The 55018-nt window shown below is 43.3% G+C and carries 70 protein-coding genes and 2 other annotated features (1 of these 72 cut by a window edge); of the genes, 2 read left to right on the top strand and 68 right to left on the bottom strand.

The window, feature by feature from the left end; translation table 11 throughout:
- Window positions 1–604 carry the 5' portion of an N-acetylmuramoyl-L-alanine amidase CwlD gene (cwlD, locus tag NFS43_RS16860; RefSeq protein WP_251553914.1) on the bottom strand. It extends 116 nt beyond the left edge of the window, so only the first 604 of its 720 coding nucleotides appear in the window; it begins with the start codon at window positions 602–604; its stop codon lies off the left edge, out of view.
- A gap of 89 nt (window positions 605–693) precedes the next feature.
- The gene (locus tag NFS43_RS16855; RefSeq protein ID WP_251553908.1) at window positions 694–1137 is read right to left on the bottom strand and encodes a YbaK family protein; all 444 of its coding nucleotides are present in this window, start codon (window positions 1135–1137) and stop codon (window positions 694–696) included.
- A 239-nt stretch (window positions 1138–1376) separates the two neighbouring features.
- Here NFS43_RS16855 and NFS43_RS16850 point away from each other — a divergent pair, with 239 nt between their 5' ends.
- Both NFS43_RS16850 and NFS43_RS16840 read left to right on the top strand, forming a co-directional pair.
- Window positions 1377–1535, top strand: a complete 159-nt coding sequence (locus NFS43_RS16850; RefSeq protein WP_251553907.1) for an SDR family NAD(P)-dependent oxidoreductase — start codon at window positions 1377–1379, stop codon at window positions 1533–1535.
- A gap of 9 nt (window positions 1536–1544) precedes the next feature.
- Window positions 1545–2036 carry a response regulator transcription factor gene (locus NFS43_RS16840; protein WP_420910339.1) on the top strand — a complete coding sequence of 164 codons (492 nt, stop codon included), beginning with the start codon at window positions 1545–1547 and terminating at the stop codon, window positions 2034–2036.
- A gap of 79 nt (window positions 2037–2115) precedes the next feature.
- On the opposite strand, the gene rpsI is transcribed toward NFS43_RS16840, so the two are convergent.
- From rpsI to NFS43_RS16510, 66 genes are all read right to left on the bottom strand, one after another.
- Window positions 2116–2508, bottom strand: coding sequence for a 30S ribosomal protein S9 (gene rpsI, locus NFS43_RS16835; protein WP_251553906.1), 393 nt, complete (start codon window positions 2506–2508; stop codon window positions 2116–2118).
- Between the two features lie 19 nt (window positions 2509–2527).
- Complete coding sequence (gene rplM, locus NFS43_RS16830; protein ID WP_042454011.1) at window positions 2528–2965, bottom strand: 50S ribosomal protein L13; 438 nt, start codon at window positions 2963–2965, stop codon at window positions 2528–2530.
- A 485-nt stretch (window positions 2966–3450) separates the two neighbouring features.
- Window positions 3451–4188 (bottom strand): tRNA pseudouridine(38-40) synthase TruA, encoded by a 738-nt coding sequence (gene truA / locus NFS43_RS16825; RefSeq protein WP_251553905.1) that lies wholly within the window; start codon window positions 4186–4188, stop codon window positions 3451–3453.
- 11 nt (window positions 4189–4199) lie between these two features.
- A complete protein-coding gene (locus tag NFS43_RS16820; protein ID WP_251553904.1) occupies window positions 4200–4997 on the bottom strand; it encodes an energy-coupling factor transporter transmembrane component T family protein in 798 nt (265 codons plus the stop codon).
- Window positions 4994–5863: an energy-coupling factor ABC transporter ATP-binding protein gene (locus tag NFS43_RS16815; protein WP_251553903.1), complete on the bottom strand. Its 870-nt coding sequence runs from the start codon at window positions 5861–5863 to the stop codon at window positions 4994–4996. The genes NFS43_RS16820 and NFS43_RS16815 overlap by 4 nt, the downstream gene beginning before the upstream one ends.
- Window positions 5839–6678: an energy-coupling factor ABC transporter ATP-binding protein gene (locus NFS43_RS16810; RefSeq protein WP_251553902.1), complete on the bottom strand. Its 840-nt coding sequence runs from the start codon at window positions 6676–6678 to the stop codon at window positions 5839–5841. The genes NFS43_RS16815 and NFS43_RS16810 overlap by 25 nt, the downstream gene beginning before the upstream one ends.
- Before the next feature lie 379 nt (window positions 6679–7057).
- On the bottom strand, window positions 7058–7420 hold the full coding sequence (gene rplQ, locus NFS43_RS16805) for a 50S ribosomal protein L17 (protein WP_251553901.1): 363 nt from the start codon (window positions 7418–7420) through the stop codon (window positions 7058–7060).
- 69 nt (window positions 7421–7489) lie between these two features.
- A complete protein-coding gene (locus NFS43_RS16800; protein WP_251553900.1) occupies window positions 7490–8434 on the bottom strand; it encodes a DNA-directed RNA polymerase subunit alpha in 945 nt (314 codons plus the stop codon).
- 167 nt (window positions 8435–8601) lie between these two features.
- Window positions 8602–8991, bottom strand: coding sequence for a 30S ribosomal protein S11 (rpsK, locus tag NFS43_RS16795; RefSeq protein WP_251553899.1), 390 nt, complete (start codon window positions 8989–8991; stop codon window positions 8602–8604).
- Window positions 8992–9012: 21 nt separating this feature from the next.
- Window positions 9013–9378 carry a 30S ribosomal protein S13 gene (gene rpsM / locus NFS43_RS16790; protein ID WP_042453996.1) on the bottom strand — a complete coding sequence of 122 codons (366 nt, stop codon included), beginning with the start codon at window positions 9376–9378 and terminating at the stop codon, window positions 9013–9015.
- 20 nt (window positions 9379–9398) lie between these two features.
- On the bottom strand, window positions 9399–9512 hold the full coding sequence (gene rpmJ / locus NFS43_RS16785; RefSeq protein ID WP_000868344.1) for a 50S ribosomal protein L36: 114 nt from the start codon (window positions 9510–9512) through the stop codon (window positions 9399–9401).
- 37 nt (window positions 9513–9549) lie between these two features.
- The gene (infA, locus tag NFS43_RS16780) at window positions 9550–9768 is read right to left on the bottom strand and encodes a translation initiation factor IF-1 (protein WP_007085268.1); all 219 of its coding nucleotides are present in this window, start codon (window positions 9766–9768) and stop codon (window positions 9550–9552) included.
- A 275-nt stretch (window positions 9769–10043) separates the two neighbouring features.
- Window positions 10044–10694, bottom strand: coding sequence for an adenylate kinase (locus tag NFS43_RS16775; RefSeq protein WP_251553898.1), 651 nt, complete (start codon window positions 10692–10694; stop codon window positions 10044–10046).
- Window positions 10695–10751: 57 nt separating this feature from the next.
- Complete coding sequence (secY, locus tag NFS43_RS16770; RefSeq protein ID WP_251553897.1) at window positions 10752–12047, bottom strand: preprotein translocase subunit SecY; 1296 nt, start codon at window positions 12045–12047, stop codon at window positions 10752–10754.
- Window positions 12047–12487, bottom strand: coding sequence for a 50S ribosomal protein L15 (gene rplO, locus NFS43_RS16765; protein WP_251553896.1), 441 nt, complete (start codon window positions 12485–12487; stop codon window positions 12047–12049). Before rplO ends, secY begins: the two co-directional genes overlap by 1 nt.
- Window positions 12488–12521: 34 nt before the next feature.
- Window positions 12522–12704, bottom strand: coding sequence for a 50S ribosomal protein L30 (gene rpmD, locus NFS43_RS16760; RefSeq protein WP_251553895.1), 183 nt, complete (start codon window positions 12702–12704; stop codon window positions 12522–12524).
- Window positions 12705–12717: 13 nt separating this feature from the next.
- A complete protein-coding gene (gene rpsE / locus NFS43_RS16755) occupies window positions 12718–13218 on the bottom strand; it encodes a 30S ribosomal protein S5 (protein ID WP_251553894.1) in 501 nt (166 codons plus the stop codon).
- Window positions 13219–13243: 25 nt separating this feature from the next.
- Entirely contained in the window at window positions 13244–13606 is a 363-nt protein-coding gene (gene rplR, locus NFS43_RS16750) for a 50S ribosomal protein L18 (protein WP_251553893.1), read from the bottom strand.
- A 32-nt stretch (window positions 13607–13638) separates the two neighbouring features.
- Window positions 13639–14175, bottom strand: a complete 537-nt coding sequence (gene rplF, locus NFS43_RS16745) for a 50S ribosomal protein L6 (protein ID WP_251553892.1) — start codon at window positions 14173–14175, stop codon at window positions 13639–13641.
- Between the two features lie 33 nt (window positions 14176–14208).
- Entirely contained in the window at window positions 14209–14607 is a 399-nt protein-coding gene (gene rpsH / locus NFS43_RS16740; RefSeq protein WP_251553891.1) for a 30S ribosomal protein S8, read from the bottom strand.
- Between the two features lie 31 nt (window positions 14608–14638).
- Window positions 14639–14824 carry a 30S ribosomal protein S14 gene (gene rpsN, locus NFS43_RS16735; protein WP_009499044.1) on the bottom strand — a complete coding sequence of 62 codons (186 nt, stop codon included), beginning with the start codon at window positions 14822–14824 and terminating at the stop codon, window positions 14639–14641.
- Between the two features lie 24 nt (window positions 14825–14848).
- Entirely contained in the window at window positions 14849–15388 is a 540-nt protein-coding gene (gene rplE / locus NFS43_RS16730; RefSeq protein WP_251553890.1) for a 50S ribosomal protein L5, read from the bottom strand.
- A 26-nt stretch (window positions 15389–15414) separates the two neighbouring features.
- Window positions 15415–15723 (bottom strand): 50S ribosomal protein L24, encoded by a 309-nt coding sequence (rplX, locus tag NFS43_RS16725; RefSeq protein ID WP_251553889.1) that lies wholly within the window; start codon window positions 15721–15723, stop codon window positions 15415–15417.
- 41 nt (window positions 15724–15764) lie between these two features.
- A complete protein-coding gene (gene rplN, locus NFS43_RS16720) occupies window positions 15765–16133 on the bottom strand; it encodes a 50S ribosomal protein L14 (RefSeq protein WP_251553888.1) in 369 nt (122 codons plus the stop codon).
- A gap of 39 nt (window positions 16134–16172) precedes the next feature.
- Window positions 16173–16436, bottom strand: coding sequence for a 30S ribosomal protein S17 (rpsQ, locus tag NFS43_RS16715; protein WP_251553887.1), 264 nt, complete (start codon window positions 16434–16436; stop codon window positions 16173–16175).
- A gap of 23 nt (window positions 16437–16459) precedes the next feature.
- Entirely contained in the window at window positions 16460–16660 is a 201-nt protein-coding gene (gene rpmC, locus NFS43_RS16710) for a 50S ribosomal protein L29 (protein WP_042453970.1), read from the bottom strand.
- On the bottom strand, window positions 16650–17084 hold the full coding sequence (gene rplP, locus NFS43_RS16705; RefSeq protein ID WP_251553886.1) for a 50S ribosomal protein L16: 435 nt from the start codon (window positions 17082–17084) through the stop codon (window positions 16650–16652). The genes rpmC and rplP overlap by 11 nt, the downstream gene beginning before the upstream one ends.
- Window positions 17085–17086: 2 nt before the next feature.
- Window positions 17087–17743 (bottom strand): 30S ribosomal protein S3, encoded by a 657-nt coding sequence (gene rpsC, locus NFS43_RS16700; protein ID WP_251553885.1) that lies wholly within the window; start codon window positions 17741–17743, stop codon window positions 17087–17089.
- Window positions 17744–17746: 3 nt separating this feature from the next.
- Window positions 17747–18088: a 50S ribosomal protein L22 gene (gene rplV / locus NFS43_RS16695; RefSeq protein WP_251553884.1), complete on the bottom strand. Its 342-nt coding sequence runs from the start codon at window positions 18086–18088 to the stop codon at window positions 17747–17749.
- A 17-nt stretch (window positions 18089–18105) separates the two neighbouring features.
- Window positions 18106–18384, bottom strand: coding sequence for a 30S ribosomal protein S19 (gene rpsS / locus NFS43_RS16690; RefSeq protein WP_251553883.1), 279 nt, complete (start codon window positions 18382–18384; stop codon window positions 18106–18108).
- A gap of 60 nt (window positions 18385–18444) precedes the next feature.
- Complete coding sequence (gene rplB, locus NFS43_RS16685) at window positions 18445–19275, bottom strand: 50S ribosomal protein L2 (RefSeq protein ID WP_251553882.1); 831 nt, start codon at window positions 19273–19275, stop codon at window positions 18445–18447.
- A gap of 29 nt (window positions 19276–19304) precedes the next feature.
- Window positions 19305–19589, bottom strand: coding sequence for a 50S ribosomal protein L23 (gene rplW / locus NFS43_RS16680; RefSeq protein WP_042453957.1), 285 nt, complete (start codon window positions 19587–19589; stop codon window positions 19305–19307).
- Window positions 19589–20212 (bottom strand): 50S ribosomal protein L4, encoded by a 624-nt coding sequence (gene rplD, locus NFS43_RS16675; protein WP_251553881.1) that lies wholly within the window; start codon window positions 20210–20212, stop codon window positions 19589–19591. Before rplD ends, rplW begins: the two co-directional genes overlap by 1 nt.
- Window positions 20213–20241: 29 nt before the next feature.
- Entirely contained in the window at window positions 20242–20868 is a 627-nt protein-coding gene (gene rplC / locus NFS43_RS16670) for a 50S ribosomal protein L3 (RefSeq protein WP_251553880.1), read from the bottom strand.
- A 39-nt stretch (window positions 20869–20907) separates the two neighbouring features.
- On the bottom strand, window positions 20908–21216 hold the full coding sequence (rpsJ, locus tag NFS43_RS16665; RefSeq protein WP_007085291.1) for a 30S ribosomal protein S10: 309 nt from the start codon (window positions 21214–21216) through the stop codon (window positions 20908–20910).
- Window positions 21217–21613: 397 nt separating this feature from the next.
- The gene (gene tuf / locus NFS43_RS16660; RefSeq protein ID WP_251553879.1) at window positions 21614–22801 is read right to left on the bottom strand and encodes an elongation factor Tu; all 1188 of its coding nucleotides are present in this window, start codon (window positions 22799–22801) and stop codon (window positions 21614–21616) included.
- Window positions 22802–22923: 122 nt separating this feature from the next.
- On the bottom strand, window positions 22924–25005 hold the full coding sequence (gene fusA, locus NFS43_RS16655) for an elongation factor G (protein WP_251553878.1): 2082 nt from the start codon (window positions 25003–25005) through the stop codon (window positions 22924–22926).
- Window positions 25006–25053: 48 nt separating this feature from the next.
- Window positions 25054–25524 carry a 30S ribosomal protein S7 gene (gene rpsG, locus NFS43_RS16650; RefSeq protein WP_251553877.1) on the bottom strand — a complete coding sequence of 157 codons (471 nt, stop codon included), beginning with the start codon at window positions 25522–25524 and terminating at the stop codon, window positions 25054–25056.
- Between the two features lie 43 nt (window positions 25525–25567).
- Window positions 25568–25990, bottom strand: a complete 423-nt coding sequence (gene rpsL, locus NFS43_RS16645; RefSeq protein WP_213121087.1) for a 30S ribosomal protein S12 — start codon at window positions 25988–25990, stop codon at window positions 25568–25570.
- Between the two features lie 101 nt (window positions 25991–26091).
- Entirely contained in the window at window positions 26092–26340 is a 249-nt protein-coding gene (locus NFS43_RS16640; RefSeq protein ID WP_251553876.1) for a 50S ribosomal protein L7ae-like protein, read from the bottom strand.
- 153 nt (window positions 26341–26493) lie between these two features.
- The gene (gene rpoC / locus NFS43_RS16635) at window positions 26494–30093 is read right to left on the bottom strand and encodes a DNA-directed RNA polymerase subunit beta' (RefSeq protein WP_251553875.1); all 3600 of its coding nucleotides are present in this window, start codon (window positions 30091–30093) and stop codon (window positions 26494–26496) included.
- Between the two features lie 104 nt (window positions 30094–30197).
- Entirely contained in the window at window positions 30198–33758 is a 3561-nt protein-coding gene (gene rpoB / locus NFS43_RS16630; protein ID WP_251553874.1) for a DNA-directed RNA polymerase subunit beta, read from the bottom strand.
- Window positions 33759–34012: 254 nt separating this feature from the next.
- Window positions 34013–34612, bottom strand: coding sequence for a class I SAM-dependent methyltransferase (locus NFS43_RS16625; protein WP_251553873.1), 600 nt, complete (start codon window positions 34610–34612; stop codon window positions 34013–34015).
- Window positions 34613–34722: 110 nt separating this feature from the next.
- Window positions 34723–35085 (bottom strand): 50S ribosomal protein L7/L12, encoded by a 363-nt coding sequence (gene rplL, locus NFS43_RS16620; RefSeq protein ID WP_251553872.1) that lies wholly within the window; start codon window positions 35083–35085, stop codon window positions 34723–34725.
- 57 nt (window positions 35086–35142) lie between these two features.
- Window positions 35143–35643, bottom strand: a complete 501-nt coding sequence (rplJ, locus tag NFS43_RS16615) for a 50S ribosomal protein L10 (protein ID WP_251553871.1) — start codon at window positions 35641–35643, stop codon at window positions 35143–35145.
- A 33-nt stretch (window positions 35644–35676) separates the two neighbouring features.
- Window positions 35677–35816, bottom strand: a sequence feature (ribosomal protein L10 leader region).
- Between the two features lie 59 nt (window positions 35817–35875).
- Window positions 35876–36574, bottom strand: coding sequence for a 50S ribosomal protein L1 (gene rplA, locus NFS43_RS16610; RefSeq protein ID WP_251553869.1), 699 nt, complete (start codon window positions 36572–36574; stop codon window positions 35876–35878).
- A 104-nt stretch (window positions 36575–36678) separates the two neighbouring features.
- Window positions 36679–37104: a 50S ribosomal protein L11 gene (gene rplK, locus NFS43_RS16605; protein WP_042453928.1), complete on the bottom strand. Its 426-nt coding sequence runs from the start codon at window positions 37102–37104 to the stop codon at window positions 36679–36681.
- Window positions 37105–37364: 260 nt separating this feature from the next.
- On the bottom strand, window positions 37365–37901 hold the full coding sequence (gene nusG / locus NFS43_RS16600; protein WP_251553868.1) for a transcription termination/antitermination protein NusG: 537 nt from the start codon (window positions 37899–37901) through the stop codon (window positions 37365–37367).
- Window positions 37902–38043: 142 nt separating this feature from the next.
- Window positions 38044–38226: a preprotein translocase subunit SecE gene (secE, locus tag NFS43_RS16595; RefSeq protein WP_251553867.1), complete on the bottom strand. Its 183-nt coding sequence runs from the start codon at window positions 38224–38226 to the stop codon at window positions 38044–38046.
- Between the two features lie 45 nt (window positions 38227–38271).
- Window positions 38272–38418, bottom strand: a complete 147-nt coding sequence (rpmG, locus tag NFS43_RS16590) for a 50S ribosomal protein L33 (RefSeq protein WP_251553866.1) — start codon at window positions 38416–38418, stop codon at window positions 38272–38274.
- A gap of 110 nt (window positions 38419–38528) precedes the next feature.
- On the bottom strand, window positions 38529–39179 hold the full coding sequence (gene sigH / locus NFS43_RS16585; RefSeq protein ID WP_251553865.1) for an RNA polymerase sporulation sigma factor SigH: 651 nt from the start codon (window positions 39177–39179) through the stop codon (window positions 38529–38531).
- Window positions 39180–39248: 69 nt separating this feature from the next.
- Window positions 39249–39758 (bottom strand): NYN domain-containing protein, encoded by a 510-nt coding sequence (locus NFS43_RS16580; protein WP_251553864.1) that lies wholly within the window; start codon window positions 39756–39758, stop codon window positions 39249–39251.
- A 2-nt stretch (window positions 39759–39760) separates the two neighbouring features.
- Window positions 39761–40504: a 23S rRNA (guanosine(2251)-2'-O)-methyltransferase RlmB gene (rlmB, locus tag NFS43_RS16575; RefSeq protein WP_251553863.1), complete on the bottom strand. Its 744-nt coding sequence runs from the start codon at window positions 40502–40504 to the stop codon at window positions 39761–39763.
- Window positions 40501–40926, bottom strand: coding sequence for a Mini-ribonuclease 3 (locus NFS43_RS16570; RefSeq protein WP_251553861.1), 426 nt, complete (start codon window positions 40924–40926; stop codon window positions 40501–40503). The genes rlmB and NFS43_RS16570 overlap by 4 nt, the downstream gene beginning before the upstream one ends.
- A 3-nt stretch (window positions 40927–40929) precedes the next feature.
- Window positions 40930–42327 (bottom strand): cysteine--tRNA ligase, encoded by a 1398-nt coding sequence (cysS, locus tag NFS43_RS16565; protein WP_251553860.1) that lies wholly within the window; start codon window positions 42325–42327, stop codon window positions 40930–40932.
- Window positions 42308–42976, bottom strand: coding sequence for a serine O-acetyltransferase (gene cysE / locus NFS43_RS16560; protein ID WP_251553859.1), 669 nt, complete (start codon window positions 42974–42976; stop codon window positions 42308–42310). Before cysE ends, cysS begins: the two co-directional genes overlap by 20 nt.
- A 52-nt stretch (window positions 42977–43028) precedes the next feature.
- Window positions 43029–43290 (bottom strand) — a binding site (T-box leader).
- 44 nt (window positions 43291–43334) lie between these two features.
- Entirely contained in the window at window positions 43335–44792 is a 1458-nt protein-coding gene (gene gltX, locus NFS43_RS16555; RefSeq protein ID WP_251553858.1) for a glutamate--tRNA ligase, read from the bottom strand.
- 80 nt (window positions 44793–44872) lie between these two features.
- On the bottom strand, window positions 44873–45349 hold the full coding sequence (gene ispF / locus NFS43_RS16550; RefSeq protein ID WP_251553857.1) for a 2-C-methyl-D-erythritol 2,4-cyclodiphosphate synthase: 477 nt from the start codon (window positions 45347–45349) through the stop codon (window positions 44873–44875).
- A complete protein-coding gene (gene ispD / locus NFS43_RS16545; protein WP_251553856.1) occupies window positions 45349–46041 on the bottom strand; it encodes a 2-C-methyl-D-erythritol 4-phosphate cytidylyltransferase in 693 nt (230 codons plus the stop codon). The genes ispF and ispD overlap by 1 nt, the downstream gene beginning before the upstream one ends.
- A 23-nt stretch (window positions 46042–46064) precedes the next feature.
- Window positions 46065–47153, bottom strand: coding sequence for a PIN/TRAM domain-containing protein (locus tag NFS43_RS16540; RefSeq protein WP_251553855.1), 1089 nt, complete (start codon window positions 47151–47153; stop codon window positions 46065–46067).
- 188 nt (window positions 47154–47341) lie between these two features.
- Window positions 47342–48415, bottom strand: a complete 1074-nt coding sequence (gene disA / locus NFS43_RS16535) for a DNA integrity scanning diadenylate cyclase DisA (protein ID WP_251553854.1) — start codon at window positions 48413–48415, stop codon at window positions 47342–47344.
- Between the two features lie 3 nt (window positions 48416–48418).
- Window positions 48419–49801, bottom strand: coding sequence for a DNA repair protein RadA (gene radA, locus NFS43_RS16530; protein WP_251553853.1), 1383 nt, complete (start codon window positions 49799–49801; stop codon window positions 48419–48421).
- A gap of 128 nt (window positions 49802–49929) precedes the next feature.
- Window positions 49930–52371 carry an ATP-dependent protease ATP-binding subunit ClpC gene (clpC, locus tag NFS43_RS16525; RefSeq protein ID WP_251553852.1) on the bottom strand — a complete coding sequence of 814 codons (2442 nt, stop codon included), beginning with the start codon at window positions 52369–52371 and terminating at the stop codon, window positions 49930–49932.
- A gap of 1 nt (window position 52372) precedes the next feature.
- A complete protein-coding gene (locus NFS43_RS16520; protein WP_251553851.1) occupies window positions 52373–53458 on the bottom strand; it encodes a protein-arginine kinase McsB in 1086 nt (361 codons plus the stop codon).
- 1 nt (window position 53459) lies between these two features.
- Entirely contained in the window at window positions 53460–54011 is a 552-nt protein-coding gene (locus NFS43_RS16515; protein ID WP_251553850.1) for a protein-arginine kinase activator protein McsA, read from the bottom strand.
- 24 nt (window positions 54012–54035) lie between these two features.
- Window positions 54036–54497, bottom strand: a complete 462-nt coding sequence (locus NFS43_RS16510; RefSeq protein WP_251553849.1) for a CtsR family transcriptional regulator — start codon at window positions 54495–54497, stop codon at window positions 54036–54038.
- Between the last annotated feature and the right edge of the window lie 521 nt (window positions 54498–55018).

The following is a 55018-nucleotide window of genomic DNA, read 5'->3' as shown; positions in this document are numbered from 1 at the left end:
GATTGGAAAGGAAGCCGACCTCGACTAATACCCCTGGTTTTTTCGCATGCTTGAGGATATAAACCGAATTAATAGGCTTTGCTTTTCTATTGGTATTCCCTAAGTTTTCACGAAGCTCCTCTTGAATAAATTTAGCAGCCCGCGCATTTTCCTTAAAATGCGGTGCATAGAAGGTTTGGGCCCCGCTCCATCGTGACGAAGGAATGGCATTTAAATGAATGCTGACAAAGAAGTCATTGTCTGATTGATTGATCATACTCAGCCTTTTTTTTAAATCTTCCACTTTACGGCGGCTGTATCCTCTTGTTCCTGAGTCTGCCAAATCCGTATCCGTCTCACGCGTCATGACCACCAAGGCACCTTGCTCTTGCAGATAATCTCGTACCTTTAATGTAATATCCAGGGCTATATCCTTTTCTAACGCATCCTTTGGTCCGGCGCCGCCATCCGGCCCCCCATGTCCAGCATCCAGCAGGATGATTTTCCCTGATAAGGGCAGGTTCCAATTTTTCCATGAGTCGTCTTCGGAAAAGTCATATTGTAATATGAAAAATAACACGATTAATCCAGCCGCAAAAGCAATAATTTTTATCCTTTTTGACAGCACCCCAATCATTCCCTCCCGCTCGTCCCTTGTTCAATAAACTATATGGGACAAGGAAAGGAAATAGAACCAGGAATGTCAGGGCTCGATCAATGGAGTCGAAGCTTATGCCGCCTTCTGCCTTTTTCAAAGCCTTCACGCCACCAGTCATACACATATTGCTCACACAAATAATAAAGCGATTCGCTCATGGCCCCTTCTTCACCGTTTCCCCAAAAAAGCAAGAAATTAAATAAGGTGTCTGTTAAGTGTTTCTCCTCTTTATCGCAGCGCATACGGACTTTTTCCATTTCTTCACCATGATAACCAAACTTGCTGAATTTCGCTCCCAATAAATATGACTCAAGAGCTACGTCATAACAAGCTTCTTCTACACCTGCATTCATCATGACGCTTTGCGCCAATCTGGTTGAACCAAAGTAATGCTGAACTCGTTCCTTCAATCTATTGAGTGACAGGTCGCGAAGTACCGACCGTTCATATTTAATCTGCTTTTCACGTCTTTTTTCTCTAAAAGTTGTTATAACAGTCACTTCGATTCACCTCTTAGGACTATTCTTTATCCGTCGCTCCTAAGAAATGCAATGTGCCGCCCGTTTTCAGATTGCCAATTTTTATCCTGCATGAAAGCGATTGTTCCTCCTCATCACGCTTATCTCATCCTAAAGCAGTAGAAAAATTTAAGCTTTTTTTAAGGTATAATTTTCCAAAATTAACTATTCTAATAGCAACAAGATAAAGGGAGATGACATGATGAGGAACAAAAACAGTGATGATTATTGGAGCTTCTAAAGGATTAGGCCGTGCATTAGCATTGGCGTTTGCAAAAGAAGGCGCAAGGCTGGCGATCTGTTGCAGAACAGCAGAAAACCTGTTGAGGGTCTTACACAAACCTGGGAGGAGGAATTGTGTGAAACCAATATCCGCGTGAACATGGTCGATCCCGGCGAAATGGATACTCTATGCACTTGGCGAGCCAGTCCGGTATGAATATATTCATCACTCTTGGGCCATGGACTACTATCAAACCGTCTTTTCCAGCCGTCCCGGTTCAGTGGAAATACCTTCCGCTGGCAGGGCCTTTAGCTGGGAGCTGCTGTTTAAATTCCAGTTAAAAGACATCCAGCCTGATGAATTGGTGGTATCAATCAGAAAAATGATGGACGGCGAGAATCAGCTTCATCCGAAGGCAACCTCTCACCTATTAACGAACCTGTCCAATAGGAACATCCAGCAAGAGGAATTGACCAAACGCGAATTGGATGTGTTAAAAGAGATTGCAAAGGGAAAAAGCAACAAAGAAATAGCGGCATCCCTATTTATTACGGAGAAGACGGTAAAAACATACGTATCCAATCTATTGGCCAAACTCAGACTGGCTGACCGGACACAAGCCGCCCTTTACGCCGTTAAACACCATATCGCAGATTGAGGCTCAGTCAAAGGCTGTGCTAATTTTTGTCATAAAAAAACTCCCAGCCAAAATGACTGAGAGTCTTTGAAACGTAAAATTAACGTTTTGAGAACTGTGGTGCACGACGAGCGCCTTTAAGACCGTATTTCTTACGCTCTTTCATACGTGGGTCACGAGTTAATAGACCAGCGCGCTTCAATGTTGGACGGTATTCTGGATCTGCTTGCAATAATGCACGGGCAACACCATGACGGATTGCGCCAGCTTGACCAGTGTAGCCGCCGCCTTTTACGTTTACAAGAACATCGTAGCTGCCTACAGTTTCAGTAGCAACTAGTGGTTGTCTTACAACAACACGTAAAGCTTCGAATGGGATATATTCTTCAATGTCACGACCATTAATCACAATTTTACCTGTACCTGGAACTAAGCGCACACGTGCGACAGAGCTCTTACGACGGCCAGTACCAATGTATTGAACTTGTGCCAAGTTGATTCCCTCCTCTTAATTAACCGCGAAGCTCGTAAACTTCTGGTTTTTGTGCTTGATGTGGATGCTCTGCGCCAGCATACACATGTAATTTTTTGAACTGTTGACGGCCAAGAGAATTTTTAGGAAGCATGCCTTTAACAGCAAGCTCAATCATTTTCTCAGCATAGTTCGTACGCATTTCAAGAGCCGTTCTTTGCTTTAAACCACCTGGGTGTAAGCTGTGACGGTAGTAAATTTTGTCAGTTAGTTTCTTACCAGTTAATTCTACTTTAGAAGCGTTTAAGATGATGACATGATCACCAGTGTCAACATGTGGTGTAAAAGTTGGTTTGTTCTTACCGCGTAGAATGGATGCTACTTCAGAAGCAAGACGGCCAAGAGTTTTGCCCTCAGCATCAATTACATACCATTTACGCTCGATATTATTGGCATTAGCCATAAATGTTGAACGCATGAGTTTCCCTCCTAGATTTAAATCCGTAAAGATTATTAGTTTCGCACCTTCAAAGCGTTTAGCGTCCAAACCTGTTCCGGGGAGTGAATGCCAATGCCCTTGTGCGCTTCGATTTCATTTCAAATATGTTTAATCACGATGAAGACTTTCCGGGGCTTTATCGTGGGATTTAAAACACACACATATAATATAATAAAACCTTTAAGCCCTATTGTCAAGATAATGTTACACCAGGGACAGTTGTTTTTAAAATTGATGGGCATTTCCACTCGATGTAAGCCGCCTGATCCATCCGGATTCTACAATTCACGAATGGAATTCTACAAAATTCACCAATTATTCCGCAAAAATTGGATGTAATCCCCAAAACCAACCGAAATATAAGCGGATTCTACAATTAACGAGCTGAATTCTACAAAATGCACCCGGTATTCTACAAAATTAACCGGCTATTCTACAAAAATTGGATAATCATACCAATTTAACTAATAAAACACCTGCCAAAGATACAAACCATGTGCAGGAGCCGTTTTCCCGGCAAACCGGCGGTCCTTCTTCTCCAAAATCACGGGAATATCAAGAGGAGCCAGCTCGCCAGCTCCTACCTCCAGCAGCGTCCCCACCAGGATCCTCACCATGTTATACAAAAAACCATTGCCGACAAAACTTAATGTCAATAGATCCCCTTCCAAAGAAAAATCAATCTTTTCAATGGTACGGACCTTATCCTCCACCTCTGTCTTTGCAGAACAAAAACTAGTAAAATCATGGGTCCCAAGAAAATAGACACTAGCTCGCTTCATGGCGTCTATATCCAGCGGATAACGGTACTGGTACGCATAATGGCGTAAAAATGGGTCCCGCTTGCCGGATAAAAGCAGCTGATAGCGGTATTCTTTCCCCGCTGCATCAAATCGGGCATGAAAGGACGGACTGGCCGCTTCGACAGACAGAACCGACAGATCATCCGGCAGCAAGGAATTCATAGCGACTTCCCATTTTTCCGGAGGGATCGACAGCGGCGAGTCAAAATGGATGGACTGCCCTCTGGCATGAACCCCGGCATCCGTTCTGCCGGATGCCGTAACCTTCACATCATGGCCCTTATGAATCTTGGTTAACACGGCTTCGAGTACAGCTTGTACGGTCCGTTTTTTAGGCTGGACCTGGTAACCGGAAAAATGGGTGCCATCATAGGCGATGATTCCTTTAAACCTTTGCATCGGCGTACCTCTTATGTTCGAAATAGGATTAACAGCACAGTCAATACGGCCAGGATGACAAGCTGAACCGTATCTGATGCACCCCAGCTTAGCTGGCGGTATTTAGTCCGGCCTTCCCCGCCGCGGTACCCTCTCGCCTCCATCGCAATCGCGAGTTCCTCCGCCCGCTTAAACGAGCTGACAAACAGAGGAATCAATAAAGGAATGACAGCCTTGATCCGCTCCTTAAACGGGCCGCTGGAAAATTCCACTCCTCGGGCTGTCTGCGCCTTCATAATTTTATCCGTTTCCTGCATCAGGGTTGGAATAAACCTTAATGAAATGGACATCATTAACGCCATTTCATGAACGGGAAAACGGATCTTCTTCAACGGGTTCAGCAGCGATTCGAGACCATCGGTAATTTCAATTGGAGTCGTCGTTAACGTCAGCAGCGACGTCATCAAGATCAGGAAGAAAAACCTTAATGAAATAAAGACGCCCATCCTGACTCCTTCTTCATAAAATTTGATCGGTCCCCACTCAAATACCACACTGCCTTCTTTTGTAAAAAATAATTGCAGCAAGAAGGTTAAGACCACAAGCCATAATACAGGCTTCAGGCCGCCATATAAAAATCTGGCTGGCACTTTTGACAAACCCAGCATGAAAAAAGTATAAATAGCAATAAGTGCATAGGTCATCCAATTATTTGCTAAAAAGATAATACAAACAAACAGGAAGATAATGATCAATTTCGAACGCGGGTCCATTTTGTGGACCACAGAATCGGCTGGTACGTAACGCCCAAAAATCATTTTTTCCATCATGGGCGGACACCTCCGCTCACCATTTCTGCCACAGATGCCGCTAATTCATCGATCGTCAGACAAATTTTCCCGAGCTTTCGGCCGGTCCTTTTCTCGAGATTTAATTGAAACCGGACAACATCAGGAACATCTAATCCCATTTTTAACAGGTCTTCCGGTGAAGAAAAGATCTCCTCAGGCGTACCTTGTTTTGCTACCCTGCCCTGCTGCATAATCACAATTTGATCGGCGTACCTTGCCGCATCTTCCATGCTGTGGGTGACCAGGATCGTCGACAATTGCCTTTCCTTATGAAGCGAATAAAACATGTCCATAATCTCTTTGCGCCCGCGCGGGTCCAGTCCTGCTGTCGGCTCATCAAGAACAATCACATCCGGGTCCATCGCCAGGACGCCGGCAATGGCCACTCGGCGCATTTGGCCTCCTGAAAGATCAAATGGCGATTTTTCTAAAATGTCTTCTTCCAATCCTACTTGTGTCAGTGATACCCGGGCCCGTTCTTTTGCCTCTGCTTCCGAAACGCCGAAGTTCATAGGACCGAACATAATATCCTTTTCAACCGTTTCTTCAAACAGCTGATGTTCAGGAAACTGGAACACGATTCCCACTTTTTTGCGGACTGGCTTTAAATTTTTATTTTTCTGATGGGATTTGATTTGATAATCACCGATCTTGACTGTACCTTCTGTTGGCTGCAGGAGTGCATTCAAATGCTGCAAAACGGTAGACTTTCCAGATCCGGTATGCCCAATCAGCGCCAGGTAGGTGCCCGATGGAATATGAATCGATACATCGGCAATCGCCAGGCGCTCAAATGGGGTATTGGCCTGATACCGGTATTCTACCTTTTCGAGTGAGATGTCCATATCTCTGTCACCAACTCTTCCTCCGATAAATAACGCTTCGGTAAATTCACACCCTGCTGCCTTAGAGCTTTCCCCATCTTAACTGAAAACGGAATGTCTAATCCTAATTGGATGAGTTCATCATCCATCGAAAAAATCTCCTCGGGTGTTCCTTCCCGATAGACTTCCCCTTTATTCATGACAATCATCCGATCTGCTTTGGCCGCTTCCTCTAAATCATGGGTGATGGAAATGACCGTCAACAGTTTTTCATCCTTTAATGCCCTTACGGTTTCTAGCACTTCCTCCCTGCCTCGAGGGTCCAGCATCGAAGTCGCTTCGTCTAGAATAATAATGGATGGCCTTAATGCAAGCACACCGGCAATGGCGACGCGCTGTTTCTGGCCTCCAGATAGATGGTGGGGCTCTTGATCTAGAAATGCATCCATTTTTACCTTTTTCAAGGCATCTTTCACCCGCTCAACCATTTCTTCTCTTGGGATCCCCATATTTTCTAAACCAAAAGCCACATCATCTTGAACCGTCGTCCCGACAAACTGATTATCCGGATTTTGAAAAACCATCCCTATTTTGCGTCTGATCTCCCAAATGGTCTCTTCATTCAATTTGGTTCCGGTGACGATAATTTCGCCTTCGTTCGGAAATTGCAGACCATTTAGCAGCTTTGCCATAGTCGATTTTCCTGAACCATTATGGCCGACAATCGCCAGCCATTCTCCCTCGAAAATATCAAAGGAGACAGACTTTAGTGCCTTCCTGTCTTGTTCATCATATTGAAAGGACACTTCTTTTAGTGACACAATCGGCTGTCTCATTGCGGCAAATCCCTCCCTAAACTATACCTCTGCTCTGCTCTAGCTATCCTTACATACAAAAAAAGCCTGCACCTCATCCCAGGGCAGTGCTTGAATATAATCAACCGCATGCAAAAAATGCATTATACAATTGGATGAGGTGCATAAGCTAGACGAGACGCAAAACATTCACGCACTACCAGGGGCCAGGCGGTAAATGTCAAACTTAAAAAGATAAATTGAATGCCCTCTATCTTTCAAAAGTTTCTCCTTCCCTGTGGAGTCACGCTCATCATAACGCTCTTTTTGGCTGTACTATAGGCCGTAACCTACAGAAAAAGGGCAGAGAACAAGTTTTTGTAACGAAACTGTCCAGTACCCTTGTTGTCTGTTCAAGTTATTAAACTAACTCGATAATAACCATTGGCGCACCGTCACCGCGGCGAGGTCCAAGTTTCATAATACGAGTGTAGCCACCTTGACGCTCTTGGTAACGAGGAGCAATATCAGCGAATAGCTTTTGAAGTGCATCTTGACCGTTCTCTGCATTTGCTACTTCATTACGAACAAAAGCAGCTGCTTGACGGCGTGCATGAAGGTCTCCGCGCTTTCCTAGAGTGATCATTTTTTCAACAGTTGAGCGAAGTTCTTTCGCACGAGTTTCTGTTGTTTCAATACGCTCGTTGATGATTAAATCTGTTGTTAAGTCACGAAGCATAGCTTTACGCTGTGCACTTGTACGTCCTAACTTTCTGTATGCCATGAAGGGTTCCCTCCTTTTTGAAGTCTTTATGTCTTTTGGTCTGGCTTAAATCCAACTAATCCAAAAAAATTAATCGTCTTTCCGTAAGCCTAACCCAAGCTCTTCTAGTTTTGCCTTCACTTCTTCAAGTGATTTACGGCCTAAGTTACGCACTTTCATCATATCTTCTTCAGTCTTATTAGCTAATTCCTGAACAGTGTTGATGCCTGCACGCTTTAGGCAGTTATAAGAACGAACAGAAAGGTCCAATTCTTCAATTGTCATCTCTAGAACTTTTTCTTTTTGATCTTCTTCTTTTTCAATCATGATCTCAGCATTCTGTGCTTCATCCGTCAATCCGACAAAGATATTCAAATGCTCAGATAAAATTTTTGAACCAAGCGCAATTGCTTCTTTCGGGCCGGTGCTGCCATCTGTCCAAACATCAAGTGTCAGTTTATCGAAGTTGGCTAATTGACCCACACGAGTATTTTCTACTTGGTAAGATACACGAGAAACTGGCGTATAAATTGAATCAATCGGAATAACACCAATTGGCTGATCTTCACGCTTGTTTTGCTCCGCAGGTGTATATCCCCGACCACGCTTTGCTGTTAAACGCATATGGAGATGTCCATTTGCTGATAACGTTGCGATATGAAGATCAGGATTCAATATTTCTACGTCACTATCATGAGTAATATTACCAGCTGTAACAGGTCCTTCACCTTGAACATCGATTTCAAGAGTTTTCTCTTCATCAGAGTAAATCTTTAAAGCGATTTTTTTAATGTTTAGTATGATGGATGTTACATCTTCTACGACGCCTTCAATTGTTGAGAACTCATGAAGTACACCATCGACCTGAATCGCGGTAACAGCGGCACCTGGGAGTGAAGATAATAGGATACGACGTAAGGAGTTACCCAAAGTGGTACCATATCCACGCTCAAGCGGCTCTACTACGAACTTACCGTACTTGGCATCATCGCTGATCTCAACCGTTTCGATTTTTGGTTTTTCTATTTCGATCATCAAATAACCCTCCTTCAAAACGTCGAAACCTCGACTAGTATTTACTAATCGAAATTCCCCCATGTATACGTTCCCGTTCTGTGCACAACAACTGGAATAAATAATTTCTGGAAAAATTTATATCATATCCCATTATAGACGGATGATACAAATTCTATACAGAAAAATTACACACGACGACGTTTTGGTGGACGGCATCCGTTATGTGGAACAGGTGTAACATCTTTAATAGCTGTTACTTCAAGTCCTGCAGCTTGAAGAGCACGGATTGCAGCCTCACGTCCTGCACCAGGACCTTTAACTGTAACTTCTAATGTTTTCATGCCATGGTCAATGGAAGCTTTAGCAGCTGTTTCAGCAGCCATTTGGGCAGCGAATGGAGTAGATTTACGAGAACCTTTAAATCCAAGCGCACCTGCACTAGACCAAGAAATCGCATTACCATGAACATCAGTGATTGTTACAATTGTATTATTAAAGGTTGAGCGGATATGAGCAATACCAGCTTCAATATTCTTTTTAACACGACGTTTACGTGTATTCGTTTTACGTGCCATTTAAATAACCTCCTTTACCGATTACTTCTTCTTGTTCGCAACAGTCTTACGAGGACCTTTGCGTGTACGAGCGTTGTTTTTCGTATTTTGTCCACGAACAGGCAATCCACGACGATGACGAAGACCGCGGTAGCAGCCGATTTCCATTAGACGCTTAATGTTAAGAGATACTTCACGACGAAGGTCACCCTCAACTTTTAATTTGTCGATGATATCACGAATTTTGTTTAATTCGTCTTCAGTTAAATCACGTACACGAGTATCTTCAGAAACACCAGCTTCTGCTAAGATCTTTTGTGCAGTTGGTTTACCAATACCATAAATATAAGTTAAAGAGATAACTACACGCTTTTCACGTGGAATATCTACACCAGCAATACGTGCCATTAATGTGCACCTCCTATCAATTAACCTTGTTTTTGTTTATGTTTAGGGTTTTCACAGATAACCATAACTTTACCGCGTCTACGGATGACTTTGCACTTTTCGCAGATCGGTTTAACAGATGGTCTTACTTTCATTATCCTAACCTCCTTAATAGTACGGAGTGCAATCAGATTATTTAAAGCGGTAAGTGATTCTTCCGCGTGTTAAGTCATATGGAGAAAGCTCAACAGTTACTTTGTCACCTGGCAGGATGCGAATGAAGTGCATTCGGATTTTACCAGAAACATGAGCTAGCACAGTATGACCATTTTCTAATTCTACCTTAAACATGGCATTTGGCAAAGTTTCAATGACCTTGCCTTCAATTTCAATAACATCATCTTTGGCCATCGGTCTTTAGCTCCCTTCTCTTATCAGACTAGCGTTCAGTAACAGCATGTAGCAGTGCAAAGCGGGTCTACTTGTATAAGGATTAGCTTGCAACTTTACAATTTTACCATATAACAAGAGTTCTGTCCGCTAGTAACAATTAGAAATTATACTTTTTGCGGATGAATAGCCATTTGCTCCCCACTACATATGAATCGCATGGGAGTGTCCTGCAAGACCGCTCACCCGGCTTCCCGCATGATGAATGCTGCCTTGGTTAGGACTAGAAACAATCATCAACGCAGACCCTCAAGTAATTGTTCGATCTCAGCAAATACCTTTGTAATATCTTGCTGGCCGTCAATTGAACGTAGATAACCTTTTTCCTCATAAAAAGTTAATAATGGTTCTTGCTGCTTAATATTTACGTCCAATCTGTTTTGAACCGTTTCAGCATTATCATCAGCACGTTGATAAAGCTCACCGCCGCAGCGGTCGCAAACACCCTCTTTTGCAGGAGGATTAAACACGAGATGATAGGTTGATCCACAGTCTTTACAGATGCGGCGTCCAGTTAAACGCTCCATTAAGATACTTTTATCAACATTGATATTGATAACGTAATCTATTTTTTTACTTAACTCTTCAAGTAGATTTTCTAACGCTTCCGCCTGAGGAACTGTTCTAGGAAAACCATCAAGCAAGAATCCTTTTTCACAGTCATCTTTGCTTAAACGTTCACGGACAATGCCAATCGTTACATCATCTGGAACAAGTTCGCCTTTATCCATAAAAGATTTGGCCTTTAATCCCAGTTCTGTACCTTCTTTCATTGCTGCACGGAACATATCTCCAGTTGAGATATGAGGGATGCCGTACTTTTCAACAATTCTTTCAGCTTGAGTGCCTTTGCCGGCACCAGGAAGCCCCATTAATACTAAGTTCACACGTGTTCCCCCTCGTGCTAAGAATGGGTTTTAGGGGCCCTATGGTCCCCAAACCCTCTATTTTATAAACCCTTTATAGTGACGCTTCACTAATTGTGCTTCTAACTGTTTATACGTATCAAGAGCAACACCGACAACGATCAGCAGACTCGTTCCGCCAATTTGGGCCGATTGCGGCAAGTTCGCCACTTTGATGAAGATAGTAGGAAGAATCGCAATAACAGTTAGGAAGAGGGCACCGACAAAAGTTAACCGGTATAGAACACGAGTTAAATACTCTTGAGTACTTTTCCCTGGACGGATACCTGGAATATATCCGCTTTGTTTTTGCAGATTCTCTGCTGCCTGCTCAGGATTGACTTGAATAAACGCATAAAAATAAGTAAACGCAATGATAAGAGCCGCATAAAGAGCCATCCCGATCGGATGTGTATAATCAAATACTTTTGTAATCCATAGTGTCACATCATTTGTAGGGAAAAATGATGCAATGGTTCTTGGGGTTACAATAAATGAGATAGCAAAGATAACCGGAATAACACCTGCAGCATTCACTTTCAACGGCATATGTGTTGATTGTCCGCCGACAGGAGTCCGTCCCACTGCCATCCGTTTTGCATACTGAATTGGAATTTTGCGTACTGCTTGCTGGATGAAGATAACCCCAACAACGATTGCGATGATTGCTAGGGCGATGATAATCATTGTTACGATCCGTAAAAACAACTGCTCGCCTGCATTTTCAAACTGCTGAACATAAATCTGATTGAAGGTAGTTGGCAATCCGGCTACAATACCAGCAAAGATAATGATGGAAATTCCATTTCCAACACCATGTGCCGTAATTTGCTCACCTAACCATAATAAGAACGCTGTACCAGCTGTTAAGACAATAGCAATCAATAAGTACGTTGTAATCCCTGGATTTTCGATCAATTGTCCGTTAGCTAAATTATTAAAGCCATAGGACATACCCAATGCCTGGATGAAGCCTAAAATGACCGTAAAGTAACGCGTAAATTGCGCTAACTTACGACGGCCGGCATCCCCTTGTTTGGACCATTCGGTAAACTTAGGGACAACATCCATCTGCAATAGCTGGATAATAATAGACGCTGTAATGTAAGGCATAATACCCATGGCAAAAATGGAGAATTGCTTTAATGCTCCACCGCCAAAAGTATTAAGAATGCCAAAGACACTTAGTTCATCCTGTGATGCTAAAATATCCGCATTGACATTTGGAACCGGAAGAAACGTTCCAATCCGGTAAACAACTAACATTAAAAGGGTGAAAATGACCTTTCGACGAATTTCACCCACACGCATAAAATTGGAGAGAGTACGGAACATTAGATCACCTCAGTAGTTCCACCAGCAGCTTCGATCGCTTCCTTAGCAGCAGAGGAGAATTTGTGAGCTTTAACTGTCAGCTTTTTCTCTACATTCCCTTTTGCAAGAATTTTGATTCCTGCTTTTTCGTTGCTTACTACACCTGTTTCGATGAGAAGTTCTGGAGTAACTTCTGTTCCATCTTCAAAGCGATTTAAAGCATCAAGATTAACTACTGCAAACTCTTTACGGCTAATGTTTGTGAAACCACGTTTCGGCAAACGACGGAATAAAGGTGTTTGACCACCTTCAAAACCTAAACGTACGCCACCGCCTGAACGAGCATTTTGACCTTTATGGCCTTTACCGGCTGTCTTGCCTTGACCAGATCCGATACCACGTCCTAAGCGTTTGCGCTCTTTCCGAGAACCTTCTGCAGGTTTTAATTCATGAAGTTTCATTTTGGCACCTCCTTATTCAAGAAAAACAACCATTTTATTGTTCTTTAACTGTTACAAGGTGAGACACTTTGGTAATCATGCCACGGATGGCAGCATTATCTTGGTGTTCAACTGTTTGATTTAATTTACGTAAACCCAGCGCTTCAACTGTTGCGCGTTGATCTTGCGGGCGACCAATTAGGCTTCGGCTGAGGGTAATTAAAAGTTTATTTGCCATTTTATTTCCCTCCTTATCCTAATAGTTCTTCTACTGATTTACCACGTAATTTCGCTACGTCTTCAGCACGTTTTAATTGTTTTAACCCATCAACAGTGGCACGAACCATGTTGATTGGAGTGTTAGTTCCTAATGATTTAGAAAGGATATCTTGTACCCCAGCTAATTCAAGAACCGCACGAACTGGACCTCCGGCGATAACTCCTGTACCTTCTGAAGCAGGCTTTAGCAGGATTTCTCCAGCACCAAAACGACCGATTACTTGGTGAGGAACAGTAGTTCCAACCATTGGCACTTCCACTAAGTTTTTCTTAGCATCTTCAATTGCTTTACGAATGGCATCAGGTACTTCCTGTGCTTTACCAGTACCGAAACCTACATGACCGTTTTTATCTCCGACTACAACTAGAGCAGAGAAACGGAAACGACGTCCACCTTTAACAACCTTTGCAACACGGTTGACGGTTACTACGCGTTCTTCAAGTTCAAGTTTGTTTGGATCAATACGACGCATCTTTCTTTAGTCCCTCCTTTGTCTATTAAAATTGTAAGCCGTTCTCACGAGCCGCATCTGCTAATGCTTGAATGCGTCCATGGTATAGGTATCCCCCGCGGTCAAATACAACTGCAGTGATCCCTTTTTCAACTGCACGTTTTGCAACTAATTCTCCGACCTTTTGTGCAGCATCAATATTGCTTGTAGACTCAAGACCGAAGTCTTTTTCTACTGTAGAAGCACTTGCTAAAGTAACTCCATTCAAGTCATCGATTACTTGAGCATAAATATGTTTGTTAGAACGAAACACATTTAGACGCGGACGAGCAGAAGTACCGCTTAGTTTCGCACGGACACGAGCGTGTCTTTTGCGGCGAACAGCGTTTTTATCTTGCTTCGTAATCATTTACGTCACTCCTTTCGTTTACCTACGCGGCATTACTTACCAGTTTTACCTTCTTTACGGCGAACATATTCACCTTCGTAACGGATTCCTTTGCCTTTATATGGCTCTGGAGGACGGACTCCGCGGATATTGGCTGCTAATGCGCCAACACGTTCTTTATCCGTGCCTTTTACCGTAATCTTTGTATTGGCTGGAACTTCGATTTCAAGACCTGTTTCAGGCTCGATCTCAACTGGGTGAGAGTAACCTACGTTTAATACTAGTTTGTTACCTTGTTTTTGCGCACGGTAACCAACCCCGATTAACTCAAGTCTTTTTTCAAAGCCTTTAGAAACACCTTCAACCATGTTGGCAATCACGGCACGAGTTGTTCCGTGTAATGCGCGGTGTTCTTTTGCGTCAGAAGGACGAGTAACCGTTACTTCGTTCTCTTCTATGTTAATTGTGATGTCAGGATTAAAAGAACGAGTAAGTTCGCCTTTTGGTCCTTTAACAGAAACTGTGCTGTTGTTAACAGTAACTGTAACTCCTGCTGGAATTTCAATAGGTTTTTTTCCTACGCGAGACATTTAAGTAGCACCTCCATTCATTGAAAAACTTGATTACCAAACGTAAGCTAGTACTTCTCCACCGATTTGTTTTGCACGAGCCTCTTTATCTGTCAAAACACCTTGAGATGTTGAAACTAATGCAATACCAAGTCCGTTAAGAACCTTTGGCACCTCGTCAGATTTTGCGTAAACACGAAGACCAGGCTTGCTTATGCGTTTAAGACCAGTGATAACACGTTCATTATTTGCACCGTATTTTAAGAAGATACGGATAATACCTTGTTTATTATCTTCGATATATTCAACGTCACGCACGAAACCTTCACGCTTTAAGATTTCAGCGATTTCCTTTTTGATATTAGAAGCAGGCACTTCTAATTTTTCGTGACGTACCATATTCGCATTACGAATGCGAGTAAGCAAATCAGCAATTGGATCTGTCATGACCATTATTTTTACCTCCTTCCACAAGCTCTAGTTTTTACCAGCTAGCTTTTTTAACACCAGGAATTTGTCCTTTGTATGCTAATTCACGGAAACAAATACGGCAAAGCTTAAATTTACGGTATACAGAGTGTGGACGTCCGCAGCGTTCGCAGCGAGTATACTCTTGTACTTTGTATTTAGGCGTGCGTTTTTGTTTCGCAATCATTGACTTTTTAGCCACGTTTTCGCCTCCCTTATTTAGCGATTACTTTTGGAATGGCATTCCGATTTGAGTTAATAATTCACGAGCCTCTTCATCAGTATTTGCAGTAGTAACAATTACGATGTCCATACCGCGTACTTTGCTGACTTTATCGTAATCAATTTCAGGGAAGATTAGCTGTTCTTTAATACCTAAAGTATAGTTGCCGCGACCATCAAATGCTTTTTTAGAAACACCACGGAAGTCACGTACACGAGGTAAAGATACAGAAACTAATTTGTCCAAGAATTGATACATACGCTCACCGCGAAGAGTAACTTTTGCGCCGATAGGCATACCTTCACGAAGACGGAAACCAGCGATAGATTTTTTCGCACGAGTGACAACTGGCTTTTGACCAGTGATCAATGCTAGTTCTTCAACTGCATTATCCAATGCTTTTGCGTTTTGAACTGCGTCACCAACACCCATGTTGATAACAATTTTTTCAATTTTAGGAACCTGCATAACAGATTTATAACTGAACTTGCTCATAAGAGCAGGGCTAATTTCTTTAACATATTTTTCTTTTAGGCGGTTCATTTAGTGTACCTCCCTTCTTTTTTGAACTATTTATCTAAAACTTCACCGGATTTTGCTACGCGCACTTTTTTGCCATCAACCGTTTGGTATCCTACCCGAGTTGGGTTGCCGGTTTTTGGATCGATAGGCATAACATTAGATACATGGATTGGAGCCTCAAAGCTGACAATACCGCCTTGTGGATTCAATTGTGAAGGTTTTGAGTGCTTCTTTACAATGTTCACACCCTCAACAACAACACGGTTATCTTTCGGATATGCAGCCAGGATTACGCCTGTTTTGCCTTTATCCTTGCCAGAGATCACTCTGACTTTATCACCTTTTTTTACATGCATCCTTAAAGCACCTCCTTAAAGGCCAATTGGATTAAAAGATATTATAGTACTTCTGGAGCTAGAGAAACAATTTTCATAAAGTTGTTATCGCGAAGTTCGCGGGCAACAGGTCCGAAGATACGTGTTCCACGAGGGCTCTTATCTTCTCTGATTATGACACATGCGTTTTCATCAAAACGAATGTAGGAACCGTCTGGGCGGCGAACACCGCTCTTTGTCCGTACAACAACAGCTTTAACAACATCGCCTTTTTTAACAACGCCACCTGGTGTTGCTTGTTTTACTGCACAAACGATAATATCTCCGATATTAGCGGTCTTGCGGCCTGAACCACCAAGAACTTTAATTGCAAGTACTTCACGAGCACCAGAGTTGTCAGCAACTTTCAAACGTGATTCTTGTTGAATCATGTGTGTAACCTCCCTTCGGAATGAAACTAATCCGAACCATTAAATAATAACTGCTTTTTCTACAACTTCAACTAAACGGAAGCGTTTAGTAGCTGAAAGCGGGCGAGTTTCCATGATACGAACGATATCGCCGATTTTTGCCTGGTTTTGCTCATCATGAGCTTTGAATTTTTTAGAGTACTTAACGCGTTTACCGTAAAGTGGATGTTTTTTGTAAGTTTCGACAAGAACAGTAATGGTTTTATCCATTTTGTCAGAAACCACACGTCCAGTGTAAACCTTGCGCTGGTTGCGTTCACTCATCAACGTGAACCTCCTCTCATTGATCACTTGTTAAAACTGATTTCTCTTTCACGAACAACAGTTTTCATGCGGGCAATCGATTTGCGAACTTCACGAATGCGGGCAGTATTTTCAAGTTGTCCAGTCGCCAATTGAAAGCGAAGGTTGAAAAGCTCTTCTTTAAGAGATTTTACTTTTTGTTCAATTTCAGCAGTGGTAAGGTCACGAATTTCATTAGCTTTCATTTGATTCACCACCAATTTCTTCACGTTTTACAAACTTACATTTTACTGGAAGTTTGTGTGATGCAAGTCGAAGTGCTTCACGAGCGATTTCTTCAGAAACGCCAGCAATTTCGAACATAATTTTCCCAGGCTTCACAACAGCTACCCATCCTTCTGGAGCACCTTTACCGGAACCCATCCGAACTTCTAGAGGCTTAGCAGTGTAAGGCTTATGAGGGAAGATTTTAATCCATACTTTACCGCCACGTTTCATGTAACGTGTCATGGCAATACGGGCTGCTTCAATTTGACGGTTAGTGATCCAAGAAGCTTCTAATGCTTGCAGGCCGAATTCACCGAAAGATACTTCCGTTCCGCCTTTTGCATTACCGCGCATGTTACCACGGTGTTGACGGCGATATTTAACGCGTTTTGGCAATAACATGATTATTTGCCTCCTTCCTCAGTTTTCTTCTTAGTAGGAAGGACCTCTCCACGATAGATCCATACTTTAATACCAAGCTTACCATAGGTAGTGTCAGCTTCAGCTGTAGCATAGTCGATATCAGCGCGAAGTGTATGAAGTGGAACAGTTCCTTCGCTATAGTGTTCAGCACGAGCGATATCTGCACCGCCAAGACGACCAGATACCTGTGTTTTGATACCCTTTGCGCCTGCACGCATTGCACGCTGGATCGCTTGCTTTTGTGCACGACGGAAGGATGCGCGGTTTTCTAATTGACGAGCAATGTTTTCTGCAACCAATTTCGCATCGATATCAGCTCTCTTGATTTCAAGGATGTTGATATGAACTCGCTTGCCAGTTAATTGATTTAATGCTTTACGAAGTGCTTCAACTTCTGTGCCGCCTTTACCGATAACCATACCAGGCTTAGCAGTATGGATCGTAACGTTCACGCGGTTTGCTGCACGTTCGATTTCAACTTTAGAAACAGAAGCATCTTTTAAACGCTTCGTGATATATTCACGAACTTTAATATCTTCGTGTAAAAGATCAGCAAAGTCTTTACCTGCATACCATTTAGACTCCCAATCACGAATGATTCCAATACGCAGACCGACTGGATTTACTTTTTGACCCACAGATTATCCCTCCTTCTTCTCTGATAGTACGATAGTAATGTGGCTAGTACGTTTGTTAATTTGGCTTGCACGGCCCATAGCGCGTGGACGGAAGCGTTTCAATGTCGGACCTTCGTCAACGAATGCTTGAGAAACAACTAGGTTGTTAACGTCCATTTCGTAGTTGTGCTCAGCGTTTGCCATAGCAGATTTTAATACTTTTTCAACGATTGGAGAAGCAGCCTTAGGAGTGAGATTTAAAATCGCCACCGCTTCACCAACTTGCTTTCCTCGAATTAAATCAACGACTAAGCGTGCTTTACGAGGAGCAATTCGGACTGTTCTTGCAACAGCTTTTGCTTGCATTTGGATGCCCTCCTCTCTTAGCGTCTTGTTTTCTTATCATCAGCGGCATGACCTTTGTAGGTACGAGTTGGAGCGAATTCTCCTAACTTGTGGCCTACCATGTCTTCCGTAACATAAACAGGCACATGTTTACGGCCGTCATATACGGCAATTGTATGACCGATAAATTGTGGGAAGATCGTAGAACGGCGTGACCAAGTTTTAATAACTTGTTTTTTATCAGTCTCATTTAATTTTTCGACTTTTACCATTAAGTGATCATCAACAAATGGTCCTTTTTTTAAGCTGCGACCCATGAAGGAACCTCCCTTCGTGATTGCTCTACGGCTCTAGTCACGAACCGTAGTACAATCCCGTTATTTTTTACGACGGTTAACGATAAGTTTATCTGATTTGTTTTTCTTCTTACGAGTTTTGTAACCAAGAGTTGGTTTACCCCATGGTGACATTGGTGATTTACGTCCGATAGGAGCGCGGCCTTCACCACCACCGTGTGGGTGATCGTTAGGGTTCATAACAGAACCGCGGACTGTTGGGCGTTTGCCTAACCAGCGTGAACGACCAGCTTTACCAATATTGATAAGCTCGTGTTGTTCGTTTCCTACTTGACCAATTGAAGCACGGCACTCAGAAAGGATATAACGAGTTTCACCAGAAGTTAAACGAACTAATACGTATTTGCCTTCTTTACCAAGCACTTGTGCACTTGTTCCAGCAGAACGTACCAATTGGCCGCCTTTACCTGGTTTCAACTCAATATTGTGTACTACAGAACCAACCGGAATGTTTGCAAGCGGTAATGCATTACCCACTTTAATGTCAGCCTCAGGGCCAGACATAACAGTCATTCCAACTTCTAAATTTTTTGGAGCTAAGATATAACGCTTTTCTCCATCTGCGTAATTGATCAATGCAATATTTGCAGAACGGTTTGGATCGTATTCGATAGTGGCAACGCGTCCTGGAATGCCATCTTTTGTACGTTTGAAATCGATGATCCGATATTGACGCTTATGGCCGCCACCTTGATGACGAACAGTTAACTTACCTTGGTTATTACGGCCGCCTTTGCTCTTTAGTGGAGCTAATAGAGATTTCTCAGGAGTGCTAGTTGTGATTTCAGCGAAATCAGAAACTGTCATTCCACGACGACCATTGGAGGTAGGTTTGTACTTTTTAATCGCCATTTTATTTCCCTCCTCTTCTTTGTTAGTTTTTAGCTTTCAAAGAATTCAATTTCTTTGCTGTCAGCTGTTAATTTAACGATTGCTTTACGACGCTTGTTAGTGTATCCGCCGAATTTGCCCATACGCTTGAATTTACCTTTGTAGTTCATGATGTTAACTTTCTCAACATCAACGCCGAAGATTTCTTCTACAGCATCTTTAACTTGAGTTTTGTTAGCTCTCACATCTACTTCAAAAGTATATTTCTTTTCAGCAATTAGGTCAGTAGAACGTTCAGTGATAACGGGGCGCTTAATGATATCGCGTGCATCCATTATGCAAGCACCTCCTCTACTTTTTCAACCGCTGCTTTAGTCATGATCAATTTATCATGATTTACAACGTCTAATACGTTGATTCCATCAGCAGTTACAACCGTTACACCAGGGATGTTGCGAGCAGATAATGCTACGTTCTCATCTAGGTCTGCAGTAACGATTAATGCTTTTTTCTCAACAGAAAGACCATTTAAAACAGCTTTGAAGTCTTTTGTTTTAGGAGTTTCTACGTTTAGGCTTTCTAATACTAAGATGTTTTCTTCCAATACTTTAGAAGAAAGCGCAGATTTAATCGCTAAACGACGAACCTTCTTAGGTAATTTATAGCTGTAGCTGCGTGGTGTAGGACCGAATACAGTGCCGCCCCCGCGCCATTGTGGTGAACGGATCGAACCTTGACGAGCACGTCCAGTTCCTTTTTGACGCCATGGTTTTTTACCACCGCCGCTTACTTCAGAACGATTTTTTACACTGTGAGTACCTTGACGTAATGAAGCACGCTGCATAATGATGGCTTCAAATAGTACGTGTTGGTTAGGCTCAATACCAAAAACTGAATCATTAAGTTCAACTTCTCCAACTTGTGAACCAGTTTGGTTTAATAATGCTACTTTAGGCATTCTATTGTTCCTCCTTTCTCAAGTAGTACTTATGCTTTAACCGCACTTTGGATTTTTAATAATGCTTTTTTAGCTCCTGGTACGTTACCTTTGATTAAAAGCAAGTTGCGCTCTGCATCAACTTTAACAATCTCAAGGTTTTGCACAGTAACTTGTTCTCCACCCATACGTCCAGGTAATAATTTACCTTTGAATACACGGTTTGGAGCAACAGGTCCCATCGAACCAGGACGACGATGATAACGAGAACCGTGAGCCATTGGGCCGCGTGATTGTCCGTGGCGCTTGATTGAGCCTTGGAAACCTTTACCCTTTGAGATTCCTGTTACATCTACTACATCGCCTGCAGCGAAAATATCAACTTTGACTTCTTGACCAACTTCATAGCCTGCTAAGTCATCTTCGCGGAATTCGCGAACGAAGCGCTTAGGAGCAGTATTTGCTTTAGCTGCATGCCCTTTTTCTGGCTTGTTAGCTAACTTTTCACGTTTGTCTTCGAAACCAACTTGAACAGCGTTGTAGCCATCAGTTTCAACTGATTTCTTTTGAAGAACAACGTTTGGAGCTACCTCAACAACAGTTACCGGGATTAAATTGCCGTTCTCTGCAAATACTTGAGTCATACCAATCTTTCTTCCTAAGATTCCTTTGGTCATGTAAGTCACACCTCCTGTGGTTTAAATTGTTTATTTTGATTAAAGTTTAATTTCGATATCTACACCAGATGGTAAATCTAATCGCATTAACGCATCAACTGTTTGTGGAGTTGGGTTTACAATGTCGATTAGACGCTTATGTGTCCGCATTTCAAATTGCTCACGAGAATCTTTGTACTTGTGAACCGCACGAAGAATCGTGTAAACAGATTTTTCAGTTGGAAGCGGAATTGGACCGGATACAGCCGCACCTGAACGTTTTGCTGTTTCAACGATTTTTTCTGCTGATTGATCAAGAATTCTGTGATCATAAGCTTTTAAACGGATACGAATTTTTTGTTTTGCCATTATTTTCCCTCCTTTATCGCCTATTTTTAAAATAGACATACTCTGTGGAAATATCCTTACACACGCGCCATGGCAAAGCGGCCGGGTGTGTCAGCAACCTCCCACATCATCGCAGTCAAAGACCAACATTGTCTATTATACATAAATCTTTAGGTAAATGCAACAAGAATATTGCATTCTTATGCGCCATCGCACTTTTACTATTATAGCGGCTCATTTCCCCAATTTCAATAGGGTTATTCATTCTCCAGTAATATCCTATTTTATTTGCCGGACATTCTAATTTATTTCTTCTATATTATATAGAAGAAACTCGATAAAACGATTTCCATTCCTTATAAATGTTCGCATAAAAAAAAGCAGGTGGATTTAAATCCATCTGCTTTTTGTTCCTTTATTACTTAATAACAGTTGTGATTGAACCTGAACCAACTGTACGTCCGCCTTCACGAATTGAGAACTTAGTTCCTTCTTCGATAGCGACTGGAGCGATTAGTTCAACAGTCATTTCAGTGTTATCGCCAGGCATTACCATTTCAGTACCTTCTGGAAGAGTAATGATTCCAGTGATATCAGAAGTACGGAAATAGAATTGTGGACGATAGTTAGAGAAGAATGGAGTATGACGTCCACCTTCTTCTTTAGACAATACGTAAACTTGCGCTTTGAAAGAAGTGTGTGGGTTAATAGTTTTTGGCTTAGCCAAAACTTGTCCGCGTTCTACTTCATCACGTGATACACCACGAAGAAGGGCACCGATGTTGTCACCAGCTTCAGCAAAGTCAAGAAGCTTACGGAACATTTCTACACCTGTTACAGTTGTAGATTTTGGCTCTTCAGTGAAACCAACGATTTCAACAACGTCACCAACACGAACTTGTCCACGCTCTACACGACCAGTAGCAACTGTACCACGGCCAGTGATTGAGAATACGTCCTCAACAGGCATCATGAATGGCTTGTCAGTGTCACGAGTTGGAGTTGGGATATAGCTGTCAACAGCATCCATTAATTCAATGATTTTTTCTTCCCAAGCAGCGTCGCCTTCTAATGCTTTAAGAGCAGAACCTTTGATAACTGGTACATCATCACCAGGGAAGTCATACTCAGAAAGAAGGTCACGTACTTCCATTTCTACTAATTCAAGTAATTCTTCGTCGTCTACCATGTCACATTTGTTCATGAATACAACAAGGTAAGGAACGCCTACCTGACGAGAAAGAAGGATGTGCTCACGAGTTTGTGGCATTGGGCCGTCAGCAGCAGATACTACAAGGATACCGCCGTCCATTTGCGCAGCACCAGTGATCATGTTTTTAACATAGTCAGCGTGTCCTGGGCAGTCAACGTGTGCATAGTGACGTGCATCAGTTTCATACTCAACGTGTGCAGTAGAGATTGTGATACCACGCTCTCTTTCTTCTGGAGCACCATCAATCTGATCGTATGCACGAGCTTCTGCTTTACCTTGCTTAGCAAGAACAGAAGTGATTGCAGCTGTTAAAGTTGTTTTACCGTGGTCAACGTGACCAATTGTACCAATGTTAACGTGTGGCTTAGAGCGGTCGAATTTAGCTTTTGCCATTTGGAAAATCCTCCTTTGGATTATAAAATTAATAAGTATATTTTTAGTGGAAACTGCTACTCAAAAATAGCAGCTTCCATTAATACATAAGTAGTTATACTCGATAGAAAGGCGAAAATCAATTATTCGCCTTTATTTTTTTTGATAATTTCTTCAGAAATGGATTTTGGAACTTCTTCATAGTGGTCAAAGTGCATGGAGAATACTCCACGGCCTTGAGTGCTAGAACGAAGTGCTGTTGCATAACCAAACATTTCTGAAAGTGGAACCATTGAACGAACTACTTGAGCATTACCACGAGCTTCCATACCTTCAACGCGGCCACGGCGTGCAGTAATTTGTCCCATGATATCACCAAGATATTCTTCAGGGATAACTACTTCTACTCTCATAACCGGCTCAAGGATAACTGGCTGACACTTAGAAGCAGCATTTTTAAGTGCTAATGAAGCAGCAATCTTAAACGCCATTTCAGAGGAGTCAACGTCGTGATAAGATCCGTCGAACAATCTTGCCTTGATATCTACCATTGGGTAACCAGCAAGAACACCACGCTCAAGAGCGTCTTTCAAACCAGCCTCAACAGCAGGGATGTATTCACGAGGAACAACACCACCAACGATACCATTTTCAAATTCAAAGCCTTTACCTTCTTCGTTTGGTGAGAACTCAATCCAAACGTGTCCGTATTGTCCACGGCCGCCAGATTGGCGGGCAAACTTACCTTCAACTTGTGCAGAAGCACGGAAAGTTTCACGGTATGCTACTTGTGGAGCACCTACGTTAGCTTCCACTTTGAATTCACGCTTCATACGGTCAACGATGATATCAAGGTGAAGCTCACCCATACCAGCGATGATGGTTTGTCCAGTTTCTGGATTTGTATGTGCGCGGAAAGTTGGGTCTTCCTCTTGAAGCTTTTGCAAAGCAGTTGTCATTTTATCTTGGTCTGCTTTTGATTTCGGCTCAACAGAAAGCTCGATTACAGGCTCAGGGAATTGCATGGACTCAAGAATAACAGGATTTTTGTCATCACATAGAGTGTCGCCTGTAGTTGTATCTTTTAAACCTACAGCTGCAGCAATGTCACCAGCATAAACCTTAGAGATTTCCTGGCGATGGTTTGCGTGCATTTGCAGAATACGACCGATACGTTCACGCTTGCCTTTAGTAGAGTTTTGGACATAGGATCCAGACTCTAATGTACCAGAGTAAACACGGAAGAATGTTAATTTACCAACATAAGGGTCAGTCATAACTTTGAATGCAAGAGCTGAGAACGGCTCGTCGTCACTTGAATGACGCTCAAGAACTTCATCCTCATCATCAACTGCATGACCTTTAATAGCTGGTACATCCAGTGGAGATGGAAGATAGTCGATGACTGCATCCAGCATTAGCTGAACACCTTTGTTTTTAAATGCAGAACCGCAGATAACAGGATAGAATTCAACGTTAACAGTACCTTTACGGATAGCTGCTTTTAGCTCATCCACAGAGATTTCCTCTCCGCCAAGATACTTCTCCATCAATTCTTCATCAAGCTCTGCTACTGCTTCAACCAATTTTTCATGGTATTCGTCAGCTTGCGCACGGTACTCTTCGGGAATTTCTTTTACTTCGATATCAGTGCCAAGGTCATTGGTGTAGAAATAAGCTTTCATTTCTACTAAATCAATGATGGCCTCAAACTGATCTTCAGCGCCGATTGGCAGCTGAATTGCATGTGCATTTGCCTGCAGACGGTCATGGATTGTTTTTACAGAATACAAGAAGTCTGCACCGATTTTGTCCATCTTGTTAACGAACACGATACGAGGTACGCCGTAAGTTGTTGCTTGGCGCCAAACTGTTTCAGTCTGAGGCTCAACACCTGACTGTGCGTCAAGTACAGCAACCGCACCATCTAACACACGAAGAGAACGTTCAACTTCAACTGTGAAGTCTACGTGTCCTGGGGTGTCGATGATGTTTACACGGTGGCCTTTCCATTGTGCTGTTGTTGCAGCGGAAGTGATGGTAATTCCGCGCTCTTGCTCTTGCTCCATCCAGTCCATCTGAGACGCGCCTTCATGAGTTTCACCGATTTTATGAATTTTACCAGTGTAATAAAGTACCCGTTCAGTGGTCGTCGTTTTACCGGCATCAATGTGTGCCATGATCCCGATATTGCGAGTGTTTTCTAAGGAGAACTCTCTTGCCATTGGGTTTTTCTCCTTCCTAGTATGAAAGATTTTAGTTTGAAGATTATATTACCAACGATAGTGAGCAAACGCTTTGTTTGCTTCTGCCATTTTGTGTGTATCTTCACGCTTCTTAACAGATGCGCCTGTGTTGTTAGCTGCATCCATGATTTCGTTAGCTAAACGCTCTTCCATGGTTTTTTCACCGCGAAGACGAGAATAGTTTACTAACCAGCGAAGACCAAGAGTTGTACGGCGGTCAGGACGCACCTCAACTGGTACTTGGTAGTTGGCACCCCCTACACGGCGTGCTCTAACTTCAAGAACTGGCATAATGTTTTTAAGTGCTGCTTCGAACACTTCCATTGGTTCTTTGCCAGTACGTTCACGAATAATATCGAAAGCTGAGTAAAGAATAGCTTGTGACTTACCTCTTTTGCCATCAACCATCATTTTGTTGATTAGGCGGGTAACTAGTTTAGAATTGTAAAGCGGATCTGGCAATACATCTCTTTTTGCTACAGGACCTTTACGTGGCATTTTGTTTCCTCCTTTCAAAGAAGCTATATGCTAAATTAGTTAATTATTTTTTTGCTGCTTTTGGACGCTTAGTACCGTATTTAGAACGGCCTTGCATACGGTTGTTAACACCTGCAGTATCAAGCGCACCACGAACGATGTGATAACGTACCCCTGGTAAGTCTTTTACACGGCCGCCGCGGATAAGAACAACACTGTGCTCTTGAAGGTTATGGCCGATACCAGGAATGTATGCAGTCACCTCAATACCATTTGTCAAACGCACACGAGCATATTTACGCAGCGCTGAGTTTGGTTTTTTAGGAGTCATTGTACCAACACGAGTACATACCCCGCGTTTTTGTGGTGAAGATACATTTGTTTGAGATTTTTTAAAGCTGTTATAACCTTTATTTAGCGCAGGAGATTTTGATTTCTCAGTCGTTGATTGACGAGGCTTGCGCACTAATTGGTTAATTGTAGGCATGATTTTTCCTCCCTTCATGATTTGTAGACCCACACATCCAGGTGGTTCATTTTTTTGCAAAAACAAAGTTTTTGCAGACTATTCTACTGCAAAAACAGTTTTTAACGGATAATAGCAACAGCTGCTGCACCAACTTCTATTCCACATGCTTTTCCTAATCGTTTCATTGAATCGCAATATTGGATAGGAATATTATGTTCAAGAGCTTCGTTTAGTGCTTTCTCAATCACTCTAGGCTCAGCATCCTTCGCAACGACTAGCTCTTTTACAATTCCTTCTCTCAGTGCTTTCACTGTTTGTTTTGTTCCTATAATTACTTCATTTGCCTTTAATACTTTTTCATAAGACATGTTTCATTTCCTCCAAAGTATCAAATGTATAGGAGCACCTTTGATATAGTATCATCTTCTAAAATATATGTCAAATATTTTTTTACTTTTTTTGTTATCGACAAGAAGTCTTTAAAAACGCGGTGCCAGAATCTACTGGCACCGCATGATGTTTTATTCCACAGTAATTGGCTCTTCAGACGTTGTGTCTCTTAAGACTGGTTCTGCCTTGCGATAACGCTGCATGCCTGTTCCGGCAGGCACTAGCTTACCAATGATGACATTTTCTTTCAAGCCGAGTAATTCATCACGTTTGCCTTTGATCGCTGCATCGGTAAGAACTCTTGTTGTTTCTTGGAACGATGCGGCAGAAAGGAACGAATCTGTCTCAAGGGATGCCTTGGTAATACCAAGCAATACCGGACGTCCGGTAGCAGGCATTTTACCTGAAAGCAGCGCTTTTTCATTGGCATCGGTAAATTGGTGAATATCAAGCAATGTGCCTGGAAGCACATCTGTTTCACCAGCATCGCTGACACGAACTTTCCGAAGCATTTGCCGTACCATCACTTCAACGTGCTTGTCACCGATCTCAACACCCTGCATGCGGTAAACCTTTTGAACTTCACGCAATAGGTATTCTTGAACAGATTTCACGTCTTTTACTTTGATTAATTCTTTCGGATCGATAGAACCTTCGGTTAATTCCTGGCCGCGTTCTACCTGATCACCTGCAGCCACTTTTAGACGGGCTGTATATGGAGCATTGTAAGTGCGGGATTCCACCTCGCCTTGAACGACAATCTCATGCTGGCGATCACGTCCTTCATTAATGGCAATAACAGTTCCCTCAATTTCTGAAATAACAGCCTGGCCTTTAGGGTTACGTGCTTCAAAAATCTCTTGAATACGCGGTAAACCTTGTGTGATGTCGTCTCCGGCAACACCGCCTGTATGGAACGTACGCATAGTTAACTGTGTACCAGGTTCACCGATCGATTGAGCAGCAATAATACCGACTGCTTCACCAACTTCAACTTCTTGGCCTGTTGCCAGGTTGCGTCCATAACATTTCTTACAAACACCATGGCGGGTATTACATGTAAACGCAGAGCGGATCTTGACTTCCTCGATGCCTGCACCGACGATTTGCTCCGCGATGTCTTCCGTAATTAGATCGTTTTCTTCCACGATGATTTCTTTCGTTTCAGGATGCTTAATAGTGTTGCGGGCATAACGGCCGATCAACCGCTCTTCCAGCGATTCGATGATTTCAGTGCCATCTTTCAAGGCACGAATAGCAAAGCCGCGGTCGGTTCCACAATCATCTTCACGGACAATAACATCCTGGGCCACGTCAACTAAACGACGTGTTAAATAACCAGAGTCAGCTGTTTTAAGAGCTGTATCCGCAAGACCCTTACGGGCACCGTGTGTGGAAATAAAGTACTCTAATACGGTTAATCCCTCACGGAAACTTGATTTAATTGGGAGCTCGATAATACGTCCGGCTGGGTTCGCCATCAAACCGCGCATACCTGCTAACTGGGTAAAGTTAGAGGCGTTACCACGGGCACCAGAGTCACTCATCATAAAGATTGGGTTAGTTTTATTCAAGGATTTCATCAGCTTTCCTTGAATGGTATCCTTCGCCGCACTCCAAATGGAAATAACCCGATCATAACGTTCGTCCTCGGTAATTAAACCGCGGCGGAACTGTTTCATAACATTATCAACCTTCGTCTGGGCATCGTGGAGAATCTGCTCTTTTTCGCCAAGTACGACGATGTCGGCTACCCCTACGGTAATGCCCGCTTTAGTTGAATATTTAAATCCTAGATCCTTCATCCGGTCAAGCATTTTAGACGTTTCTGTAATTTTGAACCGTTTAAATACTTCTGCGATGATGTTTCCAAGGATTTTCTTCTTAAATGGATCAATCAAAGGCATCGACTGAATTTTTGCCTTGATGTCTTCGCCTTTTTCCACAAAGTACTTCTCAGGCGTTTTAACCTCTAAGTTATCCTTTGTTGGTTCATTGATGTAAGGGAATGACTTCGGAAGAATTTGGTTGAAAATCAACTTACCAACAGTTGTGATCAACAGCTTATTATTCTGTTCTTCAGTAAATGTTTCGTTGCCCAGAGAACCTGCATAAACAGCGACACGGCTGTGCAAATGAACATAGCCATTTTGGTAAGCCAGTTCAGCTTCCGCTGCATCATTGAAGACCATCCCTTCACCAACTGCCCCTTCTCTTTCAAGTGTCAAGTAATAGTTGCCTAACACCATGTCTTGAGATGGAGTAACAACCGGTTTTCCATCTTTAGGGTTCAAGATGTTTTGAGCAGCAAGCATTAACAAACGTGCTTCTGCTTGTGCTTCAGCGGAAAGCGGTACGTGAACAGCCATTTGGTCGCCATCAAAGTCCGCATTGTAGGCTGTACAAACAAGCGGATGAAGACGAATGGCACGTCCTTCAACGAGTGTCGGTTCAAACGCCTGGATCCCCAGTCTGTGCAGCGTAGGGGCCCGGTTAAGCAATACTGGATGTTCTTTAATGACATCTTCAAGGACATCCCATACTTCAGGCGATACCCGTTCGATTTTCCGTTTGGCAGATTTAATGTTATGTGCTAACCCTTTTTCAACAAGCTCTTTCATAACAAACGGCTTGAATAATTCAAGTGCCATTTCTTTTGGAAGGCCGCATTGGTACATTTTCAGGTTAGGACCAACGACGATAACAGAACGTCCGGAGTAGTCAACCCGCTTACCAAGCAAGTTTTGGCGGAAACGCCCCTGCTTTCCTTTTAACATATGGGAAAGGGATTTTAACGGACGGTTACCAGGACCTGTAACAGGACGTCCGCGACGGCCGTTATCAATCAAGGCATCTACTGCTTCTTGCAGCATCCGCTTTTCGTTTTGAACAATAATGCTTGGTGCGCCAAGATCTAATAGGCGCTTTAACCGGTTATTCCGGTTGATCACACGGCGATATAGATCGTTAAGGTCGGAGGTTGCAAATCTTCCGCCATCCAATTGAACCATTGGACGAAGTTCAGGAGGGATAACTGGAAGGACATCAAGGATCATCCAAGATGGCTCGTTTCCTGAATTACGGAATGCTTCCAATACTTCAAGGCGCTTAATTGCCCGCGTACGGCGCTGGCCTTGAGCTGTTTTTAATTCTTCTTTAAGAGAATCCACTTCTTTATCTAAATCAATATCAGATAATAATTTCTTAATCGCTTCAGCTCCCATAGATGCCTGGAATTTGTTTCCATACTTCTCACGATAAGTGCGGTATTCCTTTTCTGATAAAAGCTGTTTCTTTTCTAGAGCCGTATCTCCAGATTCCGTTACGACATAAGAAGCAAAGTAAATAACTTCTTCTAAAGCACGAGGGGACATATCTAATACAAGTCCCATTCGGCTTGGAATTCCTTTAAAGTACCAAATGTGAGAAACAGGTGCAGCAAGCTCAATATGGCCCATGCGTTCACGGCGGACTTTGGCACGAGTCACTTCCACTCCGCATCGGTCACACACCACGCCTTTATACCGGACCCGCTTATACTTACCGCAATGGCACTCCCAATCTTTTGTCGGACCGAAAATTCTTTCACAGAATAATCCGTCTTTCTCAGGCTTTAAGGTACGATAGTTGATGGTTTCTGGCTTCTTCACTTCTCCGTATGACCATGAACGGATTTTATCCGGTGAAGCAAGGCCAATCTTCATGAATTCAAAATTATTAACGTCCAACAAGGGGCCTACCTCCCTTTTGATCTCAGGTTTTACCCGCTTAAAACTCCAAGTTGGCAGCTCAGCCCCTTACTATTAAAGGGGTCAAGCTGCTGATGATTAACCAATTACTCTTTTGAACCAACTTTTTCAGACTCAAAGCTTGGTGTTTCAGGAACGATGTTCAATGTGTCAACTTGCTGTAAGTCATCATCGTCATCAGTGTCCCGCATTTCTATTTCTTCTTCATCGCCGGAAAGAATCTTCACATCCAATCCAAGACTTTGAAGTTCTTTGATTAATACTTTGAATGACTCAGGAACACCTGGTTCCGGAACATTTTCACCTTTGACAATCGCTTCGTACGTTTTCACACGTCCTACGACATCGTCAGATTTCACTGTAAGGATTTCTTGCAGTGTATAGGCGGCACCATAAGCCTCCAGTGCCCAAACCTCCATCTCACCGAAACGCTGTCCGCCGAATTGAGCTTTACCGCCCAATGGCTGCTGTGTAACAAGTGAGTATGGTCCCGTAGAACGAGCATGCAATTTATCATCAACCATATGTGCCAGTTTAATCATATACATGACACCGACAGACACGCGGTTATCAAATGGTTCTCCTGTACGGCCATCATATAGGATGGTTTTCGCATCACGGGCCATTCCGGCTTCCTCGATGGTTGCCCAAACATCTTCTTCACGGGCTCCGTCAAATACCGGTGTAGCCACATGAATGCCGAGGTATCGTGCAGCCATGCCTAAATGAAGCTCCAGCACCTGTCCGATGTTCATCCGTGATGGTACCCCTAATGGGTTTAACATAATATCAACCGGTGTGCCATCTGGCAGGAACGGCATGTCTTCTTCAGGAAGGATGCGGGAAATAACCCCTTTGTTACCGTGGCGTCCCGCCATCTTGTCACCCTGATGGATTTTACGCTTCTGAACAATATATACGCGGACAAGCTGATTGACTCCTGGAGGGAGTTCATCGCCATCTTCACGGTTAAATACTTTTACATCGTGGATAATTCCGCCGCCGCCATGCGGTACTCGAAGTGACGTATCGCGGACTTCACGGGCTTTTTCTCCGAAAATGGCATGTAATAGGCGTTCTTCAGCCGTCAGTTCCGTAACCCCTTTTGGCGTTACTTTACCGACAAGCAAATCGCCGTCTTTTACTTCAGCGCCAATCCGGATAATGCCGCGCTCATCCAAGTTGCGAAGCGCATCTTCTCCGACATTTGGAATATCACGGGTGATTTCCTCAGGCCCAAGCTTAGTATCACGAGATTCTGATTCATATTCCTCAATATGAATAGACGTATAGACATCGTCTTTAACCAGGCGTTCACTCATGATGATGGCATCCTCATAGTTATAGCCATCCCATGTCATGAAGGCAACAAGGACGTTGCGTCCCAATGCAAGTTCACCCAGCTCCATGGATGGTCCGTCACCAAGCACTTCACCTTTTACCACACGGTCGCCAACGGCAACGATTGGTCTTTGGTTATAGCACATGCCTTGGTTTGAGCGGACAAATTTCAATAAACGGTATTTGTCAAGGTCACCTTTTACTTCTTGGCCGTCAATTACTTTCACACGGCGAACCCAGATTTCACGGGCTTCTACATGTTCGACAATACCTTCATGCTTACAAATGACAGCTGCTCCAGAGTCTTTTGCGGATACATATTCCATACCCGTACCGACTCGCGGTGCTTCCGGCTGCATCAGCGGCACAGCTTGCCGCTGCATGTTCGCACCCATCAGAGCGCGGTTCGAGTCATCATTTTCAAGGAACGGAATACAAGCTGTCGCAGCAGAAACGACCTGTTTAGGTGAAACGTCCATGTAGTCAACACGTTCGCGTTTAACCACTGTGTTTTCACCGCGGAAACGGGCTACAACCTCTTCATCCAAGAAGGAGCCGTCCTCACCAAGGCGGGAATTCGCCTGAGCCACTACATAGTTATCCTCTTCATCAGCTGTTAAGTAGTCAATCCGATCCGTGATTTTCCCCGTATCCGGGTCCACACGGCGATATGGAGTTTCAATAAATCCAAACCGGTTAACTTTAGCATAAGTGGATAAAGAGTTAATCAAACCAATGTTTGGACCTTCCGGTGTTTCAATTGGACACATACGGCCATAGTGGGAATAGTGAACGTCACGCACTTCCATTCCGGCACGTTCACGCGTTAATCCCCCTGGTCCTAATGCCGATAGACGACGCTTATGGGTCAATTCAGCAAGCGGGTTTGTTTGGTCCATGAATTGCGATAACTGAGAGCTTCCAAAGAACTCTTTAATAGACGCAATCACTGGGCGGATATTAATTAACTGCTGCGGCGTAATGGTTGCTGTATCTTGAATGGACATTCTTTCACGAACCACACGCTCCATACGGGATAAACCGATACGGAATTGGTTTTGCAGCAATTCACCAACAGAACGAAGACGTCTGTTGCCCAAATGGTCGATATCATCTGTATCTCCTACTCCATGCAATAAATTGAAGAAGTAGCTGATCGACGCAATAATATCGGCCGGTGTAATATTTTTAATTGGCTCTGCTACATAAGCATTGCCCATTACATTGATTACTTTTTCATTCTCATCGCCAGGGGCATAGATTTTAATCCCTTGCAAAATAATTTCTTCTTCCACTACGCCGCCAACTGGGTTGTGGCTTTGGAAGTTAATATTTTTCTCAAGAGCCGGCAAAATTCTGTCAAGGTTTCTTCTATCAAGAAGCGTTCCTTTTTCTGCAATAATTTCGCCTGTTTCCGGATCTGCCAGCGTTTCTGCCAAGCGTTGGTTAAATAAGCGATTTTTTATATGAAGCTTTTTATTAATTTTATAACGGCCTACATTCGCCAAATCATATCGCTTTGGATCGAAGAAACGTGATATCAGCAAATTCTTCGCATTTTCAACAGTTGGAGGTTCACCTGGACGCAAGCGTTCGTAGATCTCAAGCAGCGCTTTATCTACACCTTCCGTATTGTCCTTTTCCAGCGTATTGCGGATGTACTCATTATCACCAATCAAATCGATAATCTCTTGATCGGAACCAAATCCAAGTGCACGCAAAAGAACCGTAACAGGCAGTTTCCGAGTACGATCAATCCTTACATAGACGACATCCTTGGCATCTGTTTCATATTCCAGCCAAGCGCCGCGGTTCGGGATAACTGTTGCAGTAAATCCTTTTTTTCCGTTTTTATCAACTTTTGCATTGAAATACACGCTCGGTGAGCGCACTAACTGTGAAACAATAACGCGTTCTGCACCATTGATCACAAACGTGCCTGTTTCCGTCATAAGCGGGAAATCGCCCATGAACACATCTTGGTCTTTCACTTCACCTGTTTCTTTGTTTACAAGACGTACCTTCACACGAAGTGGAGCAGAATATGTAACGTCCCGTTCCTTTGATTCCTCAACAGAGTACTTTGGCTCGCCAAGGCTGTAATCAATAAATTCTAGTGATAGGTTACCAGTAAAGTCTTCAATTGGCGAAATGTCCTGAAACATTTCACGCAGCCCTTCATCCAAGAACCATTGATAGGAAGAGGTTTGGATTTCGATAAGATTTGGTAATTCCACCACTTCACTGATTCGCGCGTAACTCCTACGTTGGCGGTGTCGTCCATACTGAACTAGTTGACCTGTCAACTGATTCACCCCTCAAATCAAGCGTTATTTAAATAATCTATTACGCCTTCAAGAAAGAGGCATATGCTCTTCCTATCAGACAAAAAGAAAAAGGGTTTTTTGCTCAAAAACCACATTTTCACATTTTGACTATTATTTTGTCATCTTTTCCTTCTTATTCCGATTTTATACTAAAAATAAGTATTTAAAGGAATAATTCGGAAATTATTATGATGGCATTTTATAATGCTACCACAACGGTTATTTCGAGTCAACTATTTTGTTGCCTTTATAATAAAATAACCTTTGGATTTGTCAACTGTTTCTACATGAGAAAATAACTCTTTTAATTTTTCCAAAGCAGATGGGGCTCCCTGTTTCTTTTGAATCACTACCCAAAGTTCACCAAAAGGCGCAAGACGTTCAAAGCTTTGTTCAAAGATTTCATGAACGGTTTTTTTCCCCGCCCGAATCGGCGGATTTGTCAGGATCGCAGCAAAAGCTGTCTCCGTTACATTCTCAAGCCGATCGCTTTCGTAAATCTTTACGTTTTGAATTCCGTTTTTTTCTGCATTTTCCTTTGCCAGCTCAATCGCCCGCTCATTTACATCCACCATATGTATAGTGCGTCCAGGGTATTCTCTTGCCATCGCCAGCCCAATTGGCCCATAGCCGCAGCCAACATCCAGAACCGGCCCCTCTAAGCCGGAAAGCTGAAAGGTTTCAATAAGCAGGCGGGAGCCAAAGTCTACCTCTTTTTTGGAAAACACGCCATTATCGGTCTTAAACCGGAACAATCGGTTCCGCAATGTATAGTCCCAATATTTAGGATTGCTTTCAACATTTTGGGTGCGGGAATAATAGTGTTCAGACATGAAATCACCTCCGGAGAACAGATATATGAAGATTGATAGAGGATGAGCGCTCACCTTTTAATATAGGTGAAAAAAAAGCCCGCTATGCAGCGAGCTTTTCATTAGCAAAATTACTTAACTTCGACGTTAGCTCCAACTTCTTCAAGCTTAGCTTTGATTTCTTCAGCTTCTTCTTTAGAAGCACCTTCTTTAAGTGCCTTTGGAGTGTTGTCAACAAGTTCTTTTGCTTCTTTAAGACCAAGACCTGTGATTTCACGAACAACCTTGATAACTTTGATTTTTTGATCTCCAGCGCCAGCTAGGATTACATCAAACTCAGTTTTTTCTTCAGCAGCAGCAGCACCTGCACCGCCAACTACAGCTACAGGAGCAGCAGCAGTTACGCCAAATTCTTCTTCAATTGCTTTTACTAAATCGTTAAGTTCTAAAACAGTCATATTTTTAACTGCTTCAATGATTTGTTCTTTAGTCATTTTAAATTTTCCTCCTTAGTTTTCGTTTCAGTTTATTAGATTGCATATAAGGTTAGCTTACGCGCCTTGTTCTTCTTTTTGATCTGCCACTGCTTTTGCAGCAAGAGCCAAATTGCGGATTGGTGCTTGAAGCACGCTGAGTAACATAGAAAGCAGACCTTCGCGGGATGGAAGTTCAGCAAGAGCCTTCACTTCTTCAACCGTTGCGATGTTTCCTTCGATGACACCCGCTTTGATTTCAAGCGCTTCATTCTTTTTCGCAAAATCGTTTAAGATTTTAGCTGGTGCCACTACATCTTCTGAGCTAAACGCAATAGCGTTAGGACCAGTCAATGCAGCGTTTAAGCCTTCAAGGCCGGCAGCTTCAGCGGCACGGCGAGCCATCGTGTTTTTGTAAACCTTGAACTCAATGCCAGCTTCGCGAAGTTGTTTACGAAGTTCAGTCACTTCTGCAACTGTAAGACCTCTGTAGTCAACTACAACAGTTGAAACACTCGCTTTTAGTTTTTCAGCGATTTCTTCAACCACTTGTTTTTTAGCTTCGATTACACTGCTCATCTTTACACCTCCTGTAGATTTCCTACATTCATACCAGGCAAGAGAAAGCCTCCATATCGAGCATAGACATGGAGGCTGCAAATAGCTTTTAATCAGCTAAATATATCGCATTACCTCGGCAGGAAATTAAGCCTATCGGCACCTGCTGTCTACGGTACAAATGTTTATTAAATTTAACAACAAAATATATTTTATTCAATATATCGTTGATTGTCAATTGGTAAAATTTACATTACTTCGCAGCAACTGTTGATGGATCAACTTTGATTCCAGGGCCCATTGTTGAAGCAACCGTTACGTTCTTCATGTAAGTGCCTTTTGCTGCAGAAGGTTTTACTTTTAACATTGTATCGAACACAGTAGTGAAGTTCTCAACAAGCTTTTCGTCTTCGAAAGAAGTTTTTCCGATAGGCACGTGGATGTTACCAGCTTTGTCTACACGGTATTCTACTTTACCAGCTTTGATTTCAGCAATTGCTCTTGTTACATCAAATGTAACGGTGCCAGTCTTAGGGTTTGGCATTAAGCCTTTAGGTCCTAATACACGGCCAAGCTTACCAACTTCACCCATCATGTCAGGAGTTGCTACGATAACATCGAAGTCAAACCAGCCTTGTTGGATTTTGTTGATATACTCAGAATCGCCTACATAATCAGCGCCAGCTGCTTCAGCTTCTTTCACTTTTTCACCCTTCGCGAATACTAATACGCGTTGAGTTTTACCAGTTCCGTTTGGAAGCACGACTGCTCCGCGGATTTGCTGGTCAGCTTTCTTAGGGTCAACGCCTAAGCGGAATGCAACCTCAACAGTTGCATCAAATTTTGCAACGTTTGTTTTCTTAGCAAGTTCAATTGCTTCTGCAATTGGGTAAGCTTTTGTACGATCTACAAGCTTAACAGCTTCTAAATACTTCTTACCTTTTTTAGCCATTTTCATTTCCTCCTAAATTGTGGTTTTAGCGAATTATTCTCCCACGAATAAGGGCTGCGCAAGAATAACGCAACCCCTCATTACAACAACTAGTTTTTCATGGATTAGTCTTCGATGACGATACCCATGCTGCGTGCAGTACCTTCAACCATGCGCATTGCTGCTTCAACGCTAGCTGCGTTAAGGTCAGGCATTTTTTGTTCCGCAATCTCGCGTACTTTATCACGCTTTACTGTTGCTACTTTATTACGGTTAGGCTGGCCTGAGCCAGACTGGATTCCAGCTGCTACTTTCAAAAGAACCGCAGCAGGAGGAGTTTTCGTAATAAATGTAAATGAACGGTCTTCAAACACCGTGATTTCAACAGGAATAATCAATCCAGCTTGATCTGCTGTACGTGCGTTAAATTCTTTACAGAATCCCATGATATTAACACCGGCTTGACCTAGTGCAGGACCAACTGGCGGTGCAGGGTTTGCTTTACCAGCAGGGATTTGTAATTTAACAACTTTAATTACTTTTTTAGCCACGAGACACACCTCCTTAAAGTCCGTGATGTGGTTAACAGGGTGTTACCCCTCCCACTCAACTTTAGTCTTTATATAAATACAAAGAACTTGACAAAGTCTTAGCTCAGCATTGCTGAGACATACTGACCTATGAAATATTAACATTTTTTATCATTGATTTCAAGTTTTTTTACAATATCCGAAGATAAATGTTCAATTTAGCCAGATTACATTTTGAAAAATGTTGGCTGCAGCGTGGAAACCAGGCGCTTTCCGCTTTTCTAATCCAACTTCTCAATTTGTGAGAAATCCAATTCTACCGGGGTATCACGGCCGAACATATTGACGAGGACTTTCAGTTTTGCTTTATCCTTGTCCAGTTCTTCGATATTCCCAGTAAAGTTGGCAAATGGACCTTCCTTGACCCGGACAGTTTCGCCGATTTCAAAATTGACATCGACCCGTTTTTCTTCTACGCCCATCCGTTTTAAAATCACAGCCACTTCTTCAGGAAGCAGCGGGGTTGGCTTGGAGCCTGAACCAGCTGAGCCGACAAACCCTGTTACTCCCGGTGTATTCCGCACTACATACCAAGAATCATCCGTCATGACCAGTTCCACTAGGACATAGCCAGGGAATACTTTACGTTTGACGATCTTTTTCTTGCCATTTTTTACATCTGTTTCTTCTTCTTCAGGAACAACCACACGAAAGATCTTATCCGTCATTCCCATTGATTCTACACGTTTTTCTAAATTGGCTTTAACTTTATTCTCATAACCAGAGTAAGTATGAACCACATACCAATTCTTTTCCATTTAAGAGGACTAGAGCGTCCGTCCCTCCTTACAATTTGGGTGGAGATTCTATCATTTTTTTCCAATTAAAAAACCCGTCAAAACGGGCTTTTTAGATAAAATTTCCTCTATTAATCACCATTATACCATGAATGATACTAGATTATTCAAGAATTAAGCGAATCAATTTTGAAATTCCTAAGTCTAACACGGTAAAGAAAAGGCCAAAAAAGACAACGGTGGAAATAACGGTAATGGTAGAACGGGTCAATTCACCACGTTTAGGCCAGCTTACTTTTCTCATTTCACGTGCGATTTCACTAAAGAATTTTTTTATGCGTTTCATGTCTGTTAAACCCCCATAGCATTCTATTCCAACCTCTAAAGTCTATCATTTTGTTTCTCGATGAACCGTATGGGTCCCGCATGTTTTGCAGAACTTTTTTAATTCTAACCTGTCTGTCTGCGTTTCTTTGCTGGCTGTGGAATAGTTCCGGGAGCCGCAAACAGCACAAGCAAGCACTGTTTTTTTACTCATGATTCGACACCTCGATAATTTCCATAAAACTGTAACATGACGCCTAATTAATGTCAACAGCAATCGAAGTGAGATTCATATATTCGACACATGATGGGAGCGTATACAAATCACAAAGAAAATTCGCGGATTTCCAGATATCGTTCCAATTTTCTTTTTACGCGCTGGAGGGCATTGTCGATGGATTTTACATGACGGTTCAGTTCCTCAGAAATCTCCTGATAGGATTGGCCGTCTAAATATAAGGCTAATACTTTTCGCTCTAAATCACTTAACAGCTCCGACATCTTGACTTCGATATGGTCAAATTCTTCCTGGTTAATAATTAACTCTTCTGGGTCTAATACCTTAGCGCCTGACAAAACATCCATTAAGGTCCGGTCCGACTCTTCATCATAAATCGGCTTGTCCAAAGAAACATAGGAATTTAACGGAATATGCTTTTGCCTTGTGGCCGTCTTGATTGCCGTAATAATCTGCCTGGTGATGCACAGCTCTGCAAATGCCTTAAAGGAGGTAAGCTTGTCCTCTCGGAAATCGCGGATTGCCTTATAAAGTCCGATCATTCCCTCTTGGACAATATCCTCTTTGTCCGCCCCGATTAAAAAATAGGACCTTGCTTTTGCACGCACAAAATTCCGATACTTGTAAATCAAATAATCCAGTGCCTCACTGTCACCCTGGTGTACCAGATCAACCATTTCTTCGTCTTCCATAACGAAGTATTGTTCGTTGATTTTTATTCCGAAGTCCGCACTCAAAGTAGATCCCCTCCACCGAACAAGCCTAGATAGTATTATTATACATTACTAAATTTTTCAAGTCGAGACTCATTTCTCTCCTCTGCGCCACTTTTCGAAAATTTCTGCCAGCTCCTTGCTTATCGGGATTTTAGTAACAGGCCTCTTTTCCTGAATGGTTTTGACATTTTTCTGGATGCCTTTTTCAATTGACTCCATCTCGATCAAAAGCTCCCGGGCCGACTTGCGGAGCGCCCCTTGTCCAAAGATTGCCCACTGTTCGGTATAATCAGAAGTTGCCACATGAATTTGGGTTTTTCGGTTACTTAAGCTGATTGCCATCTTTTCAATGCGCTGATCTGCTGTTTCATTTTCTTTTGTAAAAATGACTTCTACATGATGATTTTTATACTTTCTTTCCGTTCCCTGCACATACTGGGCATCGAAGACGATAATCACTCGATACCCAGAAAAGGCTTGGTACTCGGCCATTTTCTCCACCAGCCGGTCCCTCGCTGCCGGCAAGTCTCGGTCCCTTAGTGCCATAAGTTCAGGCCATGTCCCGATTATGTTGTATCCATCAACGAGCAGGATGTCCATTTTTACCCCTCAAGTGCATGCCGTTTCCGGTATACCTCATACATTAATATGGCTGCAGCAACCGATGCATTCAACGACGTCACTTTTCCGGCCATTGGCAAATGAATGAGAAAATCACATTTGTCTCGAATTAACCGCCCCATCCCTTTTCCTTCACTGCCGATGACCAATCCAAGCGGTAAGGTGCCATCCAGTCTGCGATAGTCATCCTGCCCCTTGGCATCAGTACCGGCGATCCATACCCCTCGCTCCTTTAACTCATCTATTGTTTGGGCAAGGTTAGTAACCCGGGCAACAGGAATATACTCAATTGCGCCAGTTGAGGCTTTTGCGACGGTAGCTGTCAGCCCGACTGCCCTCCGTTTTGGGATAATGATCCCATGGGCTCCCGCTGCATCTGCTGTCCTCATAATCGAGCCTAGATTATGAGGGTCTTCAATTTCGTCCAATATTAAAAAGAAAGGAGGCTCGCCGCTTGCTTCAGCGGCCCGGAATAAATCGTCTAATTCAGCATATTGGTATGCTGCAACATAGGCCAGCACTCCTTGATGATTTTGATCGGTTATTTGGTCGATCTTTTTCTTTGGGACAAACTGGACAATCACATTGGATTCTTTAGCCAAGCTGGTAATCTGCTGCATTTGCCCGCGCTGGGAGCCCTCAGCAATTAAAATTTTGTTAATGTCCCTTTTTGACTTTAATGCTTCAATCACCGGATTTTTCCCTACGATGTAATCTTGATTCATGTCAACGTTCCTCCTTTCTTGGTTTCCACATATCCAAACGCCTGGCGGACCAGTTCCTCAAGGCGTTCTATCTGGCCTGTTAAATATAAATATCCCATTAACGCCTCAAAGGCGGTGCTGTACCGATAGGTTTGCACATCGGTGTTTTTCGGGACGGTGCCGGATTTGGCGTTCCTGCCGCGCATGACCACTGCCAGCTCTTGCTCATCCAGAAGCCCTTCATCCATCATGTGAAACAAAATCTGGCATTGGGCTTTGGCAGAAACGTATCTGGTGCCTTCCCGATGGAGCCGGTTCGGCCGAACCTGCCCGCTGTATAGAAGATGGCGCCGCACATAGGTTTCGTAAATGGCGTCTCCCATATAAGCAAGAGCGAGACTATTTAATTGGCTGGCATCGACTGTCGTTTCGTATTCAAGCATGTATTAGCCTCTTTTCCATCTTGTGCCTTGCGGCGTGTCTTCTAAAATAATGTTCATGTCTTTTAATTGGTCACGGATTTGGTCAGATAGTTGGAAATTGCGTTCTTTTCGCGCCTGGTTCCGCTTTTCAATCAATGCATCAATTTCCTCATCCAGCATTTCTTCTTTATCCAGTTTTAGCCCCAATACGGCAAAAAGCTCCTCGAATTGGCCGGTAAACGCATCAATCACTTCGGCTGCTGTATTTTTTTCCAAAAGATAATAGTTTGCTGATTTTGACAGGTCAAATAACACAGAAATTGCTTTGGCTGTATTAAAATCGTCATCCATTGCCTCAATAAATTCATCATGCAGCGCTGAAATTTTATCCAGCCACTCTTGATTATGATCAGTTAAGTTGGTACTTGCCTCTCTCCGGTGTTTCAAGTTTTGATAAGAGGTCTGCAGCCGTTCAAAAGCTGATTTCGTACTTTCCAATAACTCTTGGCTATAGTTAATTGGATTGCGGTAATGGACGGACAGCATAAATAACCGGAGCACCTGCGGGTTGTGCTGCTTAATAATGTCGTGAACGAGCACAAAGTTCCCAAGAGACTTGGACATTTTCTCGTTATCAATATTAATATATCCATTATGCATCCAATAACGGGCGAACGGCTTTCCGGTCAGCGCTTCTGATTGGGCAATTTCATTTTCATGATGCGGGAACGTTAAATCCTGGCCGCCTGCATGGATATCAATGGTATCACCCAGATACTTCTTCGCCATGGCGGAGCATTCGATATGCCAGCCTGGCCGTCCCGGCCCCCAAGGGCTCTCCCAGTAAATTTCTCCTTCTTTCGCCGCTTTCCATAGGGCAAAGTCTAAGTCATCCTGCTTCTTGTCTCCCACTTCAATTCTGGCGCCCACGCGCAGCTCATCAATCGATTGGTGCGACAGCTTGCCATACTCTTCAAAGCCGCGGGTATGAAAATAAACATCCCCCTCCGATTCATAAGCATAGCCTTTTTCAATGAGCTGGCGGATAAATTCAATGATAATATCCATGTTTTCCATGACTCGCGGATGGATATCCGCATGCCGGCAGCCTAAGGAGGTCACATCCTCAAAATAGGCTTCAATAAAGCGATCCGCGATTGTCGGCACGTCTTCGCCCAACTGATTGGCGGCGCGGATCAATTTATCATCCACATCGGTAAAATTGGACACATACTTGACCTCATAGCCGCGGTATTCCAAATAACGGCGGACCGTATCAAATACGATAGCCGGCCGGGCATTTCCAATATGAATGTAGTTATAGACCGTCGGGCCGCAAACATACATTTTCACTTTTCCCTCTTCAAGAGGGACAAACTCTTCCTTTTTTCGGGTGAGTGTATTATAAAGTTGAATGCTCATTGACTTTATTCCCTTCTTCTTTTAATTTTTCCATCTCTCGCCTTAATGAAGCAAGCTCATCCTGCATTTCCTTCAATCTATCCGCAATTGGATCTGGGAGATTATTATGGTTTAAATCTTTATGAATCCGTTTGCCGTCCTGAATCACAACCCTGCCAGGGATTCCTACTACAGTCGAGTTTGGCGGCACATCCTTTAATACGACGGAGCCGCCGCCTACCTTCGAGTTTTCTCCAATAGTAATCGATCCAAGAACCTTGGCGCCGGTAGCAATCAGCACATTATCCTTAATCGTCGGGTGGCGCTTGCCTTTTTCTTTCCCGGTTCCCCCAAGCGTGACTCCTTGATAAACCGTCACGTTATCGCCGATTTCACAGGTTTCCCCAATAACCACTCCCATCCCATGGTCAATGAAAAATCTCCTGCCAATTGTGGCGCCTGGGTGTATTTCAATTCCTGTGAAAAACCGGCTGGCTTGCGAAATCACCCGTGCCAGGAAAAAGAATTTCCGTTTAAAAAAGGCGTGAGCGATTCGATGAGCCCAAATCGCATGTAATCCTGAATAAGTCAAAACCACTTCTAGTTTCGTTCTGGCTGCTGGGTCCTGTTCAAAAACGACTTCAATATCTTCCCTTATCCGCTTAAACATTTGATACTTCCCCCTGCTCCCTTTGTAAATAAAAAACGTCCCTGTCGATATCGACAGAGACGCTATGTGCGTGGTTCCACTCTGATTAGACTTTTGGCCGGCACATATTTCATAAGGAAAAATGTGACCCTGGCTTACTAGTCTCACTCTTTTTGGTAACGGAAATTTCCGCCCATATCTACTAGAAACCATGTTCTTTCGAAATGGGGCTCAGAGGTGCATTTCAAAAAACGAGAGGCCTAAACCACTTTCAGCCGGTGATGGTTCTCTCTTTCAAGCTTCATTTTTCTACTTTTCCTCTTCTTCGCTTTTTCACATATCATTATATCACTTACTATATTACATTTTACTAATAATGTTAACTAATAATTTTCTGAATGCGATTTTGCACCTTTGTTTTTCCTAAAAGCTCAATGGTCTCTGGAAGATCCGGTCCATGAGTCTGCCCTGTTACCGCGGCACGAATCGGCATAAATAGATTTTTCCCCTTTTGGCCTGTAGACTTTTGGACCGCCTTCATCGCAGCCTTAATGCCATCAGCTTTGAACGGTTCCAATTGGTCAAGCTCCTGGGAAAAGGCTTTTAACACCTCAGGTACCATTTCTCCAGCAAGAACCTCTTTCGCCTCCGGTTCATATTCTGCCTCTTCTTGGAAGAACATATCCGATAATCTCACAATTTCTGCCCCGAAGCTCATTTTCTCTTGCAGCAGTGCAACTAATGTGCGGGCCCATTGCATTTGTTCATCGGTCATTGTTTCACTCAAACGGCCTGCCTTAATTAAATGCGGCATTGCCAGTTCCAGAACACGGTCAACCTCGACTTTTTTCATGTATTGATTGTTCATCCATGCCAGTTTTTGCTGATCAAATAATGCCGGAGATTTGGACAGGCGGCTGGCATCAAAAATGTTGATAAACTCTTCTCTTGAAAAAATTTCTTCCTCGCCAGCCGGAGACCAGCCAAGCAAGGCAATAAAATTGAACAATGCTTCTGGCAGATAACCCAGTTCCTCATATTGCTCAATAAATTGGATGATGGATTCATCCCGTTTGCTTAGTTTTTTGCGGCTTTCATTGACGATCAGCGTCATATGGCCGAAAATTGGCGGCTCCCAGCCAAAAGCCTGATAAATCATCAGTTGTTTAGGTGTATTGGAGATATGATCATCTCCACGAAGGACATGGGAAATTTCCATTAAATGGTCGTCAATAACAACTGCATAGTTGTAAGTTGGCATCCCATCCTTTTTCACAATCACCCAGTCGCCCATTCCCTCCGATTCGAAGGAAACATGACCTTTGACGATATCATCAAACGTATAGGTTTGGTCCTGCGGAACGACAAAACGGATACTCGGCTTGCGGCCTTCCTTCTCTAAACGCTCCTGGTCTTCTGCCGTTAAATGGCGGCATTTGCCCGAATAGTGCGGAGTTTCCCCTCTTGCCATTTGGGCTTCCCGCTCTTGCTCCAATTCTTCTTCCGTACAATAGCATTTATAGGCTAGTCCCTTTTCAATCAATTGATTGGTATAGGTCTGGTAAATATCATTTCTTTCTGATTGCCGGTATGGCCCGTAATCGCCGCCGACATCCACACTTTCATCCCAATCCATGCCAAGCCATTTTAAATATTTTAGCTGGCTTTGCTCGCCGCCTTCAATATTCCGTTTTGTATCCGTATCTTCAATCCGGATAATAAATTTCCCGCCTTGGCTGCGGGCAAATAAATAATTAAACAGGGCGGTCCGGGCGTTTCCAATATGTAAATGTCCTGTTGGACTTGGGGCGTACCGTACACGAATTTCGTTTGACATTTTAATGCCTCCACTTTCCAATATTCATCCCGAATTATTTTACCACTATAGGTTTTCCCAATAAAGCCTTAACTCTGAGATTATGATTTTTCTAATAAAACGACGGCCTGTGATGCGATTCCTTCACCCCTGCCGGTAAAACCCAGCTTTTCAGTGGTAGTAGCCTTCACATTGATTTGCTCAGGTGCAGCTTCGAGCAATTCCGCGATCCGTTGTCTCATTTGCTCAATATAAGGAGCCATTTTGGGCTTTTGGGCAATAATCGTACAATCGGCATTCACTAATTTGTAGCCTTTTGATTTTACCAGCTTCCAAACATGCTCCATGAGTTTTGCAGAATCCGCATCCTTAAACGCTGGGTCAGTATCAGGAAAATGCTTGCCGATATCTCCTTCTCCTATAGCACCAAGGCAGGCATCGGCAACGGTGTGCAGCAGGACATCGGCGTCAGAGTGGCCGAGAAGCCCTTTTTCATAAGGTATAGTAATGCCGCCAATGATAAGCGGGCGGCTTTCCGTTAATTGATGGACATCAAAGCCCTGGCCAATTCGAAACATCAACAAAACTCCCTTTGTCTTTTCTTTAAAATTGCCTCTGCAAAAAATAAATCTTCAGGTGTCGTGATTTTAATATTGTCATAATCGCCTTCTACGATGGCCACAGGGTGCCCTAAGCGCTCGACAAGGCTGGAATCGTCAGTTCCTAAATACCCGTCCTTTTCTGCCTGTTCATAGGCCTGGAGCAAAAGCGGCATACGAAAAGCTTGCGGGGTTTGAACAGCCCACAAGCTTGAACGTTCGACAGTTTCTGCCACCACACCATCTTGCACTTTTTTCATTGTATCTTTGGCCGGCACTCCCACTATCGCAGCTCCTGCTCTTTCCGCTGTTTCGGCCAGCCGATGAATTTGTTCTGTTTTAATAAACGGCCTGGCGGCATCATGGACAAGAATGATACCATCAGACCTCACGGTTTTTAGCGCATTCAAAATGCTGTACTGGCGTTCCCTGCCGCCTGGAACTAAACGAATTTCCTTGTTGATTTGATAGGTTTTTAACAATCGTTTAAATTCTGGTTCATCCTGAGGATGAATGACTAAGATCATTCCCTCACATAGGCTGTCCTCTTCAAAGACCCTTAACGTATGAATGAGAATTGGTATCTCATTAAGGGAAAGCAGCAGCTTATTTTTACCTGCTCCCATTCTTTTTCCCTGGCCCGCGGCAGGAAGAATGACTTGATAAGTCATAAGAAAACTCCATTCTTTTTCTACTACAAGGCTTTTTCCAACAATTTCGGTTTGGCAAATATCATTCGGCCCGCAGAGGTTTGAAGCACACTTGTGACCAATACATCGATTCTTTTGCCGATGTATTCTCTTCCCTCTTCGACAACGATCATCGTTCCATCATCTAAGTAAGCCACACCCTGATGATATTCTTTCCCATCCTTAATCACCTGGACGGTCAATTCCTCACCCGGCAGAACGACCGGCTTAACAGCATTCGCTAAGTCGTTAATATTTAAAACCGATACATTTTGCAATTCACATACCTTATTTAAATTAAAATCATTCGTCACAAGGACTCCGTTTGTTACTTTTGCCAGCTTGACCAGTTTGGAGTCAACCTCCTGGATATCCTCAAAATCACCTTCATAGATCTCCACTTTGATGGCAAGCTCTTTTTGAATCCGATTAAGGATGTCTAGGCCCCTTCGGCCGCGATTTCGTTTTAGCACATCAGAAGAGTCTGCGATATGCTGCAGCTCCGCTAGAACAAATTGCGGAATGACAATGGTCCCTTCTAAAAATCCAGTTTGGCAAATATCGGCCACCCGGCCATCAATGATCACACTCGTATCCAATATTTTCAGGGCCTTATGGCCAATCTTTTCAGGCTCCTCTTCAGATGCTTTTTTCTTGCTGCTTCCTTTACCGAATAATCCGAGCAGTTCATCGCGTTTTTTAAAGCCCACTTGGAAGCCGAGATAACCAAATAGCAGCGTCAGTAAAATGGGGGCAACGGCATTTAAAACCGGCACTTGGACCGCATTAAAGGCAAAACCGATTAAAAAGGCAACCAGCAGTCCGAAAATCAGCCCGACGCTTCCAAATAATACATCGGTAACAGGGACTTTTACCAGTGAGTCCTCGGCCCATTTAATAAAATTAAACACGTAATCTACTGCCCAAAAGGTTATAAGATAAAAAATAATAGCACCTAAAATAGCAGTGACATAAGAGTTATTAACGATTGGAATGTCGTTTATATGGAGTAAATTGAACAGTTCCGGCAATAACAAGATTCCAAGCGTACCACCCATTATGAGGAAGCAAGCCTGCACAATTCGTTTTAACATTCCTTCACCTCCTCTACTCATTATAAACATATTCGTCAAAATGAAACCTTGATTTGGCGATTATTTTTTCAAAATGTAATCATTTTGAAACATGTACGCTGGAATGCTAATGTTTACTTTCCATAGGGTAGCATTCAATAAAACGGACTGTCAAATAATTGGAATTTTTCATCCAAAAAGGATTCCGCCTACAAATGACGGTCGGTATAAAGCCGTTCTTTGATCAATTTAAACCCTTCTTTGATTTTCTTGGCCCTGACTTCACCAATTCCTTCGACATCATCCAGTTCTTCAACCGTTGCCGCTAAAACCTTCGTTAAATTTTCAAATCGGTTAATCAAATTTTCAATGATCACACTTGGCAGTCTTGGTATTTTATTCAGAATTCGATAACCGCGGGAATGTTTGAATTCATCCAGGTGGACGTAGCCCAAATAGCCAAGCAATTTCAGCAGCGCCGTATCCTCTATAGCTCCGCTTTGCGCTAAACTCTGCATCCGCTGCAGGGTCTCGTCAGGGTTGATTTCCCGATGATTGGCGTAATCCTTGATCATCAGCTTGATTTCCTCTTCCAGACCCGTCAAGATTTCATTCATTTGCAGCCGGATCAGCCTTCCTTCCGTCCCTAGCTCATAAAGAAAGGCAAGCAGTTCATTTTTTATCTTTAACACCATCTCAAAACGGTGCAGAACCATCAAGAAATCGTTATAGGTGACGGATTCCTCAAATTCCAAGACACTTAGGTTGGTAATACTTTGTTCGACAACCGCCTTATATTTTTCCAGCGTTTGAATCGCTTGGTTGGCTTTTGTTAGGATGACGGAAATGTCCTTTAAGGCATATCGGATATTCCCCTGATACAAGGTAATCACATTTCTCCGCTGGGAAATGGCAATAACCAGAGCTTTTGTTTGCCGTGCCGTTCTTTCCGCCGTACGGTGGCGCATACCTGTTTCAGAGGAAGCGACTTCAGGGTCAGGCGCCAGTTGTGCATTGGCTATGAGAATTTTATTACCTGTCTCGTTTAAAATAATTGCACCGTCCATCTTAGCCAATTCATATAAAAAACTCGGTGTAAAGGGACAATTAATCTCAAAGCCGCCATCCACAATACTTTTCACTTTATCGTTACAGCCTACCACTATGAGGCCGCCAGTATTGGCGCGCAGTACATTGTCCAACCCCTCACGGATCGGCGTTCCCGGCGCCACCAATTGCAAAATGTCGCTAATCGATTGTTCACCCGGCCGTTTATGCTCCATCCGCTATCCCCCTAATGCTGCTTGAAGTGCCTCGCTGACCGAGGAGACACCAATCAGTTGAATTCCTTCCGGGCCCTTCCAGCCGCTTAAATTATTGGCAGGAAGAATTATCCGTTCAAAGCCCATCTTTGCCGCTTCTTGAACACGCTGCTCAATTCTTGACACCCTTCTTACTTCGCCGGTCAATCCCACTTCTCCTATGACACAATCGGTTGGTCTTGTCGGGACATCTCTGAAGCTGGAGGCAATGCTGACGGCAATGGCTAAGTCGATGGCCGGTTCATCTAATTTAACCCCTCCAGCAACCTTCAAGTAGGCATCCTGGTTGGCTAGCAGCATTCCTACCCGTTTCTCAAGGACAGCCATTAACAGCGGGACGCGGTTATGGTCAATGCCGGTCGCCATTCTTCTTGGATTCCCGAAGCTTGTCGGAGAAATCAATGCCTGGATTTCGACCAGCACCGGACGCGTCCCTTCCATCGATGCAACCACTGTAGAGCCGGCTGCCCCCCGTGAGCGTTCTTCCAGAAAGATTTCTGAAGGGTTCTCCACTTCCTCAAGCCCAAACTCTTTCATTTCAAAAATGCCCATTTCATTGGTCGAACCAAATCGATTTTTCACCGCCCGCAATATCCGGTATGTATGATGGCGCTCCCCTTCAAAATAGAGAACGGTATCGACCATATGTTCTAACAGCCTTGGGCCGGCAATCGATCCCTCTTTTGTCACATGCCCGACGATGAAAATGGCAATCCCTTTTGTCTTGCCAATTCTCATTAATTCAGCCGTACATTCACGGACTTGTGACACGCTGCCCGGCGCAGAAGTTACTTCCGGATGAAAAACGGTTTGTATGGAATCAATAATAACGAAGCTTGGATTGGTCTGGTCAATGGTCCGGTTGATTTCCTCCAGATTGGTCTCGGCATATACCATCAGGTTTTCGGAAGCAATATCAAGCCGCTCTGCGCGCAGCTTCGTTTGTCGTAAAGATTCTTCTCCAGATATATATAAGACCTGATGTCCCTTATTGGCTAATTGGGAGGATACTTGCAAAAGCAGCGTGGATTTGCCAATTCCTGGGTCACCGCCAATCAATACTAAGGAGCCCTTCACCACTCCGCCTCCCAATACTCGGTTTAATTCTGTCAAGTCGGTATGGATTCTTGGCTCACTGACGGATTCAATGCTGGTAATCGGTGTAGGTTTTGAGAGAATCGCTGATCCGCCCTGCGAATGGGCAAACGCCCCTCTTCTAGCTGGGCCGCTTACTTCCACTTCTTCCGTCATTTTATTCCACTGGCCGCAGCCCGGGCATTTACCCATCCATTTAGGCGATTCATACCCGCACTCCTGGCAGATAAATTTCGTTTTTCGTTTAACCATTGGGATGTTCCTTTCTGGGTGGCCTTTTCCACTCTTTGTTAAAAATAAAAAGAGGTACACGGATGTTGCTTTATTCACGTGTACCTCCATGATTCGCCTGCAAGTTACATCCAGCCGAATGAATCCAGCTAGTTGGTTACTCCTGTTTTCTCAGCTGTTTTGACGACAAATTCTCCATTCTCCACATCAATAATCGCCTGCTGGCCCGTAAGCAATGTGCCTTTGAGCAATTCTTCGGAAAGCATGTCTTCCACATTCTTTTGAATAGCCCGTCTTAATGGTCTTGCACCATATTCCGGGTCATAGCCTTCATCAGAAATCTTGCTCTTAGCTGCTGGAGTAAGCTCGATATGAATATCTTGCTCCTTTAGCCGTTTAATCAGCTGATCCGACAACAAGGTCACAATTTCCACTAAATGCTTTTTCTCTAAGGCATGGAAGACAATAATCTCATCAATCCGGTTCAGGAATTCAGGACGGAAAGCTTTTTTCAATTCTTCCATCACTTTTCCCTTCATGTCCTTATAGTCTTGCGTTGTATCCTGAATATTGAAGCCCACATACTTATTGCGCTTTAATGTGTCGGCCCCAACATTGGACGTCATAATCAAAACGGTATTGCGGAAATCGACAGTTCTGCCTTTTGAATCCGTCAATCGGCCGTCCTCCAGTACCTGAAGCAAAATATTAAAGACATCAGGGTGCGCCTTTTCAATCTCATCCAGCAGAATGACGGAGTATGGTTTCCTGCGGACCTTTTCCGTCAGCTGTCCGCCTTCTTCATAGCCGACATAGCCTGGAGGGGAACCGACTAGGCGGGAGGTCGAATGCTTCTCCATATACTCAGACATATCAATGCGGATCATGGCATCCTCGTCGCCAAACATGGCTTCAGCAAGAGCACGGGCTAATTCGGTTTTACCAACGCCAGTCGGGCCAAGGAAGATAAACGAACCAATCGGGCGCTTAGGATCCTTTAATCCAGCTCTGGCTCTGCGCACTGCTTTTGAAACGGCCTTAACCGCTTCTTCCTGTCCAATAAGACGGGAATGTAAAATCTCCTCTAGATTCAACAGTTTTTGTGTTTCCGTTTGGGCCAATTTGGAGACCGGAATTCCTGTCCAGCTTGAGACAACTGCCGCGATATCCTCTACGGTTACTTGGTTGTTTTCCTTGCCCTGTTTTTCCTTCCAGCTTTTCTTTGTTTCTTCAAGCTGTTCGCGCAGGCGCTGCTCTGAATCTCTTAGTGATGCTGCTTTTTCAAATTCTTGACTTTGCACAGCCGCATCTTTTTCTTTACGAACCTCCTCCAGCTTCACCTCAAGCTCTTTTAAATTAGGAGGAGTGGTATACGAACGAAGTCGAACCTTTGAACCCGCTTCATCAATTAAGTCAATCGCTTTGTCAGGCAGGAACCGGTCGGAAATGTAACGGTCGGACAATTTTACCGCAGCTTCAATGGCTTCATCAGTAATCGATACACGGTGATGTGCTTCGTAGCGGTCACGCAGCCCCTGCAGGATTTGGACGGATTCCTCTGCGGTCGGCTCATCCACACGAATCGGCTGGAAGCGCCGCTCCAGTGCTGCATCTTTTTCAATGTATTTTCGATATTCATCAAGAGTCGTGGCGCCGATACATTGCAATTCGCCGCGGGCCAGGGATGGTTTTAAAATATTGGAGGCGTCAATGGCCCCTTCTGCTCCCCCAGCGCCAATTAAAGTATGAAGCTCATCAATAAACAAAATAATATTTCCGGCTTGGCGGATTTCATCCATGACCTTTTTCAGCCGATCCTCAAATTCGCCCCGATATTTCGTTCCAGCAACAACGGTCCCCATATCAAGAGTCATCACACGTTTATCGCGAAGGATTTCCGGCACTTCATTATTCACGATTTGCTGGGCAAGCCCTTCAGCGATTGCTGTTTTACCCACACCGGGCTCACCAATTAACACTGGATTATTTTTTGTTCGGCGGCTTAACACTTCAATCACACGCTGAATTTCCTTGCTGCGGCCAATAACTGGATCTAGGCTGCCTTCTCGGGCAATGGCCGTTAAATCTCTGGCAAGGCTGTCTAATGTTGGAGTGTTAGCGCTGGCAGATGCACCGCCTTGGTGCCCTCCTGATTCGTTGCTGCCTAGAAGCTGAAGCACCTGCTGGCGTGCTTTATTTAAGCTGACCCCTAGGTTATTGAGCACCCGGGCAGCTACACCTTCTCCTTCCCGAATCAGGCCAAGGAGAATATGCTCTGTTCCAACATAGGAATGGCCGAGTTTGCGCGCTTCGTCCATCGATAATTCAATTACTTTTTTAGCTCTTGGGGTGTAGTGAATAATCTGAGATGACTCTTGGCCTTTGCCAATTAAATTTTCTACTTCTTTTTGAATTTTATCGGAGCCTAGCCCTAAGCCGTAAAGTGCTTTCGCAGCAATTCCTTCTCCTTCGCGGACTAATCCTAATAGGATGTGCTCTGTTCCAATATTATTATGGCCAAGGCGAATGGCTTCTTCCTGGGCTAAAGCTAGGACTTTTTGTGCTCTTTCTGTAAAACGGCCAAACATCATATCACTCACTCCTTAACTTTTTTTCAGTTTCCATCTGAATTCGTTCACGAATTAAAGCGGCCCGTCTGATATCTCTTTCATACGGCCTTAATGGGCCGCCAGCATATTGTTGAAGAAATCCCGGCTGCGTTAAGATCATTAGTTCATTCAGGATGGTTTTAGACATATTATGAATAAAACCCATATCGATTCCCAGTCTCACATCTGATAAGCATCTAGCTGCTTCTTTGGATTCAATGATTCGGCTATGGGTTAAAACACCTAACGAACGGAAAACCCTATCTTCTAATTGTATGTTTGAACTTTTCCGTAATGCTTCCCGGGCTGACCTTTCTTGTGAAATAATCTGGCTGACAACCCCCATTAAGTCGCGGCAGATATCCTCCTCTGATTTTCCAAGGGTGATTTGATTGGAAATTTGAAAGATATTTCCAAGCGCTTCGCTTCCCTCACCATAGATTCCTCTTACGACAAACCCCAGCTGATTAATGGCAGGGATAATTCGGTTTATCTGCTGTGTCAAAACGAGTCCTGGCAAATGCATCATCAGCGATGCGCGAAGCCCTGTTCCTACATTTGTTGGGCAGCTGGTCAGGTAGCCAAGCTTTTCATCAAAAGCGTAATGGACATAATTCTCCAGCCAATCGTCGATTTCATAGGCAGCATGTAATGCTTCCTTCAATTGCAAGCCTGGAAACAAACATTGAATCCGAATATGGTCCTCTTCATTCACCATAATGCTGACTTCTTCATTTTCAGATAATAAAACCGCTCCATACGGGGCCTCTTCCGATAAATGCGGGCTGATTAAATGTTTTTCGACTAATACCCGTTTTTGCAGCGGCTGCATGTCATCAATTTTCAGCAATTCCATTTGCCTGAACCTTTGAAAAGGCGCTGCTTTTAAGATTTCCTCGATATCATGAATAATCTGTTTCGCTTCTTCATGTGAAAAGACGGTTGGAAAAGAATAGTTTTCAAAGTTTCTGGCCAGACGGATCCGGGAGCTTAAGACAATATCGGAGTCCGGCCCTTCCTTGCTCATCCATGAGCTGACAGCTTTACTTAAAAACCGCTCGAGTGACATGTCATTCCCCTCCCTCTTGCTGGCTGGCAGTCAATTTTCTCTCCAAATCGCGGATCTCATCACGGAGATTTGCCGCTTTTTCAAATTCCTCCTGCATCACAGACTCCCGTAATGCCTTTTTTAATTCGTCAATTTGTTTTCTAAGGGAAATTCCCCCGCCAATTCGTTTAGGGATTTTTCCACTATGTGTCCAATTTCCGCCATGGAGCCGCCTTAACACTGGCTTTAACTGGTCTTGGAAGGTTTCGTAACAATGGGCACAGCCAAACCTGCCAATCTTTAAAAATTGCGGAAATGTCATGGAGCAATGCGGACATTGGAGAATTTCTTCTTGTTCAAAGGGATTTTGATCCTGCTTTTGAAAAGAAGGATCAATATTTAATAGCCCTGCTAGTAAATTATTAAAGGAGAAGCCTGGTTCACCATTGAAAATAAACATTTCGCCCTTTTCCTGGGCGCATTTTTCACAAAGATGCACTTCTGTTTTTTCACCGTTCACGATTTTTGTAAAATGAACAGCAGCAGGCCGTTGATTACACTCCTGACAGTTCATGATTTCACCTCTTCGGCAGCAAAATTAGTTATATTTTAATGAGGTTAACATTGCTTTTAACATTCTGGCTCTTAGTTCATCCCGATATGGAAGGTCAATATATAAGACTGAGCGGTCAATCACACTGAGCATGATTTTTGCTTCCCGTTTGGTGATGACCTCTTCATGTACGAGACGGGTGATCACATCTTCGGCACTTGCCTGGCTGATCCGGTTATGAAAAAGCGAAAGCAAATGTTCGATTAATTGAGCGGAGTCATGAGATTGAACCTTCATAATACGGATATAGCCGCCGCCGCCCCTCTTGCTTTCCACAAGATACCCTCGTTCAATTGTAAAACGTGTGTTGATTACATAGTTTATTTGAGAAGGAACGCACTGAAATTTATCGGCTATTTCGCTTCGTTTGATTTCGACTAGGTCCTCATTGCTCATTTCCAATACTTGTTTCAAATATTTCTCGATAATATCGGAGATGTTCCGCATCATTCCACCCCCTGTCACCATCTGACTTTGACTATCTTTGACTATAATTATAATCAATTTCTGTTTTAGATGCAACGATTCACTACTATATGATTTTCTCCAAATTTCGCAGTTGGGAAACGTGAAAATGAAGGATATTTGGATATTATTGAGGATATTGCAGTGTCGGATCAAGCGCATTCTCTTCATGGAAGCGGCATGATTGAAGATAGTTTATTACAGAATAACTGTAGCGGCTTAGTTCTTTACAGCCATATTCAAGGTTAGGTTTGCATATTCCAGTTGTCTTTCATCGCCATTATAAAGAGCGTTACACTTATAAAAGTTTATCCTTCATTTGCAAGAACCTTGAGGATCACTATCATCTAGCAGTTTTGTATTTATAAAAATCTTGGACAGCAAAAAGACAACCATCTATGGTTGCCAGATTGTCGAGAAAGGGTATTTTCTCGGCAATTTTTTATTATCTCAGAATCTAAATACCAAATTTATTGATTGTCCATGCAAATGGGCCTGTTGAT

It is taken from the genome of Neobacillus muris, assembly GCF_943193175.1.
In the GTDB taxonomy this organism is placed as follows: domain Bacteria; phylum Bacillota; class Bacilli; order Bacillales; family Cytobacillaceae; genus Neobacillus; species Neobacillus muris.
The sequence above is the reverse complement of the archived record's forward strand: the minus strand, read 5'-3'. Positions and strand labels throughout refer to the sequence as shown.

What these genes read in the sequence shown, in the direction of transcription:
- NFS43_RS16850 (WP_251553907.1), top strand. Translation starts at nt 1,377, where the DNA reads ATGATTATTGGAGCTTCTAAAGGATTAGGCCGTGCATTAGCATTGGCG.
- rplM (WP_042454011.1), bottom strand. Translation starts at nt 2,965, where the DNA reads ATGCGTTCAACATTTATGGCTAATGCCAATAATATCGAGCGTAAATGG.
- truA (WP_251553905.1), bottom strand. Translation starts at nt 4,188, where the DNA reads ATGCAAAGGTTTAAAGGAATCATCGCCTATGATGGCACCCATTTTTCC.
- NFS43_RS16820 (WP_251553904.1), bottom strand. Translation starts at nt 4,997, where the DNA reads ATGATGGAAAAAATGATTTTTGGGCGTTACGTACCAGCCGATTCTGTG.
- NFS43_RS16815 (WP_251553903.1), bottom strand. Translation starts at nt 5,863, where the DNA reads ATGGACATCTCACTCGAAAAGGTAGAATACCGGTATCAGGCCAATACC.
- NFS43_RS16810 (WP_251553902.1), bottom strand. Translation starts at nt 6,678, where the DNA reads ATGAGACAGCCGATTGTGTCACTAAAAGAAGTGTCCTTTCAATATGAT.
- rplQ (WP_251553901.1), bottom strand. Translation starts at nt 7,420, where the DNA reads ATGGCATACAGAAAGTTAGGACGTACAAGTGCACAGCGTAAAGCTATG.
- NFS43_RS16800 (WP_251553900.1), bottom strand. Translation starts at nt 8,434, where the DNA reads ATGATCGAAATAGAAAAACCAAAAATCGAAACGGTTGAGATCAGCGAT.
- rpsK (WP_251553899.1), bottom strand. Translation starts at nt 8,991, where the DNA reads ATGGCACGTAAAACGAATACACGTAAACGTCGTGTTAAAAAGAATATT.
- rpsM (WP_042453996.1), bottom strand. Translation starts at nt 9,378, where the DNA reads ATGGCACGTATTGCTGGTGTAGATATTCCACGTGAAAAGCGTGTAGTT.
- rpmJ (WP_000868344.1), bottom strand. Translation starts at nt 9,512, where the DNA reads ATGAAAGTAAGACCATCTGTTAAACCGATCTGCGAAAAGTGCAAAGTC.
- infA (WP_007085268.1), bottom strand. Translation starts at nt 9,768, where the DNA reads ATGGCCAAAGATGATGTTATTGAAATTGAAGGCAAGGTCATTGAAACT.
- secY (WP_251553897.1), bottom strand. Translation starts at nt 12,047, where the DNA reads ATGTTCCGTACTCTCTCCAATTTTATGCGTGTGGGTGAAATTCGTCGA.
- rplO (WP_251553896.1), bottom strand. Translation starts at nt 12,487, where the DNA reads ATGAAACTTCATGAATTAAAACCTGCAGAAGGTTCTCGGAAAGAGCGC.
- rpmD (WP_251553895.1), bottom strand. Translation starts at nt 12,704, where the DNA reads ATGGCAAATAAACTTTTAATTACCCTCAGCCGAAGCCTAATTGGTCGC.
- rpsE (WP_251553894.1), bottom strand. Translation starts at nt 13,218, where the DNA reads ATGCGTCGTATTGATCCAAACAAACTTGAACTTGAAGAACGCGTAGTA.
- rplR (WP_251553893.1), bottom strand. Translation starts at nt 13,606, where the DNA reads ATGATTACGAAGCAAGATAAAAACGCTGTTCGCCGCAAAAGACACGCT.
- rplF (WP_251553892.1), bottom strand. Translation starts at nt 14,175, where the DNA reads ATGTCTCGCGTAGGAAAAAAACCTATTGAAATTCCAGCAGGAGTTACA.
- rpsH (WP_251553891.1), bottom strand. Translation starts at nt 14,607, where the DNA reads ATGGTCATGACAGATCCAATTGCTGATTTGCTTACTCGCATTCGTAAT.
- rplE (WP_251553890.1), bottom strand. Translation starts at nt 15,388, where the DNA reads ATGAACCGCCTAAAAGAAAAATATGTTAAAGAAATTAGCCCTGCTCTT.
- rplX (WP_251553889.1), bottom strand. Translation starts at nt 15,723, where the DNA reads ATGCATGTAAAAAAAGGTGATAAAGTCAGAGTGATCTCTGGCAAGGAT.
- rplN (WP_251553888.1), bottom strand. Translation starts at nt 16,133, where the DNA reads ATGATTCAACAAGAATCACGTTTGAAAGTTGCTGACAACTCTGGTGCT.
- rpsQ (WP_251553887.1), bottom strand. Translation starts at nt 16,436, where the DNA reads ATGAGTGAACGCAACCAGCGCAAGGTTTACACTGGACGTGTGGTTTCT.
- rpmC (WP_042453970.1), bottom strand. Translation starts at nt 16,660, where the DNA reads ATGAAAGCTAATGAAATTCGTGACCTTACCACTGCTGAAATTGAACAA.
- rplP (WP_251553886.1), bottom strand. Translation starts at nt 17,084, where the DNA reads ATGTTATTGCCAAAACGCGTTAAATATCGCCGTCAACACCGTGGTAAC.
- rplV (WP_251553884.1), bottom strand. Translation starts at nt 18,088, where the DNA reads ATGCAAGCAAAAGCTGTTGCAAGAACAGTCCGAATTGCTCCTCGTAAA.
- rpsS (WP_251553883.1), bottom strand. Translation starts at nt 18,384, where the DNA reads ATGGGTCGCAGCTTAAAAAAAGGACCATTTGTTGATGATCACTTAATG.
- rplB (WP_251553882.1), bottom strand. Translation starts at nt 19,275, where the DNA reads ATGGCGATTAAAAAGTACAAACCTACCTCCAATGGTCGTCGTGGAATG.
- rplW (WP_042453957.1), bottom strand. Translation starts at nt 19,589, where the DNA reads ATGGATGCACGCGATATCATTAAGCGCCCCGTTATCACTGAACGTTCT.
- rplD (WP_251553881.1), bottom strand. Translation starts at nt 20,212, where the DNA reads ATGCCTAAAGTAGCATTATTAAACCAAACTGGTTCACAAGTTGGAGAA.
- rplC (WP_251553880.1), bottom strand. Translation starts at nt 20,868, where the DNA reads ATGACCAAAGGAATCTTAGGAAGAAAGATTGGTATGACTCAAGTATTT.
- rpsJ (WP_007085291.1), bottom strand. Translation starts at nt 21,216, where the DNA reads ATGGCAAAACAAAAAATTCGTATCCGTTTAAAAGCTTATGATCACAGA.
- tuf (WP_251553879.1), bottom strand. Translation starts at nt 22,801, where the DNA reads ATGGCAAAAGCTAAATTCGACCGCTCTAAGCCACACGTTAACATTGGT.
- fusA (WP_251553878.1), bottom strand. Translation starts at nt 25,005, where the DNA reads ATGGCAAGAGAGTTCTCCTTAGAAAACACTCGCAATATCGGGATCATG.
- rpsG (WP_251553877.1), bottom strand. Translation starts at nt 25,524, where the DNA reads ATGCCACGTAAAGGTCCTGTAGCAAAAAGAGATGTATTGCCAGATCCG.
- rpsL (WP_213121087.1), bottom strand. Translation starts at nt 25,990, where the DNA reads ATGCCTACAATTAACCAATTAGTGCGCAAGCCTCGTCAATCAACGACT.
- NFS43_RS16640 (WP_251553876.1), bottom strand. Translation starts at nt 26,340, where the DNA reads ATGTCTTATGAAAAAGTATTAAAGGCAAATGAAGTAATTATAGGAACA.
- NFS43_RS16625 (WP_251553873.1), bottom strand. Translation starts at nt 34,612, where the DNA reads ATGTCTGAACACTATTATTCCCGCACCCAAAATGTTGAAAGCAATCCT.
- rplL (WP_251553872.1), bottom strand. Translation starts at nt 35,085, where the DNA reads ATGACTAAAGAACAAATCATTGAAGCAGTTAAAAATATGACTGTTTTA.
- rplJ (WP_251553871.1), bottom strand. Translation starts at nt 35,643, where the DNA reads ATGAGCAGTGTAATCGAAGCTAAAAAACAAGTGGTTGAAGAAATCGCT.
- rplA (WP_251553869.1), bottom strand. Translation starts at nt 36,574, where the DNA reads ATGGCTAAAAAAGGTAAGAAGTATTTAGAAGCTGTTAAGCTTGTAGAT.
- nusG (WP_251553868.1), bottom strand. Translation starts at nt 37,901, where the DNA reads ATGGAAAAGAATTGGTATGTGGTTCATACTTACTCTGGTTATGAGAAT.
- secE (WP_251553867.1), bottom strand. Translation starts at nt 38,226, where the DNA reads ATGAAACGCATAAAAAAATTCTTTAGTGAAATCGCACGTGAAATGAGA.
- rpmG (WP_251553866.1), bottom strand. Translation starts at nt 38,418, where the DNA reads ATGAGTAAAAAAACAGTGCTTGCTTGTGCTGTTTGCGGCTCCCGGAAC.
- NFS43_RS16580 (WP_251553864.1), bottom strand. Translation starts at nt 39,758, where the DNA reads ATGGACATCCTGCTCGTTGATGGATACAACATAATCGGGACATGGCCT.
- rlmB (WP_251553863.1), bottom strand. Translation starts at nt 40,504, where the DNA reads ATGAATCAAGATTACATCGTAGGGAAAAATCCGGTGATTGAAGCATTA.
- NFS43_RS16570 (WP_251553861.1), bottom strand. Translation starts at nt 40,926, where the DNA reads ATGCTTGAATACGAAACGACAGTCGATGCCAGCCAATTAAATAGTCTC.
- cysS (WP_251553860.1), bottom strand. Translation starts at nt 42,327, where the DNA reads ATGAGCATTCAACTTTATAATACACTCACCCGAAAAAAGGAAGAGTTT.
- cysE (WP_251553859.1), bottom strand. Translation starts at nt 42,976, where the DNA reads ATGTTTAAGCGGATAAGGGAAGATATTGAAGTCGTTTTTGAACAGGAC.
- gltX (WP_251553858.1), bottom strand. Translation starts at nt 44,792, where the DNA reads ATGTCAAACGAAATTCGTGTACGGTACGCCCCAAGTCCAACAGGACAT.
- ispF (WP_251553857.1), bottom strand. Translation starts at nt 45,349, where the DNA reads ATGTTTCGAATTGGCCAGGGCTTTGATGTCCATCAATTAACGGAAAGC.
- ispD (WP_251553856.1), bottom strand. Translation starts at nt 46,041, where the DNA reads ATGACTTATCAAGTCATTCTTCCTGCCGCGGGCCAGGGAAAAAGAATG.
- NFS43_RS16540 (WP_251553855.1), bottom strand. Translation starts at nt 47,153, where the DNA reads ATGTTAAAACGAATTGTGCAGGCTTGCTTCCTCATAATGGGTGGTACG.
- disA (WP_251553854.1), bottom strand. Translation starts at nt 48,415, where the DNA reads ATGGAGCATAAACGGCCGGGTGAACAATCGATTAGCGACATTTTGCAA.
- radA (WP_251553853.1), bottom strand. Translation starts at nt 49,801, where the DNA reads ATGGTTAAACGAAAAACGAAATTTATCTGCCAGGAGTGCGGGTATGAA.
- clpC (WP_251553852.1), bottom strand. Translation starts at nt 52,371, where the DNA reads ATGATGTTTGGCCGTTTTACAGAAAGAGCACAAAAAGTCCTAGCTTTA.
- NFS43_RS16520 (WP_251553851.1), bottom strand. Translation starts at nt 53,458, where the DNA reads ATGTCACTCGAGCGGTTTTTAAGTAAAGCTGTCAGCTCATGGATGAGC.
- NFS43_RS16515 (WP_251553850.1), bottom strand. Translation starts at nt 54,011, where the DNA reads ATGAACTGTCAGGAGTGTAATCAACGGCCTGCTGCTGTTCATTTTACA.
- NFS43_RS16510 (WP_251553849.1), bottom strand. Translation starts at nt 54,497, where the DNA reads ATGCGGAACATCTCCGATATTATCGAGAAATATTTGAAACAAGTATTG.